We start from the raw sequence: 55372 nt of genomic DNA, 5'->3' as shown, positions 1-55372 counted from the left end.
CGCCTGCGGCAGGTCGTCCTGGAACTGGCGATCGATCTTGTGGCAGGTCGAGCAGGAGACCGTCCCGTCGCGGCTCATGCCCTGATCGAAGAACAGCGTCGAACCAAGTGCCGCGGCGGCAGGTACGTCGGCAAAACGGTTGGTAGTGTCGGGCTTCAACGCCGGCAACGTGTTCAACGCCAGCGAGGCGATGGTTTTCTTCTCGCCATCGGAAAACTGCGGCTTGCCGCGGCCGGCCAGCACGGCAAACGCGCCAAGAGCGAGAACGCATGAAAGACTGGCAAGGCGCCTCATCGGCTGCTCACAACACCACATTGAAGACGACCGTATCGGAGCCGGCCGCCGCGGAAATGGCAAAGCGCAGCTGCCACCAGCCGCTCATGGTGAACTTCAGCCCGTCGATGCGGTAGCGCCCCTTGCCCAGATAGTCGGTCGCCTGCGGACTGGTCGGCAGGCCGTGATTGTGCAGCGGCATGCCGCCGGAAACCGTGATCGCCGCCCCTTCCACAGGAGCCCCCTTGACTGTTTTCAGCGTCAGCAGCCAGGACTGCAATTCGCCTTGCCTGATGACGCCCCGTTCCGGCTGGAAACTGGCGACGAACAGCCCGTTCGCCGTCGTCTTCGAGCGCGACGTGTCGGCACCCGGCGCCGTCTGCGGAGCGGTCAGGTAGACGATCGCCAGGATGCCGACCAGCAAGGCGGCCAGACCGAGGCCCGCGAGAAGATAACGCCATAGGGATGCCAAACCGGTTCCTTTTCCAAGATAACGTTGCAGCGGGCGGATCGCGTCCCACGGGGGAAAACGCTTCTGGCGCAAAAAACGGCCTGCGCCAAGCATGGCGCTGCCGATCGCAAAAAGCTACAGCAGCAAAATTGCCTGGAGGGAGATACATGACGGGAATCGCCTCGATCGGTGAGTGCATGCTCGAACTGTCAGGCCAGGCCGGGCCGAACTGGCGCATGGGCTTTGCCGGCGACACGTTCAACACGCTGTGGGCGCTGCATGCGCTGAGCAACGACCGGCCGGCGACCTATGTCTCGGCCTTCGGCGACGACCCGTTCTCGCAGGCACAGATTGCTTTCTTCGCCGAAAACGGCATCGGCATCGGCCAGAGCCCGATCATCACGGGAGCCCGGCCCGGCCTCTATGCCATCACGCTGACCGGCGCCGAACGCGCCTTCACCTACTGGCGCGCCGACGCGGCCGCCAGGCAGCTCGCTTCGGACCCAGCCGCCCTGGCAAAAAGCCTGGAAAACCAAGCGCTTGTCTATTTTTCCGGAATCACCTTGGCAATTCTGGACGACGCCGCGCGCAAGACATTGCTGGCGGCGGTGGCCAAGGCCCGCGCGGCCGGCTCGCTTGTCGCCTTCGATCCCAACTACCGGCCACGCCTGTGGCGCAACCGCGAGGACGCGCAAGCCGCGATCCTCGAAGCGCTTGCCGGCACCGACATCGCCCTGCCGACCTTTCCCGACGAGCAGATGCTGTTCGGCGATACCACGTCGCAGGCGACCGCGGAGCGGCTCGGAAAGCTGGCCGGTGAAGTCGTCGTCAAGAACGGCGAGGAAGCGGCGCTTATCGCGACGAACGGAGCCTTTCACCCGGTTCCGGCGGTCCACGTCGCGACCCCTGTGGACACCACCGGCGCCGGCGATTCCTTCAATGGCGGCTACCTCGCCGCCCGACTCGCCGGCCATGCCCCGGTGGACGCCGCACTGCGCGCGCATCGCGTCGCCGCCGCCGTCGTGCAGGTGCGCGGCGCGCTCGCTCCGTTCGAAACCCTTCGAGTGGCATTTGACGGTTAAGGCAGGCGGAACCGATATTCCGTCACCTGATGGTAGATTTGCCCGGGCCACAGCGTCGCTTGTGGGAAATACGGCCGGTTCGGTGCATCCGGCCAGACCTGCGCCTCCAGGCAGAAGCCCGAGAACGCTTTGTACTGGCGACCCTCCAGTCCCGCTGAGGACGGCGTCAAATACTGGCCGGTATAGAGCTGCAGGCCGGGCTCGGTGGTCCACACCTCCATCTCGACGCCGGAAGTCGCGCCTTGCGCCCAGGAAGCCTGCTTCAGCGGCCCGCGTGTCGGGGCGAGGCAGAAATTCAGGTCGTAGGGAAGCTGCTCGCCCTCGCTCTCCATGCGCAGCGGTCGCGCCTGGCGGAAGTCGAAGGGCGTGCCGTCGACCGGCTTGACCGCGCCGGTCGGGATCATCTCGCCGTCGATTGGCGTGTAGGCGCCGGCATTGAGCATCAGCCGGTGGTCGAGGATATCGCCGGCGCCGCCGTCGTCGAGGTTGAAATAGGAATGCTGCGCGAGATTGCACAGTGTCGGCTCCTCTGAGGTCGCGGTCAACTCGACGCTGAGCGTACCCGGGATTTTTAGCCGGTAGGTGCAGGTCACGTCGAGCGCGCCGGGAAAGCCCATCGTGCCGTCGGGGTCATGCAGGGACAGCGTGACGAAGTCCCGGCCGTGCAGCGAGACGATCCACGGCCGGTGGAAGTAGCCTTCAGAGCCGCCATGCAATGTGTGCTTGTCGAGGAAGTTGCGTTCCGTCTGGTAGCGGTTGCCGGCGATGGTGAAGCGGCCGTCGCGGATGCGGTTGGCATAGCGCCCGACGACCGCGCCGAAGAACGCCTTGTCGGTCTCGTAGGGCTCGAAACGGTCGTAGCCCAGCACCAGCGGCGCATCATGTCCGGAGAGGCGCAAATCCTGGATGATCGCGCCCAGCCCGATGATGTTGGCGGTGAGGCCGCCGCCACGGATGGTGAAGCGGCGGACGGCATCGCCCGCCTGCGTCGTACCGAAGACCTCGCCGTCCTTCATCGTCATGCCCGAAAGTCAGTTCGTTGATCTATCGACTTCGGCCGGTTGCGTCTTTCGGCCGGGTTTGACGTATCGAAAGGGCAGGCTTGCGCCTGCCCCGCTCTTCCGATGGCTATCAGAAGCCGAGGCCGCCGATGCAGACATATTTGGTGTCGAGATAATCCTCGATGCCCTGATGTCCGCCTTCCTTGCCGAGGCCCGATTCCTTGACGCCGCCGAACGGCGCTTCCGGTGTGGTGATGAGGCCTTCATTGACGCCGACCATACCGTATTTCAGCCCTTCCATGACCCGGAAGGCGCGGCCGAGATCGCCGGTGTAGAAATAGCAGGCAAGGCCGAATTCGGTGTCGTTGGCCAGAGTGACTGCCTCTTCCTCGGTCTCGAATTTGAAGACTGGCGCGACCGGTCCAAATATCTCTTCCTTCATGAAGCGCATCTTCGGCGTCGCGTTCGCGATCACGGTCGGCTGGAAGAACGAGCCGCCGAGCGCATGGCGCTTGCCGCCGGCGACGACCTTGCCGCCCTTGGAGGTCGCGTCGGCGATCAGTTCCTCGACCTTCTCGACCGCCTTCTCGTCGATCAGCGGCCCCTGCTGCACGCCCTCTTCGAGGCCGGAACCGACCTTGAGATTGTCGCTGGCGGCGGCGAGCTTTTCGACGAACTTGTCATAGACGCCGGCCTGAACCAGGAAGCGGTTGGTGCAAACGCAAGTCTGGCCTGAGTTGCGGTACTTGGCGGTGATCGCGCCGGCGACGGCACGCTCGATATCGGCATCGTCGAAGACGATGAACGGCGCATTGCCGCCGAGTTCCATCGACACTTTCTTGACGGTCACCGACGCCTTCTGGATGAGCATCTTGCCGATTTCGGTCGAGCCGGTGAAGGTGATCTTCGACACCAGCGGATTGGCGCAGATCTCGTCGCCGATTTCGGCGGCGGCACCGGTCAGGATGTTGACGACACCCTTTGGGAAGCCGACTTCCTCGGCGAGCGCGCCCCAGGCCAGGCCGGAATAAGGCGTCTGCGTCGCCGGCTTGACCACGGCGGTGCAGCCGGCGGCCAGCGCCGGGCCGAGCTTGCGGGCGAGCATCGAGGACGGGAAATTCCACGGCGTGACGGCGGCGATGACGCCGACCGGCTCCTTGGTCACCAGGATGCGGCGGTCCGCCCACGGCGACGGCACGACGTCGCCATAGGTGCGGCGGCCTTCCTCGGCGAACCAGAGTATGTAGGACGCGGCCGAGCCGATCTCGCCCTTGGATTCGAACAGCGACTTACCCTGCTCGATGGTCAAGAGCTCGGCCAGCACGTCCTGATTATCCATCATCGCGTCATGCAGCTTGCGCAGCAGCTTCGAGCGCTCGAGCGCGGTGGTCTTGCGCCAGGTCTTGAAGGCTTCATGGGCAGCCTCGATGGCGCGGCGGGTCTCCGCCTTGCCCGACTTCGGCACGGTGCCGATCTTGAGGCCGGTGGCCGGATTGTTGACGTCGACCGTCTGGCCGCTGTCGGCCTGCACCCATTCGCCGTTGATGAGATTGGCCTGCCGCATGAAATGGCTGGTTTTCTGAAGCATGGTCTAACCTCCGTTCGGCGCGCGGGCCGGTCGCTGATTTCTTCGGTGGAGCGTGCGCAAAGGCCCTCGAAGCCGGCACGCTGGGGCATTGCTCTTTACCTAGGGCGAGCCCGGCAAGCAATCGCAATATGGCATATAGGGGTTGGGCCAGAGAAGGCGAGAGCACGCCCTCCCGGATTCCGGCCCGAGTGCCCCGGTTTTATCCAAAAATGTGGACCACCACCGTCAGCCAGAAAGCCGTGGTGACCACCGCGCTCGCCGTGGCGATGGTCATCTGGTTCGATGCCAGCGCCTGGCCGGTGTTGAACTGCACGGCGATGAGATAGGTATTGATGCCGGACGGCAGCGCTGCCACCAGGACCGCCACCTTCGCCGTCAAAGGCGGCAGGCCGAACAGCCAGACCAGGCTGAGCACCAGCCCCGGCATCAGGAACAGCTTCAACGCCGACAAAGCGAGCGCCGGCAGGACATTGCCGGAGATGCCGAAGCGGCGCAGGCTGAGCCCCATCGCGAACAGCGCGACCGGCCCTGCCGTGGCGGCCAGCGCATCGACCAGCCGCATGACCAGATCGGGCAGCGGCGCCCCGGTGATGCGCCAGGCAAGCCCCACCAGGATGCCGATGATCAGCGGATTGACGAACAGCCGCCGTAAGAAGCTCTGGATGACGCGCAGCGGATGCACAGGCTCGTTGCCGCCGCGGCCGAACATCTCGAACAGGATGATCGAGGCGGCCATCGTGACCGGCAGGTGAATGGAAACCAGCAGCGACAATACCTCGAACCCGTCCTGTCCAAAAATGCCGAGGATGAAGGGGGCTCCCAGCAGGACCACATTGGAATAGGCCGACGAAACGCCCCCGACCACGCCGGCGCGGGCGTCTCGCCCGAATATCCGCGTGGTGACCAGATGGCCGGCGGCCCAGGTGATGGCGAACGCCGTGAAATAGGCGCCCCACAACGACCATGGCGCGACGCCGTGGAAATCGGACTTCACCATCGTCTGAAGCAAGAGCAGCGGCATCGCCACGTTGATGGCGAATTCGGAAATGCCCTCGCCACTCGCCGGCTTGAGATAGCCGGTGAGCCCGGCCAGATAGCCGAGCGCGACAAGACTGAAGACGAAGAGGACGGTTTCGGTCAGCGGAGACATTTTTCCCGTGATAGGCGAGCCCTGAGTGCGGCGCAATCGCCCTGCCCCTTCCAAACCGCATGGCGCGAAAACGGGGCCCTTTGACCCTCACTTGTCTTTCAGCCGGCTTTGCCGTCCCTATATGCCGGTCACCGGACCACCTGCCGGCGACCGGGAGAAAGATAACTGATGGTTCGATTTCTGTTGGTGCTGCTCCTGCTCGTCGCTCCCGCCACAGCCCACGCGACGGATGCCGGCTGGGCGTTGCTGCGTGACGGCGGACATGTCGTGCTGCTTCGCCACGCCATGGTCACCGGCACCACCGATCCGGCCAATTTAGACATCGCCAAATGCCCGACCCAGCTCAACCTTTCGGCGCGCGGCCAGCAGCAGGCAAGCCGGATCGGTGCGCTGTTCGCCGCCCGCGCCGCCCCGATCGAGCGCGTTCTGTCCAGCCGCTATTGCCGTTGCCTCGACACTGCTCGGATCGCCTTCGAGGCCGATCCGGAGCCCTTCGCGCCGCTTGACCTGCTGAAGACCGATCCGGCGGAGAAGGCCGCGCAGCTCACAGCGGTGATGACCGAGATCCGCGGCTATTCCGGCTCGGACAATCTGGTCCTGGTCACCCATCTGGAGAACATCGTGGCGCTGACCGGCGTGTCGCCGCGCGAAGGCGAAGCGGTGGTGGTCGAGCCGCAGGGCGACGGCTTGCGCGTGCTCGGCCGCGTCACCTTCTGACGGCACCGAAGGCCCTGCCCGGGCGCCGAGCGAGTGTTGCCGAAATGCCACCATCGAGGGAAGCCGCAAATATGCCGCGACAATGCCGCTTGCGACAACCCGTCGCAGGGGCTATAGGCGCGCTCCCGGTCACGAAAACCGAAGCGAGCACAACGGTTGGAGCTTTCGCCTCCGCCCGCGCAGGTGGCTTTGCCGTCCTGTGTACGGCGCCGTTTCGGGGGTTGGGATCGCGGATGTAGCTCAGGGGGAGAGCGCCGGATTTGGGTCCGGAGGTCGCAGGTTCGAATCCTGCTGTCTGCACCACGGATAGCTCAGTTTGGGTAGAGCATCAGACTCATGATCTGACGGTCGAAGGTTCGAATCCTTCTCCAATGGCTGATAGGCCACCACCCTTTCACGGTGTTATCTGAAAAGCGGTCCGGGGACCGGAATGCTGAAGACCTGACGGACGGCCGAAGCCTTCGGGCCGAGACCGCACCGAAGGTCTGACGCCGTCGGCTCGCGGCCAGGCCCGCGGTGACGATCAAGGCGCAGCGCCGCCGGCAAGGGAAGCTTCGGCTTCCGGCGCCCGCTTCGCCGCCCCGCGATCCGCTCCCGAAGGCCCGCCGCGAATTGACGCCACCGGTCCCTGGATCATCGTGCCGGGACGTGAAGCAAGAGACGAAGCGAAACGAGAAACGAAAAGGAAGATCGACGCATGACGTGACGCCTCGCATGGGGCCATGCCCGACAGGAGTAAGACAATGACCATTCTCGATAAGGTTTTGGGACGCGAGCGCGTCCTTGTTAAGGAAAACGAGCGTGCCGTCACCCTCTACAAGGGTGAGATCAAGGCTGTCCTGATGCCGGGCGAGCACTGGCTCGCCAACCGGCGCCAGAGCCTTGAAGTCTCGCGGCACGATCTGAAGAACCCGGAATTCGTTTCGGCGTACGAGAAGGCGTTGTTCGACAAGCTCCCGGATGTGGCCGCGCGTCATTTCACCGTCATTCGCACCGGGCGCACGGATGTCGCCGTCATCGAGCGTGACGGCAACCTCCATGCCGTCCTGGCGCCAGACCGCAAGCTCGTGCTGTGGACGGATGCCGGACCGTGGAAGGTGACGCTGGTCGACACTGCCGCGGAACTGGCGATCGATCCTGCGGTCATGCGCCGGATCGGCCAGGCGCGGAAGACGGAACTGATGTCCGTCCATCCGGTCGTCGACGGCCAGGCCGGACTGCTGTTCGTCGATGGTGTCCTTGTGCGGACGCTCACGGCGGGCGTGCATGCGTTCTGGAACGTCGGACGCATGGTGCAGGTGAAGGTCGTCGACCTCAAGCGCCAGTCGCTCGATGTCGCCGGGCAGGAAGTGCTGACCAAGGATCGCGTCACGATCCGCGTCAACATCGCCGCCGAATACCGGGTCGTCGATCCGGTCAAGGCGGTGAGCGCTGTGAAGGACTTCGCGGAAGCCCTCTACCGCGCCCTGCAGTACGCCTTCCGCAAGACGCTTGGCGCTCTGACGCTCGACCAGATCCTCGAGAAGAAGGTGACGGTCGACGAGGAGGCCGCCGGCAAGGTCCGCGCCGACATGGCCGAGGTCGGGGTCGAGGTCAGCGATATCGCGCTCAAGGATGTCATCCTGCCGGGCGAGATGCGCGAAATCCTCAACCAGGTGGTTTCGGCCGAAAAGCAGGCCGAGGCCAACGTCATCCGCCGTCGCGAGGAGACGAACGCGACGCGTTCGCTGCTCAACACGGCCCGGGTGATGGCCGAGAACCCGGTGATGCTGCGTCTGAAGGAGCTCGAGGCTCTGGAGACCATCGCCGGAAAGGTCGAGCGGCTGACCGTCCACAACGGAACGGGCGGGCTGCTGAACGACCTGGTCAAGCTCCGCGATTGAGCTGACCTTGCGTCAAATGGGAAGGGCCGCCGGACAAACCGGCGGCCCTTCTTGTCTTTGCAAGGGAGGCATCCCATCTGCGCCCGGCGTATCAGGCCTTTTCCTGCCCGGAAAAACCGATTAGACAGCGCCCAAACAAGATGCGGACAGATTCCGCCCGCAACCGAAGGAAGAGCCCTTGTCCACCACGTTCGACAAAGTCGCCAAGATCATTGCCGACACCAGCGAGATCGATATCGAGACGATCACGCCCGAAAGCCACACCATCGACGATCTCGGCATCGACAGCCTCGATTTCCTCGACATCGTCTTTGCCATCGATAAGGAATTCGGCATCAAGGTGCCGCTGGAGAAGTGGACGCAGGAGGTCAATGACGGCAAGGCCTCGACCGACGATTACTTCGTCATGAAGAACCTGTGCGCCAAGATCGACGCGCTGGTCGCCGCCAAGACCGCCTGACGTCAGTTGAGCGCGTGACCTTGACGCGCTCTGCCGCCTAACCCACAAACAAAGCCGCCCATGAGCAGCCCCCGCGACGTCGTCATCACCGGCATCGGCCTTGTCTCTTCGCTGGGAGAAGGTCCGGATGCGCACTGGCAGAAGCTCGCCCAGCCGGGCCTGCAGCCGGTGCTGGAGGCCGCGCGCTTTGCGCCCTACACCATCCACCCGCTGCCCGACATCGACTGGAACCTGCAGATCGCCAAGCGCGGCGACCAGCGGCAGATGGAGACCTGGCAGCGGCTCGGCACCTATTCCGCCGGCCTGGCGCTGGACGATGCCGGCATCAAGGGCAATGACGAGCTCTGCGCGACCATGGACATGGTGGTGGCCGCCGGCGGCGGCGAGCGCGACGAGGCGGTCGATGCCGCGATCCTCGCCGCTTCGGAAAGCCGCAACGACCGCGACGTGCTGCTCAACGAGAAACTGACCACCGAATTGCGCCCGACCTTGTTCCTGGCGCAATTGTCCAACCTGCTCGCCGGAAACATCTCCATCGTCCACAAGGTTACCGGTTCGTCGCGCACTTTCATGGGCGAGGAAGGTGCCGGCGTCGCCGCGGTCGAGACGGCCGCAGCGCGCATCCGCTCGGGACAGTCGACGCATGTGCTGGTTGGCGGCGCCTTCCAGACCGAACATTCCGACATGCTGCTCGGCTACGAGCTGGCCGGCTATTTGCATCGCGGCGCCTGGAAACCAGTCTGGCAAAGACAGGGCGGCGAAGGCGGTGGCGTGGTTACCGGCTCCGGCGGCGCCTTCCTGGTGCTGGAGCAGCGCGAGCACGCTGAAAGCCGTGGGCGCAAGATCTACGCCGAACTCGGCCACATCGTCTCCGGACGCGCCAGGCGGCGGCTGGGCGAACTCGACGCCGAGATCGCCACACTGCTCAACCAGACTGCATTGCCTGACGGTGAATTGCTGGTGATGTCAGGTGCTTCCGGCGCTCATGCCGCCACCGCCGCCGAGAAAGCAACTTTCGACGCCCATCCGGCGATTGCAGCGCGCGCGTTCTCAACGCTGACCGGCCACATGAAGGAAGCGCAGTTCCCCTTCGCGGTGGCGCTGGCAGCGCTGGCCGTCGACCGCAAGGCCGCCTATCCCGCCTTCGATGCCACGGTCGAAAAGCCGTTCGGTGGCGTTCCCAGATCCGTGCTTGCAACGGCGATCGGCTATCACCAATTCGAGGGCATGGGGCTGGTAAAAGCCGCCTGAGCTACGACCTAGGACAAAACATGGCCAATCTAAACGATCACATGGGCAGGCCAATCGTCGCCGTCACCGGTATCGGCGTGGTGACGTCGCTCGGCGTCGGCAAGGCCGACAACTGGGCGGCACTCACATCGGGCAAATCCGGCATCCATCCGATCACCCGCTTTCCGGTCGATCACCTGAACACCCGCATCTCCGGCATGGTCGACTTCCTGCCGTCGAGCTCGCAGGGCTCCAGCCCCCTCACCTACGAGCTGGCCGAAACCGCCGCGCGTGAAGCAGTCGCGGAAGCAGGCCTCGATTCCGCCGATTTCGGCGGACCGCTTTTCCTCGCCTCGCCGCCGGTCGAGCTCGACTGGGCTGATCGCTTTTCGCTCTACAATTCCGACAAGCAGGACGCCGGCGCCGAAAGACTGCTGCGCGTGGCGCGCGCGCTGAAGGAACTCGACATCTTCGAGACAACGCAGTTCGGCTCGATCGCCGACCGGCTGGCGGACAGGTTCGGCACCCGCGGCCTGCCGATCACGCTGTCGACCGCTTGCGCCTCGGGCGCCACCGCCATCCAGCTCGGCGTCGAGGCGATCCGCCGCGGCGAATGCGACAAGGCGCTGTCGATCGGCGCCGACGGCTCGGCGACTGCCGAGGCGCTGATCCGTTTCTCGCTGCTGTCGGCGCTGTCCACCCACAACGACATCCCGGAAAAGGCCTCAAAACCCTTCTCCAAGGATCGCGACGGTTTTGTGCTCGCCGAAGGCTCCGGCGCGCTGGTGCTGGAATCGCTGGAGGCCGCACTTGCCCGAGGCGCCACCATTCTCGGCATCATGCGCGGCTGCGGCGAGAAGGCCGACGATTTCCACCGCACTCGCTCGAAGCCCGACGGTTCGCCGGCGATCGCGGCGGTGCGCGCCGCGCTCGCCGATGCCGGCCTTGGCGAGGACGAGATCGACTACGTCAACGCGCACGGCACTTCGACGCCGGAAAACGACAAGATGGAGCATTTGTCGCTGTCGACCGTCTTCGGCGAACGGATCGGCTCGATGCCGATCTCGTCGAACAAGTCGATGATCGGCCACACGCTGTCGGCCGCCGGCGCCGTCGAGGCGGCATTTTCGCTGATGACGATGCGCGAAAGCGTCATTCCGCCGACCATCAACTACGACAATCCCGATCCGGCGATCGTGCTCGACGTTGTACCGAACAAGAAGCGCAATGCCGAGGTTGGCACCGTCCTGTCGAATTCCTTCGGCTTCGGCGGCCAGAACACTTGCCTTGTCATGGCGCGGGAACCGGTCTAAGCGAGCGCTTTCCGCTCAACAGAACCGACAGACTCCATGCGCGCACTGCAACTTATCGAGGACCGCCGCCTTGAAACGGTGGACCTGCCGCCTCCCCCGCCGCCCTCGCTCGGCGAGGTAACGCTGCGCATCAAGGCCGTGGCGCTGAACCACATCGACGTCTGGGGCTGGCGCGGCATGGCCTTCGCCAAGCGCAAGCTGCCGCTGGTCGTCGGCGCCGAGGCCTCCGGCGAGGTCGAGGCCGTCGGCCCCGGCGTATCCAGCCTCCTGCCCGGACAATTGGTGTCGATCTATGGCGCGCGCACTTGCGGCCTTTGCCGCGCCTGCCGCGAAGGCCGCGACAATCTCTGCGAGCATGTCTCCGGTGTGCACGGCTTCCACCTGGATGGCTTCGCGCAGGAGAAGATCAACCTGCCGGCACGGCTTCTGGTCCCTGCTCCGCCCGGGGTGAGCGAGATCGGCGCCGCTGTCGCGCCTGTCACCTTCGGCACGGTCGAGCACATGCTGTTCGACAATGCCAGGCTGCAGCCGGGCGAAACGATCCTCGTCCATGCCGGAGGCTCGGGCATCGGTTCCGCCGCCATCCAGCTGGCGAAGAAGATGGGCTGCACCGTGATCACCACGGTCGGCTCGAACGACAAGATCGACAAGGCGAAGGCGCTCGGCGCCGACCATGTCATCAACTACCGCGACGACCGTTTCGAGGGTGTCGTGCGCAAGCTGACCAAGAAGAAGGGCGTCGACGTCGTGTTCGAGCATGTCGGCGCCGACACCTTTGCCGCCTCGATGCTGTGCCTGAAGCGCGGCGGGCGCCTGGTCACTTGCGGCTCTACGTCGGGCGTGTCGACGCAAATCAATTTGATGCAGCTTTTCCAGCAGCAGCTGAAGCTGCTCGGCTCGTTCGGCTGCCGCATGGAGAATATGGCCGACGCCATGCAGAAGATGGCGGCGGGCCTCGTCGCGCCGGTGATCGACACCGAAGTCGGCTTCGACGACATCGATGACGCGCTGAAGCGCATGGAAGGCCGCGACGTGTTCGGCAAGATCATCCTGCGCGTCGACTAGGAATGGTCGGCAGAGCCTTCAAGAAAGTCCGCAGGGACCTGGCGTTTCGCTACGGCCGGCGGCTTCGCCAGATGGAGCACTGGCTGGTCGCGCGCGTCGCGATGACGATCATTTCGCTGCTGCGCTTGCTGCCGCCCGACAGTGCGCTCAACTTCGCCGACCGCGTCGCTCGCCGCATCGGTCCATTGGTCGGGCGCCACCGCGTCGCGACCAGTAATCTGCGCCTCGCCTATCCCGAGAAGAGCGATGCCGAGATCGAGGCCATCGCCTTGGACATGTGGGGCAACATGGCCCGCCTTGCGGCCGAGTACATCTTCCTCGACGCGCTTTTCGACTACGACCCGAAAGCGACGACGCCCGGTCGGGTCGAGGTCCGCGGCGTCGAGCATTTCCTTGAGATCGCCGGCGAAGACAAGCCGCACATCTTGTTCACCGGCCATCTCGGCAATTTCGAACTTTTGCCGGTGGCTGCCGCCACCTTCGGCATGAAGATCACGGCGCTGTTTCGTCCGCCCAACAATCCCTATCTGGCCGACTACATCCATTCGACCCGCCGTTCGACGATGGGGGCCTTGCTGCCGTCTTCCACCGGCGCTTCATTCGCACTCGCCGCGATCCTGGAAAACGGCGGCAATATCGGCGTGCTGGTCGACCAGAAATTCTCGAGCGGGCTGGAAACGACCTTCTTCGGCCGCCCGTGCCAGAGCAATCCGGTGCTGGGCATGCTGGCCCGCCACTATGACTGCGACGTCTATCCGGCGCGCTGCGTGCGGCTACCGGGCAACCGGTTCCGCCTCGATATCGAGGACAAGCTGACCTTGCCGCGCACCGCGGGTGGCAGCGTCGACGTGCCGGCCACCACCCAGCTACTCGCCGATGTGGTCGAGCGCTGGGTGCGCGAGGATCCGGGACAGTGGATGTGGTTCCACAAGAGGTGGGAGATCAGCGGCCGGCGTCGCCGCCAGCGCGGGCGGGCAATGGACGCTGCCCGCCAGTAACCACAAGCGTCTGCCCGGACTAGTCGGTGACGACGATCCGTGTGTTGCCGTAACCGGCTTCCCGCACCATCGAGTAGAAGGTCGCGGCATTGGCCGTGTGCAGGCGCACGCAGCCATGCGAGGCCGGGCGCCCAAGATACTTCACAGCACCCGTGCCGTGGATGGCGTAGCCACCGCGGAAGAACACCGAATAGGGCATCGGCGACATGTCATATTTGCGCGAATACCACATCCGCGCCGTCCATTGCGGGCGGTACTTGCCGCGCGGCGTGATGTAACCCTTGCGGGCGGTGGACACGCTCCACCGGTAAACCACCTGACCATAACGGCTGACGGTCATCGTCTGCGAAGATATGTCGATGTTGGCTACGAGAGCGGCTGCCTTGCTTTCGATTGAAGTGCCGAACAGCGCCGTTGCCAGTATCGCCGCCATGAGAACGGTCTTTTTCATGCGATCAAACCCCTTTGATTGCCCTTGCCCGCTGCCATCACGCTGTTTTTCATGCTTTTAATAGCAGGTGAATGAAGTAACACACACTCATTGATAAATTCGCCAATCTAAAGCAGCGAATTTGAACGATTTTCCCGTCATAGTTGCCGCTGTGACACGCAGTTTCAGCGGCTTCAGCATCATGCTTGCAAAATGACCCGGTTCGCTGCTCAACTCCGGAAATGAACGAACGACTCCTGAAGGCCGTCGACGCTCGGGTCGACGACCTGATTGCACTGACCGCCGAGCTGATCCGCTTTCCGACCATTAATCCGCCCGGCGAGGCCTACAGGCCGTGCGCGGAATACATTGGTGCGCGGCTGAAGAAGCACGGCTTCGAAACCGAGTTCATCCGCGCCGAAGGCACACCCGGCGACACCGACCGCTATCCGCGTGTCAATGTCGTCGCCCGTTTCGACGGCCGCTCGCCCGGCGCCTGTGTGCATTTCAACTCGCATATCGATGTCGTCGAGGCCGGCGACGGCTGGAGCGTCGATCCCTTCGCCGGCCTGGTGAAGGACGGCAAGGTCTATGGCCGCGGCGCCTGCGACATGAAGGGGGGCCTGGCTTCCTCGATTATCGCCGCCGAAGCCTTCATGGAGGTCTTCCCGGACTTTCCCGGCGCCATCGATATCTCGGGCACCGTCGACGAAGAATCCGGCGGCTTCGGCGGCGTCGCCCACCTGGCCAAGCTCGGCTATTTCTCGAAGCCCAGGGTCGACCACGTCATCATTCCGGAGCCGCTGAACAAGGACCGCATCTGTCTCGGCCATCGCGGCGTCTGGTGGGCGGAGATCGAGACCAAGGGCGAGATCGCGCATGGCTCGATGCCGTTCCTCGGCGACAATGCGGTGCGCCACATGGGCGCCGTGCTGCAGGCCTTCGAGGATGAATTGTTTCCCGCACTTGACCGCAAGATGACGCGCATGCCGGTGGTGCCCGAGGGCGCCAGGCGCTCGACCATGAACATCAATTCGATCCATGGCGGCCAGACCGAGGATTTCCGGCCTGGGCTGCCCTCACCCAACGTGCCCGATTCCTGCCGGCTGACCATCGACCGCCGCTTCCTGCTCGAAGAGGATCTTGCCACGGTCAAGAGCGAAGTGACCGATATCCTCGAGCGGCTGAAGCGGGAGCGCAAGAAATTCGACTACGAGATCCGCGACCTGATGGAGGTGCTGCCGCTGATGACCGAGCGCGACGCACCGGTGGTCAAGGCGGTGGCGCAGGGGATCATGGCGATCTTCGACCGCGAGCCAGACTATGTGATCTCGCCCGGCACCTACGACCAGAAGCACGTTGCCCGCATCGGCCACATCTATGACTGCATCGCGTACGGTCCGGGCATTCTCGATCTCGCGCACCGGCCCGACGAATGGGTCGGCATTGCCGATATGGTGGAGTCGGCCAAGGTGATGGCGATCGGGCTCAACGTGCTGCTGCGCGGCACGGCAACGGGATGATCCGGCGACAAAGAGGTCAGCGCCGATCGACGACGCGATCCGAGGAAAAACATTCCCCCTGGCGCTGCCCGGCAGCACGAAACGCAATTTACTCCACCTCGAAATCACGCTTCTATCCACCCGGTTTGAGCATATGGGAGTTGCACGATGAAATTGTGGAAAACCATTCTTGCCGCTGCGGCCCTGGCGCTTGCCGCCAGCACCTCGTCATTTGCCGCGCGCACCGACCTGGTCATCGGCATTCCGCTCGAACCCCCGCATCTCGACCCGACCGCGGGCGCCGCGGCGGCGATCGACGAAGTGCTCTACGCCAACGTGTTCGAGGGCCTGACCCGCATCGGCCCAAGCGGCGAGGTGCTGCCTGATCTCGCAGAGAGCTGGGCCATTTCCGATGACGGCACGGTCTACACCTTCAAGCTGCACACTGGCGTGAAATTCCACGACGGCACCGACTTCAATGCGGACGACGTAAAATTCTCGCTCGACCGCGCCAGAGCCGACAATTCTGTCAATGCGCAGAAGGGCCTGTTCGCGGCCATAGACAAGGTCGACGTGGTCGACCCGGCGACCGTGAAGGTGACGCTAAAGAACCCTCAAGGCTCCTTCCTCTACAATATGGGCTGGGGCGACGCGGTGATGGTGGCGCCGGAGTCCGCCGACACCAACAAGGAAAAGCCCATCGGCACCGGTCCGTTCAAGTTCCAGAGCTGGGCCAAGGGGTCGTCGATCACGCTGGTCAAATCGGACAATTACTGGGGCGCGCCTGTAGCCCTCGACAAGGCCGAGTTCCGCATCGTTCCGGACGCCGCGGCCGCCGTGCCGGCACTGCTTTCCGGCGACATCCAGGCCTTCCCGTTCTTCGATCCCGACAGCGTCGCCCAGGTCAAGGACGATCCGCGCTTCAAGGTGGTGATCGGCTCGACCGAGGGCGAGACCATCCTGTCGATCAACAACAAGAAACCGCCTTTCGACAAGCTGCAGGTCAGGCAAGCGATTTCCTACGCGCTCGACCGCAAGGCGATCATCGACGGCGCCTCGGCCGGCCTCGGCGTGCCGATCGGCTCGCATATGTCGCCAGCCAACAAGGACTATGTCGACCTCACCGGCCGCTATCCGCATGATGTCGCCAAGGCCAAGGAACTCTTGAAGGAGGCCGGCCTCGAGAACGGCTTCAAGGCAACACTGAAATTGCCGCCGCCCTCCTATGCGCGGCTCGGCGGCGAGATCATCGCCTCGGAGCTTCGCGATGTCGGCATCGATCTGGAGATCATTCCGGTCGAATGGGCGCAGTGGCTGGATCAGGTGTTCACCAAGAAGGACTACGACCTGACCATCGTTTCGCACACCGAGCCCAACGACATCGATATCTATTCGCGCAAGGACTACTACTTCAACTACGACAATCCGGCCTTCGACAAGATCATCGCCGATCTCAACCTCACCTCCGACGAGGCCAAGCGCAAGGAGCTTCTGGGACAGGCCCAGAAGATCCTCGCCGATGATGCCGTGGTCGGTTTCCTCTATGAATTGCCGAAGGTTGGTGTCTGGGACGCCAAGCTGCAGGGGCTGTGGGAAAACGCACCGATCCAGGCGAATGATCTCACCAAGGTGAAGTGGAGCGAGTGAGGCTCTCTGGATTTCGTCATCCTCGGGCGAAGCAGCGAGCGAAGCGAACTGCGTAGACCTAGGATCCATTCCGTGACCTGAGAGCGTCGCCGCGATGCAGAATCTGGGAGACTTTGAGGTGGAGATAGGGAGAGGCAACGCCCGTTCCGGACCGTCGCGCTCTTCGGCTGCTGTCACGGCATGGATCCTGGGGTCTTCGCGACGTCGCTTCGCTCCTGCTCCGCCCCAGGATGACGAAGCTACGCTCGCCCGCGTTCCATGACCGCCTACCTCCTAAAACGCCTCATCATCGCTCTCGCCACGCTGGTGCTGGCCTCCATGGTGGTGTTCGCCGTGCTTGAGATCATCCCCGGCGATCCGGCGCGGCTGATGCTGGGCCTGAACGCCAGCGCCGACCAGGTCGAGGTGCTGCGCAACCAGATGGGCCTCAACGCGCCGCTGGCCTTGCGCTATCTGCACTGGGCCGGCGGCTTGCTTAGCCTCGATTTCGGCCGCTCTTACACCTATTCGGTGCCTGTCATCGATCTCGTGCGCGAGCGCATCGTCGTCTCGCTGCCGCTGGCGCTGATCGCGCTCGCGCTCTCCACAATCATCGCCATTCCGGTTGGGCTCTATTCCGCCAGCCGGCGCGGGCGGGCCGGCGATGCGATTGCCATGGGCGCCACGCAGTTCGGCGTTGCCGTACCGAACTTCTGGTTCGCGCTGATGCTGATCTACCTCTTTGCCGTCTGGCTGCGACTGGTGCCGGCCGGAGGCTTTCCGGGCTGGAGTGCCGGTGTCTGGCCGGCATTGAAATCGCTGCTGTTACCGGCCGTAGCACTAGCGCTGCCGCAGGCGGCGATCCTCGCCCGTGTCGCCCGCTCGGCACTGATCGAGGTGCTCAACGAGGACTACATCCGAACCGCCCGCGCCAAGGGCCTGCCCTACCGTGCCGTGCTCTGGCGGCATGCGCTGCGCAATGCCATGATCCCAGTGCTGACCATTCTCGGCTTGCAGTTCGCGTTTTTGCTCGCCGGCACCATCATCATCGAGAATGTCTTCTACCTGCCCGGTCTCGGACGGCTGGTGTTCCAGGCGATCACCCAGCGCGACCTGATCGTCGTCGAAAGCGTCGTCATGCTGCTGGTCGCCGCCGTCATTGCCGTCAACCTCCTTGTCGACCTCTCCTACGCGGTGGTCGATCCGCGCCTGAGAAGCCGGCAATGACGCTGCACGTCGACATCCCCGAAGAGACGCTTGCCAGAATTCTGGCCAAGGCGTTCTGCAATCGATCGTTTCTCATCGGCCTCATCATCACTGCCCTGGTGGCGGCGGTGGCGATCCTCTCCTATGTCTGGACGCCCTACGACGTCACCAGACTGGTGATATCAGACAAGACGCAAGGCCCGTCGCCGACGCACTGGTTCGGCACCGATCATTTCGGCCGCGACATCCTGTCGATGATCATGGTCGGCGCCCGCAACTCGATCGCCGTGGCGCTTGTCGCTGTCGGCATCGGCATGGGTGTCGGCGTGCCGCTCGGCGCCTTCGCCGCCGCGCGCGGCGGCCTTGTCGACGAAGTGCTGATGCGCATGAACGATCTCGTCTTCGCCTTCCCGGCCCTGCTGTCGGCGATCATGATCACCGCCATCTTCGGGCCGGGCGCCATCAACGCCATCATCGCCATCGGCATCTTCAACATCCCGGTGTTTGCGCGCGTGGCGCGGGCTGGCGCGCTGGCGATCTGGCCGCGCGAATTCATCCTCGCCGCGCGCGCCGCCGGCAAAGGCAGCACGCTGATCACCATCGAACATATCCTGCCCAACATCGCCACGCTGCTCCTGGTGCAAGGCACCATACAGTTCGCGCTCGGCATCCTCGCCGAAGCCGGGCTTTCCTATGTCGGCCTCGGCGCCCAGCCGCCGATGCCGAGCTGGGGCCGCATGCTGTTCGACGCCCAGACCCGCATGGTGGTGGCGCCGTGGATGGCGATCTTCCCTGGCATGGCGATCGTCGTCACCGTGCTTGGCCTCAATCTGCTCGGCGACGGTATCGCCGACATCCTCGACCCGAAATCGCGGCGGCAGCGATGAGCCTGCTCGAGATCGAGAACCTCTCGCTGGCGATCGGCGACACGCCGATCCTGAAGGGTGTCGAGCTTTCCGTCCCGCCCGGCGAGGTGATAGGCCTGGTCGGCGAATCTGGCTCAGGCAAGTCGATGACGGCGCTAACAGTGATGCAGCTCCTGCCTTTCGCGGCGCGCGCCACTGGACGAGTCACCTTCGATGGCATCGACATTCTCGCCGCCAGCGAAGACCAGATGTGCGCGCTGCGCGGCGACGACATCGGCATGGTGTTCCAGGAGCCGATGACCGCGCTCAACCCGGTCAAGACCATCGGCGAACAGGTGGCCGAAGGCATCCGCTGGCACACAAGGTCAAGCCGCGCCGAGGCCGAGGACCGGGCGCGAAAAATGCTCGACCGGGTCGGCCTGCCGGCAGCACTTTTCCCGCTGTCGCGCTATCCGCACGAACTCTCCGGCGGCCAGCGTCAGCGTGTCGTCATCGCCATCGCCTGTGCGCTGAAGCCGAAGCTTTTGATCGCCGACGAGCCGACGACGGCCCTCGACGTGGTGCTGCAAGCGCAGATCCTCGATCTCTTGCGCGACCTTGTCGCAGAAAACCGCATGGGCCTGCTGCTGATCTCGCACGATCTCGCGGTGGTGACGGAGATGGCAGATCGCATCACCATCCTGCGCCATGGCGAGGTGATGGAGGCAGGCGATACCGCGCGCACGCTTTCCGAGCAGCTCCACCCCTACACACGCCAATTGGCGCAGGCCTCCATGCATGTGCCCGCGCGCCCCAGAGTGCATGAGGCCGGTCAGGGCAAGCCGCTGCTTCAGGTCGAAGGCGTGACGCGCGATTACCCGGGACGGCGCATGTCCCTGTTCAAACGCGCCACACCGGTCCGAGCCGTCGACGACGTGTCCTTGTCGATGGCGCCGGGCCAGTCGGTGGCACTGGTCGGGCGCTCCGGCTGCGGCAAGTCCACGCTCGCCCGCATGATACTGGCGCTGGACAAATCGACTTCGGGAACGATCCGCTTTCGCGGCGAGACCATCACCGGCAAGAGCGAGGTGGAACTTAAGCCGTCGCGGCGCGACATGCAGGTGGTGTTCCAGGATCCTTACGGCTCCTTCGACCCGCGCCAGAAGGTCGAGAAACTCGTGGCCGAACCGCTGCATGTGCTGGACAAGAAGCCAGCGCCCGCGGAGCGCCGCGAGATGGTGGCGCATGCGCTGCACGAGGTCGGGCTCGGCCCGCGAGACATGGACAAATACCCGCATGAATTTTCCGGCGGCCAGCGCCAGCGCCTGTCGATCGCCCGCGCCATCATCACCCGTCCGAAACTGGTGGTTGCCGACGAGCCGGTCTCGGCGCTCGACGTCTCGATCCGCGCCCAGATACTCGACCTGTTCGCCGAGCTCAATCAGAAGCTCGGCATCGCCTATCTGTTCATCACCCACGACCTGACTGTCGCCCGCGCCATCACCGACGAGGTGCTGGTAATGCATGACGGCAGGATCGTCGAGCGCGGCAAGACGAGCGAGGTGCTGGACCATCCGCAATCGGAGGCGGCCAAGGCCCTGATCGCCGCAGCGCCCGATCTGCATCGGGCGATCGCGCGGCGGTTGCAGGAACAGGGGTGAGCGACCGGTTCGCGAAGCGAATTCATCGTGCCGGTGGCACGATGAAAGGTCAGCGAACGCCGGGACGCTGCGAAGCAGCGGGGACCCGGCCGGGCGACCGTCAAGACAAAGCCTATTCTTCCGGCTTCACCACATCGACAGGGCTGATGTCGAGCAGGTCGAGCGTGCGGCGCAACAGCCGCACCTCACTCTCGGCCAGTTGCGAGTCGGCCTTCGCGATCTCGGCCATATGGCGGGCGAGCAGCTTGCGCCGCTCGACGTCGAGGTCGCGGAATTGCGCAACGGCCTGCGAGCCGTTGGTCTCGTAGCCGAACTCGTTGAGATACTCGATGACGTTGTCGATGCTGGCCTCGGGAATGCCAAAGGCCTCCTTGCAGATGCGGCGGAAGGCGACCATTTCGCTCTCTGAGACCGACCCATCGGCCAGGATCATGCGAAACAGCATCAAGAGTTCCGCTGACAGCACCGGGTCGTCGGCGACCTTGCGCACACCGGGATCGCCTTCGAAGATCGAGCGTATCTGGTCAAGCAATGCGAACGCCATCAGAGCCCCTTTTCCGATTCTTGTAGAATAGGTAGCGCGGAATCGGCCTTGCGCAAACGGGGTAGCAGTGGTCGAACGCGCACAATTCTTTCGCCGGGCGAAATCCTCCTCGCCCCGCATGGCGTTCGCGATAAAGCGCCCAGCCGACGCGGCGAACCCGCTGCGCACCTTGATTGGTGTATGACCCCGCGCCTGTTAGAATGCCGGCGTACGAATCATGTTGGAGGAGCCACACATGAATCTTAGTGCACCTACTCAGCTTATTTTCATTATAGCCCTTGTTATCGCCATCATCGGCGTTCTCGCCGCTCTTGGCGTTCTTGCGTTCATTCCCCTCGCATCAGTTTGGATCGTGCTCATCGCCTACATCGTGCTTGCCGGCGGCTGCATGATGCGCGGCGCCTAGGCACTTCAAGATCTCAGGTAACCGCGAAGCGCCCGGTCCCAAACCGGGCGCTTTTGATTTTGACGCATGGTCTGCTAGTTTCCTTTGCCGGAGGAGACGCCGTGGCCACCGATAGTGAAGAGCCTGATCCGAGCCGATTCGAGATGGTGCGTCGCCTGCCCGGCCCGCAGCTTCAGGGCGCGGTCACCGACATGTGCGGCTACCGCGAGACGATTTCAAGCCATTTCCGCAGCGTCGAATATGCCTCGCTGACCGTGCCGCTGGTCATCAGCTTCGCCGAGCCTTTCGCCATCGGTCTGGGCAAGAACCCCGGCGACAACGACCGCTTCGCCAGCTTTGCCGCCGGCCTTTTTGCCGGGCCGGTGGTGATCGAATCCTTCGGCGGCGCCTGCTGCGTGCAGATCAATTTCACGCCGCTCGGCGCCCGCCGTTTCTTTGGCCAGCCGATGAGCGAATTGACTGACCGCATGGTTGGCCTCGACGATGTGCTTGGCCTCGAGGGCATCACGCTGCGCGAAAGGCTCGGCGATGCGCGGGATTGGAACGCTCGCTTTGCCATAGCCGAGAGCTTCGTCGCTGCCCGGTTGGCTTCGACGGATCCCATGCAGGCCGAAATCGGCTGGGCCTATGACAGCATCATCGCCTCCGGCGGGCGCACCCGCGTCGCCACGCTGGCCGGAAGACTGGGCTGGAGCCGCAAGCACCTTGCGGGAAAGTTTTCCGACGCGGTCGGCGTCGGCCCGAAGACACTGTCGCGCATCGTCCGCTTCAACCGCGCGCTTGGCCTGTCGAGACAGGACAAAAGCGATTGGGCCGACATCGCCGCCGATTGCGGCTATGCCGACCAGGCGCATCTGGTGCGCGAGTTCCGCGACCTCGCCGGCGAGACGCCGACCGCAATCGCCGCCGGGTAACATTTCTTCAAGACGCCGCAGCGACCTTTGCCCAGACTGGGTTATCGACCAACCCTAGTTGAAGGAGGTTCCCCAATGCCCACGACCAGCGAAGCGTCCCGGCTCTACCCTGCCCTGCGTTACAAGAACGCAGCAAAAATGATCGACTGGCTCGGCGATGCGTTCGGCTTCACCGTTCGCGCCCGCTATGGCGAGGGTGACGTCGTGCACCACGCCGAACTCGTCTTCGGCTCCTCGATGATCATGCTGGGCACCGCGCGCGACGACGATTACGGCAAGATGGTTGGCGAGCCGGGCTCAGGCGGTGGCAAATCGATCTACGTCGCCGTCGACGATGCCGACGTCGCCTATGCCAAGGCCAAAAAGGCTGGCGCCACGATCATACAGGAACTTGTTGACCGCGATTACGGCAGCCGCGAATTCATCTGCCGCGATCCCGAAGGCAATGTCTGGTCCTTCGGCACCTACTGGCCGAAGGCCGGCGAAAAGGCGTAGGCAGCTCTAACGAGCCAGCGCAAAAATCGCGTCGCAGTCGAGATGGCTTTCCAGTTCGGCGGCGACCTCGTCCAGCGCCCGTTCGACCTCGGCGCGATAGTCTATGCCGCCGCCCCTGACGCCGAGGCTTTCCAGGAATCTTGCCCGGAAGGCGTCGGCGGAAAACAGCCCGTGCAGATAGGTGCCCATCACCTTGCCGTCGGCGGAAACCGCTCCGTCCTCGACACCATTGATGATTGCCGAAGGTCGCGCCATGTCCGGACCGGTGGTGCGGCCGAGATGGATCTCGTAACCTTCCAGCGGCAGGTCGAACTGTACCGACCGGGCGCTGGAATTGCGCACGATCTTTTCCGGCTCCATCACCGTTTCGAAGTCGAGCAAGCCAAGGCCCTCTGTTTCGGTGACGCTGCCTTCAATTCCGTCGGGATCGCGCACCATGCGGCCCAACATCTGAAAGCCACCGCAGATGCCGACGACATGGCCACCGCGTTTGCGGTGGGCGAGAAGATCGAGGTTCCAACCATTCTCGCGGAATTTGATGAGGTCGGCGATCGTCGACTTGGAGCCGGGAATGACCACCAGCCCGGCGTCCTCCGGGAGCCGCTGTCCGGGCGGCACGAACACGACCTCGACCTGCGGTTCGGCCTTAAGCGGATCGAGGTCGTCGAAGTTGGCGATGCGGCCAAGCATCGGCACGGCGACCTTCAGCGCCCGCTTCTCGCCCGATGCCAGCCGTTCGAGCACAACTGAATCCTCCGAAGGCAACCGCGTTGCCGCCTTCAGCCACGGCACGACGCCGAAGCATGGCCAGCCGGTGAATTTTTCGATCGCCTTGATGCCATCATCGAACAGCGAGACATCGCCGCGGAACTTGTTGATGAGGTAGCCGACGATCATGCGCCGGTCCTCTTCCGGCAGGATCAGATGCGTGCCGGCGACCGAGGCGATGACGCCGCCGCGGTCGATGTCGCCGACCAGGATCACCGGCACGTTGGCGCGCGTCGCAAAGCCCATATTGGCGATGTCGCGGCTGCGAAGATTGATTTCGGCCGGCGACCCCGCGCCCTCGACGATGACGAGGTCGGCGCCCTCGCCGACCTTGGCCCAGGACTCCAGCACAGCCTCCATTAGCCGGCCCTTCATGGCCTGGTAGTCGCGCGCCCTGGCCTCGCCGAACACTTTGCCCTGCACCACCACCTGCGAGCCGATATCGGTCTGCGGCTTGAGCAGCACCGGGTTCATGTGGACAGACGGCGCAACACCGCAGGCGATCGCCTGCAGCCACTGCGCGCGGCCGATCTCGCCGCCACCGGCATTGTTGTCGCCGGGAATGTCGGCGACGGCGGCGTTGTTGGACATGTTCTGCGGCTTGAACGGCCGCACCTTCAGCCCGCGTTTCTTCGCCGCGCGGCACAGGCCCGCCACCAGCACGGTCTTGCCGACATTAGAGCCGGTGCCTTGCAGCATGATTGCCCTGGCCATCACGCCCTGCCCTGCGCAACGGTGCCGGGAATGGTCGACTTCTGCGCCAGCGGCCCGCCGCGCCAGATATAGAGCGCCAGCAGCGGCTCCTCGGCCGTGCGCATGGCGTGGCTGACATTCGAGGCATGGTGGATCACCTCGCCGGCCTCGCGAACCTCAAAGCCGCCCTCACCCATGCGCCATTCCGTGCCGCCGGTCAGCGGAACGTAGATCTCCTCGGCAATGTGATGGTGGTCGGGATAGACGATGCCAGGCCCAAGGATCAGCAGACCGGCCGCGACCTCGTCATTGATGAAATGGCCGCGCGTGCCGAACACCTCCAGCCAGCCATATTTTTCCAGGAATGTCGCGCCGAAATCGGTCACGCTGTAGGTCTGCCCCCAGCGGAATTCGTTCCGGCGCCGGGCCAGCAGCCGCGTCAACGGCCTGGCGTCGGCCGGAGCAAGCTCGACAATACGGTCGAGGTAGCGAAGGCAAGGCAGCGCATGCGGCGCCAGTGCACGGGCCGGCATGTTCCACTCGATCCGCGCCACCGCTTCCCGCACCAGCGGGCTGTCCACCGTGTCCAGATAGCCACGGAAGCTATCGAGGAGGTCATCGAAATTTGTCGGCACGCTATGCTCCGCTGATCCATTCGCGCACAGCCGCTGCGCAGCAGGCTGGGTTGCGCGGCGGCATCATTGGTCTAGATTGAGCGGCGCGCAAAGCCAAAAACGACAGGCCAGCAGACTACTGGCCAAGGACACAGGGAGCACGCCATGGACGCCGCGGTCGATGCGAGCACCAGCCAGTTCGAACTCAACGAGGAGCAGCGCGCCATCCAGGAGATGGCGCAAGCCTTCGCCACCGACCGCGTCGCGCCGAACGCGCTTGACTGGGACCGGGCGAAACATTTCCCCGCCGATGTGATCCGCGAGACAGGCCCACTCGGCCTTGGCGGTATCTATGTTCGCGACGATGTCGGTGGCTCGGCTTTGGGGCGGCTCGATGCAGTGCTGATCTTCGAGGCGCTGTCGCGTGCCGACCCGGCCTTTTCCTCCTTCATCTCGATCCACAACATGGTTGCGTCGATGATCGACCGCTTCGGCAGCGAGGAGCAGCGCCAGCGCTACCTGCTGAAACTGACCTCAATGGAGTGGCTGGCCAGCTACTGCCTGACCGAACCAGGTTCAGGCTCGGACGCAGCAGCGCTTAAGACGCGCGCGGCGAAGCGCGGCGACGGCTATGTGCTCAACGGCGCCAAACAGTTCATCTCCGGCGCCGGCGACAGCGACCTCTATGTCGTCATGGCGCGCACCGGCGCCGATGGACCAAAGGGCATCTCTAGCTTCGTCGTGCCCAAGGATGCGCCGGGCCTTTCCTTCGGCGCCAATGAGCACAAGATGGGTTGGCACATGCAGTCGACCCGCCAGGTCATCTTCGAGGACTGCAAGGTGCCGGCGGAAAACCTGCTGTCGACTGAGGGCGCCGGTTTCGGCATCGCCATGGCCGGCCTCGATGGCGGCCGGTTGAACATCGCCGCCTGTTCGCTCGGCGGCGCGCAATCGGCGCTCGACAAGGCGCTCGCCTACACCGCGGAACGCAAGGCCTTCGGCTCGAAGATCAACCAGTTCCAGGCGCTGCAGTTCAAGCTCGCCGACATGGAGACCGAGCTGCAGGCGGCCAGGATGTTCCTCTACACCGCCGCCTCGAAGCTCGACCGCAAGGCACCCGACGCCGGAAAATGGTCGGCCATGGCCAAGCGCTTCGTCACCGACACCGGCTTCAATGTCGCCAACGACGCCCTACAACTGCATGGCGGCTACGGCTATTTGCACGACTACGGCATCGAGAAGCTGGTGCGAGACCTGCGCGTCCACCAGATCCTCGAAGGCACCAACGAGATCATGCGGGTCATCATCGCCCGCGCGCTGATCGGCCGCTGACGCCAATGCATGTCGCCCAAAAGTGCGCAGCGGTTTTGGGATAACGACATGCATCAAAACAAAAGACCGGGAGACATTTCGATGACCACCATCGCCTTCATCGGCCTCGGCAACATGGGCAATCCGATGGCCGCCAATTTGGTCAAGGCTGGGCATGCGGTGCACGGCTTCGACCTGCTGCCGGAGAACCTCACCGTCGCCAGGGAGCATGGCGTCGTCATCATGGCCAACGCGATTGCCGCGGTGAAGGACGCCGATGCGGTCATCACCATGCTGCCGGCCGGCAAACATGTGCTGTCGGTCTATGAGGACATCGCACCCAAGGCGAAGAAAGGCGCGCTGTTCATCGATTCCTCGACCATCGACGTCGAGTCGGCGCGCAAGGCGCATGCCATCGCAAGCAAGCATGGGCTGGCGTCGATCGACGCACCGGTCTCCGGCGGCACCGGCGGCGCCGCTGCCGGCACACTGACCTTCATGGCCGGCGGCTCGCACGACGCATTCGCGGCAGCCGAGCCGATCCTCAAGCCGATGGCCGGCCGCGTCGTCCATTGCGGCGGCGACGGCGCCGGACAGGCGGCAAAGATCTGCAACAACATGATCCTCGGCATCTCTATGATCGGCGTTGCGGAAGCCTTCGTGCTGGCGGAAAAACTCGGGCTCTCGCATCAGGCGCTGTTCGATGTCGCGTCGACCTCGTCGGGCCAGTGCTGGTCGCTGACCAGCTACTGCCCGGTGCCCGGCCCGGTTCCGGCGTCACCTGCCAACCGCGACTACAAGCCCGGCTTTGCCGCCGCACTCATGCTGAAGGATCTGAAGCTGTCGCAGGAGGCCGCCCAAGGCGCCGGCGCAGTGACGCCGCTCGGTGCCGAGGCGACGCAGCTCTACGCGCTGTTCAATGCGCAGGGGCATGCTGGCGCCGATTTTTCCGGCATCATAAATTTCCTGCGCGGCAATTCTAATTAAGTTTCGAATTTCACAGGACTTTTCTCGCCTTTTCCGGTGGAACGACCGCAAATTTAGATTTGCTTAAGTTCTCGATAACCGGCCGGTAACGATGTGCCTATAAAACGGACAGCGAGGCGGACATATCGCATCCGCCCGGCGCTCCGGATCAGGTCTCGCGTACCGGAGCCCGTAAGTTTCGCATGTGTTCTTGTAGCGAAACGCCATGCGTATCTGGCAAAGCCGCGTTCCCGGTGGGGCGCGGTTTTTGCGTTTGGGTACCACTCATCCGCTTTGTACAGGTCAAGTCTTTGCCGACAGCCGGTGAAAATTCGCCTTTACGGCACGGCTGGCCGGCTTCAGCGCAGCGCTAAACGATCGCTCAGCGGCGATAGCGTTGAACAGCGATGGCATGCGGTCAGAAAAAACTTCCGGCCAGAAGTGCGCCGTGGATTGCAACAGCGCCATTTGCGCGGCAAACGCGCCTTTGGCAATCGCGGCCGCTTTTTCATGAATGGCGCGAGCGGTCTCGGTCCCCCAGGCTTGGCCATTTCGCACATCTGCCGCCATCAGTGGCAGCCGCATCGCCGCCACCAGCGGCGCCAGCATCAGATCCTGGCCTATCGCGGCCGCTTCCAACGCCCGTCGGCTCTTGCCGGTTTTTGTCATGAAAATCGTTGCCCCAACTGCAGCCGGTGTGGCCGGTCCCGGACACTAAGCGCGATGTGGGCTATTCGTTCCCTGATATCATCAGGAAAGTTGGTTTGAGGCCGGGCGCCCGAAACAAAAGGCGCCCAGCCGTCATTCGTCTTAGCGCTTGCGCAGATCCGCTTCCGCCAGGTCGAGCGCCTTGGCGATGCGTTCGCAGGCCATGTCGATGGTCTCGCGTGTCCAGATCAGCGGCGGCGACAGGATCATCGTGTCGCCGGTGGCGCGCAGCATCATGCCTTGCGCGATGGCGTGGTCGCGCACGGTCACTGCCGCACTTCCCGCCGGCAGGAAGCGTTCCTTAGTCGCCTTGTCCTTGACGATCTCGATCGCGCCCATCAGCCCGATGGAACGCACCTCGCCGACGAGATTGTGCCCGGCGATGCGATCCTGCAACGCTTGGGCGAAGTAAGGCCCGGTGTCGTTCTTGACCCGTTCCACCAGACCCTCGCGCTCCATGATCTCGATGTTCTTCAGCGCCACGGCGCAGGCTACCGGGTGACCGGAATAGGTATAGCCGTGATAGAACTCGCCGCCCTTCTCGACCAGGGTTGCGGCGATACGCTCGCCAACCAGCAGCGCCGACAGCGGCTGGTAGCCGGAGGTCAGCGCCTTGGCCGTGGTGATGGTGTCGGGCTCGATGCCGAAGGTTTGCGCGGCAAACCACTCGCCGGTGCGGCCATAGCCGGTGATGACCTCGTCCAGCATCAGGAGAACATCGTATTTGCGGCAGATGCGCTGCACTTCCGGCCAGTAGCTCATCGGCGGGATCTTGACCCCGCCCGCGCCCATCACCGGCTCGCCGATGAAGGCGGCGACCTTGTCGGCGCCAGCTTCGAGGATGGCGTCCTCGACCGCCTTGGCCGCGCGCAGGCCGAAATCATGGTCGCTTTCGCCGGGCAGCGCCAGCTCATAGGCATAGGGCATCATCACATGCACGATGTTGGGCACCGCGCCGCCGAGCTGCTTGTGCATCGGCTCCATGCCGCCGAGCGAGGTGCCGGCGATGGTCGAGCCGTGATAGCCCATCTTGCGCGAGATGATGCGGTTCTTCTCCGGCTTGCCTTCCAGCGCCCAGTAGTGGCGCACAAGCCGCAGCGCCGTGTCGTTGGCCTCTGAGCCCGAGGAGCCGTAGAACACCTGGCTGACACCCCTGGGCGCCAGTTCCGCCAGCTTCTTGGACAGAAGCACCGGCGTCGGCGTCGAGCATTTGAAAAAGGAGTTGTAGTAAGGCAGCTCCTTCATCTGGGTGTAGGCCGCTTCGGCCAGTTCGTCGCGGCCGTAGCCGACATTGACGCACCACAGCCCGGCCATGCCGTCGAGGATTTCCGTGCCATCGGCATCGTAGATGAATGGGCCGTTGGCATGGGTGATGATGCGCGAGCCGGCCTCGCGCAGTTCCTTGTGGTCGGTGAACGGATGCAGGTGATGCGCGGCGTCGATCTGCTGAAGCTGCTTCAGCGAATAATTCTGATAGGTCATGAGCTTGTCTTTCCTCTTGAATCAATCCGGCAGGAGCCGGGGCGGATTCGTCAGAGGACAGCCGGAGGCGAATAGCCGATGCGGGCGCACAGGCGCAGAAGCTCGGCACGCAGCGTGCGCGGTGACGGCGTCACCGCCACCCCGAATGCGCTGGATGTCTTCATCAGAGCCATGGCGGCACCTTAAGCCGCCTGAGGCCTTGTGTTCAAGCCGTGCCGGCCAGAGCCCGCTGGAGGAAGACATAACGCATCGCCGCCTGCGCCGCTTGCGGCCGGCGGTCGCCGCGCCCGCCATGCCCACCCTCGGTCTCCTCGAAGAACAGCGCTTTCGCATGGCCGCCCGCCTGCAGCCGCGCCGCCATCTTGCGCGCGTGGCCAGGATGGACACGGTCATCGGCGGTCGATGTGGTGAGCAGCACCGGCGGATAGGCGGCGTCGGCCTCGACATGCTGATAGGGCGAATAGGCACCAAGCCACGCCGCCTCTTCCGGCTTCGACGGATCGCCATATTCGGCCATCCAGGAAGCGCCGGGCGGCAATTCCGTGTAGCGCAGCATGTCGAGCAGCGGCACGTCGATGATGACAGCGCCAAATAGCTCAGGGCGCTGGGTCAGCGAGACGCCGGTGAGCAGGCCGCCATTCGAGCCGCCCTGGATACCGAGCGAAGCCGCGGTGGCGATGCCGCGCCCAACGACATCCTGTGCAACCGCGGCGAAGTCGTCGAAGGCGTTCTGGCGGTTCCCCTTCAGCGCCGCCTGGTGCCAGGCCGGGCCGAACTCGCCACCGCCGCGGATGTTGGCCTGCACATAGGCATTGCCCTTCTCCAGCCAGAGCCTGCCGCGCACGCCGGCATAGCCGGGCAGCAGCGGCACTTCGAAACCGCCATAGCCGTAGAGCAGCGTCGGCACCGGCCCTTTCTGGTCGCGCCGCCGGACGACGAAATACGGGATCATGGTGCCGTCCTTCGAGCGCGCCTCGAACTGCTCGGAGACATAGGGCGAAGCGTCGAAACGCGCCGGCTGCGACTTCACCGTCGCCAGCGTCTCGCCATCATTGTCCGACCAGATGATCGAACTCGGCGTCAGGAAATCGGTGAAGGAGAAGGACACGCTGGCGCCGAAATGCTCGGCATGGCTGATGCCGACATTGCCGTTTTCCGGCAGCGCGACGGGCTTCAGCGACCAGCCGCTGCCGACGCGGTCGCAGGCGATGACCTTGCCGCGCACATTGTCCATCAGATTGATGAACAGTCGCTCCTCTGTGCGCGCGAGCCCGGCGATCGAGACCCGGTGCGCCGGTTCGAGCACGGTTTCGACAGGCCCCAGCACCCCGGTTTCGATCCAGCGCTCGAAATCCACCGAATACAGAGCGTCAGGAAGGCAGCGCGTGCCGTCCGGCGCGGTCCAAGGGCTACGCACGCCGAAGATGAGCTGCCCCTTGAAGATCGCTGTGTCTGTGACGTCGTCCGGCAGCGGGATGCGCCTGTTCTCGCCGGAAGCCAACCGCAGGAAGCTGTGGGAGGAGAAGAAGTCGATGGTGCGGGCAAGGAACAAATGCCGCCTGTCGCCGTCGATCTCGACCCCGCCGCCGGCCGCGAGATCCTGTTTTTCGGCCTCGAAGATCGGCGTCGCGTCCTCCAGTTTCGTGCCGCGCCGCCAGAGCTTGACCACGCGCGGATAGCCGGACTGGGTCTTGTCCTCCTCCTCGAAGGCGGCCGAGACAATCACCGTGTCCCTGTCCAACCAGGAGAAACCCGACTTCGAGGCTGGCGCGCGAAAGCCGTCCTCGACGAAGGATTTCGCCGCGATGTCGAACTCGCGCATCTCGCTGGCATCGCCGCCATCCGGCGACATCGAGACCAGGCAGAGGGTGAAGTCGGGATAGAGGCGGCTCGCCCCGCTGAACACCCATTTGACGCCCTCTTTGGCCGAGAGCACGTCGAAGTCGATGATCGTCTCCCATTCAGGCTTGTTGGTCTTGTAGGAGGCGACCGTTGTGCGGCGCCAGAGGCCCAGCACATTGCTCTTGTCCTGCCAGAAATTGTAGACATGGCCATTGAGCGCGGCGCCAACGGCGATGTTGTCCTCGGCCGTCATCAGGTCGAGCGCGGTTTCGAACGCCGCCTGGTAGGACGGGTCACCCTGCAATTCGCCGACCGTCACTTCATTCTGGCGATGCACCCAGTCGAGCGCCTCTTTGCCGGTCCTGTCTTCCAGCCAGAGATGCGGATCCTCGGCGGCGGATTCATTCAGGCGTTTTGTCGTCGATTGGGTCACGCGCGGTCTCCAAGGCGTTATCAGGCAGCCCTGCCTACATCGCGTCGCAGGCGCCCACATTCAAGATGGTGGCGTAAGGTCATCGCGACCGAACGCGGCTTGCGTTCACACCATCCGCCGACGCAAGACGGTCGCCGCCGCCAGCGCCAGGCAGATAGCGCCGAGCGTGAACGGCAGGCCGGGCGCGCCGATCACATCCATGACGCCGCCGGTGAGCGGCGGCACGAGAATGCCGCCGACGCCCCACATCAGCGAAAAGGCAGCATTGCCGGCGACCAGGGCCGAGCCTGTAAAACGCTCGCCGAGTTCGATGATCGACATCGTGTAGATGCCGTAGGAAACCGCGCCCCAGACGAACACGCACGGCCAGATCAACGGCGTCTCGATCAGCAGCGGCAACAGCGCGCAGCCGAGTACGGTCAGCGACACGCAGATGAACCGCACCAGCCGCGCCGTCAGCCGTTCCGCCAGCAGGCCGAGCGGCACCTGCATGGCGATGTTGCCGGCAATCATCACGGACAGCAGCGCCGACATACGGGCTTCGGCAATGCCGTAATGGGTGCCATAGACCGGAAGCAGCGCCAGCACCGCTTGCTCGAAGCCGGCGGCCACGACGACCGTCGACAGCAGCAGCCAGGCCATCGGCATGAACCCCATCACCGAAACCCCGTGCCCGGCCTCGTCGACTTTAGGCAACCGAGGCAGCACCAGCGCCAGGCAGCCACCGCAAAAAACGAAGGCGGCAATCCCTACCAGAAACGGCGGCCAGCCTTCGGTGCCGACGGCAAGCAGGCAGAGCGGACCGGCGGCGAAACCGGCCGAAATGATCGTCGAATAGACGCCCATGACGCGACCGCGCCGCGACGGTGGGGCAAGTGCGATCACCCAGATCTCACTAAGAACATAGAGCGGGTTGGTGACTACGCCGATCAGGAAGCGCAGCGGAAACCACAGATAGACGTTCTGCGTCCAGCCGATCAACGCCAGCACGAGTGCGGAAAGTGCTGCGCAGGTCAGCGCCGTGCGCCCTGCCCCGAACCGCCGTGCCAGGCCAGGTATCAGTGGCGACGACAGGATGAAGCCTACCGGCGTCATCGCCGCCGAAAGCCCGATCATGGCCGGCGAGATGCCCTGGCGCTGCAGGATGAAGCTCAGCAGCGGATAGGAAAGCCCTTGCGCGATGGCGAAGACGGAAACGGTCGCGATCACGCCCGTGATCGCCGCCCATTGCATCGGTTCGTCTCGGCTTGCTTCCGCCATATCCATGGCGGAAGCCTTAGCGGGTTGCCTCGACGGCCGTAAGCCCCGCCGGCGAAAACCGCTTGCTCCAAGCCTGTCAGGAGCTTCTGCGCCTGGCCGATCTGTAGAGCGCGAAGGCAATCAACACCGCATCGAGCCCGGCGATCACTGCCGGCAGGCCGAGCGGGCCGATCGCCTGCATCAGCGCGCCCGCGCCGGGCGGGCCGACAATGCCGCCGGCGCCCCACATCAGCGCGAAGGCGGCATTGCCGGCGACAAGTGCCGTTCCCTTGAAGCGGCTGCCAAGCTCGACCAGCGCCATCGTGTGGACGCCGTAGCCGACCGCGCCCATCACCACCAGCACCGGCCAGACCAGCGGCGTCGTGATCAGCACCGGCAGCGAGAGCGCGCAAGCCGCCGTCGCCAGGGCGCAAAAGACAATCATCGCCCGGCCACCGAAGCGCTCGGCCATCAGCCCAAGCGGGATCTGCAGCAGGATGTTGCCGGCGGACAGCGCCGTCACCAGCGCCGCCAGTTTCGCCTCTGGAAGTTCATAGCCGGCGCCAAAGACCGGAATCAGCGCATAAGTGCTTTGCTGCACCGCCGCCGAAACCAGCACCGCCAGCAGCAGCGCCGGCGCCAGCCTGGCGAAGCCGACAAGGCCGCCGGAGGCCTGGCCGTCCTCCTCGAAACCGGTCAGCCTCGACGACACGGCGCGCAGGATCAGCGCGCAGAGCGCAAAGCCTGCAATCGCGGCGATGAACGGAGGCCATCCCGACGCGCCGACGGTGATCAGTATCAATGGCCCAGCAGCGTAGCCGGCGCCCATCAGCGCATTGAACACGCCCATCACCCGGCCGCGGCGCGATGGCGGCGCCAGCGACAGCGCCCACACCTCGCCGAGCACATAGAGCGGGTTGATGACCACGCCTACGAGGAAGCGGAGGATGAACCAAGCGACCCAATCCTGCAGATAGCCGATGGCCAGGAAGCACACCGCGCCGGCCAGCGAACAGCCGACGGCGAGATTGCGCGCCCCGAAGCGCCGCACGGCAGCCGGCACGAACGACGCCGAGAGAATCAGGCCAACCGGCATCATCGCCGCGGAAAGCCCGATCAGCGCTGGCGACATGCCTTGCCGCTGCATCAAGAGCGTGAACAGCGGATAGCTCAGCCCTTGCGCGGCGCCGAACATGGCGAGCGCCGCAGTGACGCCGGCAAGCGCTGCCCATTGCGTTGCCGCCTCGCCATCGCGCGAATCGGTCGCGACCATGCTGCCATCCCTGTGAAAACGCCTACCTGCGGCCGGCAAGCTATCCGGCTAGCGGTTCGATCCGGGAAAAGGAAGGGCCGCCCCGGCAAATCCGCTGCGCCAAGTCACCTGGGCGACGCAGGCACCAGCAATCCTGCTGCCCTTCCGGCATGTCGCTTCCCTCGCCCTAGTGGTCGCCGCCTCCGTACCGGCAGCATTGCCGCCGGTCCATTATGCCGCCCACTTTCGCATTCCATGAGGCCTGTCATGACCGCCGCCCTTCATCCCGCCGAACCGGCATTGGCAACCGACCGCGCCCGTCGCGGCGGCCGCGCGGGGAAGCGCGCCGGCGGCTCGGCCGCGTTCGAGCAGCCGCCCTTTCGTCAGCTCAGAAACCCTCTGACGCCGACCAAGCTGGTGTCCGATGACGAGCTGGAATCGATCCACCTCGCCTCCTTGCGGGTGCTCAGGGAAATCGGCGTCGACGTGCTGCACGACGAAGCCCGGCGCATCATGAAGGCACATGGCGCCGATGTGCGCGAAGGCAGCGAGCGGGTGCGCTTCGACAGCGACATGATCCTCGATCTGGCTTCGAACTGCCCGCCGGAATTCACCATCCATGCCCGCAATCCGGCGCATAATGTGCGCTTCGGCGGCAACAATCTGATCATCTCGATGATGGCGTCGGCGCCTAACTGCTCCGACATCGATCGCGGCCGCCGGCCGGGCAACCAGCACGACTACCGCAACTTTCTGCGGCTGACGCAGATGCACAACATCCTGAACTGTACCGGCGGCTATCCGGTCGAGCCGATCGACATCCACCCGTCGGTCCGCCACCTCGAATGCATTCGCGACCTCAGCCTGCTCACCGACAAGGTGTTCCACATCTATTCGCTCGGCAAGGAGCGCAATGTCGACGGCATCGAGATCGCCAGGATCGCGCGCGGCATCAGCCACGAGCAGTTGCTGGAACAGCCGTCGGTCTTCACCATCATCAACACCAATTCGCCGCTCAAGCTCGACGTGCCGATGATGGAAGGCATCATCCAGATGTCGAGCAAGGGTCAGGTCGTCATCGTCACCCCGTTCACGCTCTCCGGCGCCATGGCACCGGTCACCATTGCCGGCGCGCTGGTGCAGCAGAACGCCGAGGCGCTGTCGGGCATCGCCTTCGCGCAGATGGTGAAGAAGGGCGCGCCTGTCGGCTATGGCGGCTTCACCTCCAATGTCGACATGAAGTCCGGCGCGCCGGCCTTCGGCACGCCCGAATACATGAAGGCGCAGCTGGTCGGCGGCCAGCTCGCCCGCCGCTACAACATCCCCTACCGCACCTCCAACACCTGCGCCGCCAACACGGTCGACGCGCAGGCCGCCTATGAGAGCGTGTTCTCGCTGTGGGGCGCCATCCAGGGCGGCGGCAATCTGATGATGCATGCGGCCGGCTGGCTCGAAGGCGGCCTGCGCTGTTCTTACGAAAAGACCATCCTCGACATCGACCTGCTGCAGATGGTGGCCGAATTCCTGACCCCGCTCGACCTGTCCGAGGAGGCGCTGGGCTTCGACGCCATCCAGTCGGTCGGCCCGGGCGGCCATTTCTTCGGCACCCAGCACACACAGGACCGCTACAAGACCGCGTTCTATTCGCCGATCCTTTCCGACTGGCGCAATTTCGAGACCTGGGCGGAAGCCGGATCGCCGACGGCGATCGAGAAGGCAAACAAGGTCTGGAAGGAGCGGCTGGCTTCCTATGAGGAACCCTACATCGACCCGGCGATCCGCGAGGAACTCAACGACTTCGTCGACAAGCGCCGCGCCGAAGGCGGCGCACCGACCGATTTCTGATTACCGGTGCTGATGAACTGATCATTCGTATGGATTTGATGAACGGTCGACCCCCACTCCGTCGAGCTGCGCTCGACACCTCTCCCCCGATCGACGGGGGAGAGGAAGGGTGCGAAGCGATTCCAGCTGGCGCCTTTCCTCTCCCTCCGGAGGGGGGAGAGGTGGCGCCGCGAAGCGGCGACGGAGTGGGGGAAGGCGCTCATGAAACGCGCAGTCGCCGCAAAGCAGGGACAACACAGCGAGCGCGTAGTCTCCGGCAAGGAGGCAATCAGGCGGAAGCATCACTTTGGCTTGAACTAAAGGCGCGAAAGCTTGGCGGTTATCGCTTTACACGTCAGTTCTCCATCGGCCCCTTTTTTGCAGACTTCGTCTGCCGCGAAAAATGGCTTGTTGTTGAAGTCGACGGACACCAACACGCCGATAGTTCATATGACCACCGCGACGATTTCATGCGCGCCCAAGGCTATTCGATCCTGCGTCTTTGGAGCCATGACGTTCTGAAACATCGTACTTCCGTCTGTGAAACCATTCTTGCCGCGCTTGATGGTGGGCTGGCCGAAAACATCGCTGTATCCGACCTGCGCTTGGTTTTCACTCCGCGCTCACTCGATTCAATCCCTTCAAAAACGGACCTATCTTCATGAAATCTCACGTTAAAGCGGTTGTCATCGGTGGCGGTGTCGTCGGCTGCTCGGTGCTCTACCACCTGGCCAAGGCTGGCTGGACCGACATCATGCTGATCGAGCGCTCCGAGCTCACCTCCGGCTCGTCCTGGCACGCGGCAGGCGGCTTCCATACGCTGAACGGCGATCCCAACGTCGCCAAGCTGCAGGCCTATACGGTGCAGCTCTACAAGGAGATCGAGGAGATTTCCGGCCAGTCCTGCTCGCTGCACCTGACCGGCGGCGTGATGATGGCCGATACGCCCGAGCGCATGGACTTCCTGCGGCTGGCCCACGCCAAGGGCCGCTATCTCGGCATGGACACCGAACTGATCACGCCGTCCGAGGCCAAGGCGATGTTCCCGCTGATGGACGAGAGCAATTTCGTCGGCGCCATGTGGGACCCGGTCGAAGGCCATCTCGACCCGTCCGGCACCACCATCGCCTACTCCAAGGCGGCGAAAAAGCTCGGCGCCGAGATCGTGCTGCGCAACCGCGTTGTCGAACTGACGCAGGAGGTCGACGGCACCTGGAACGTCGTTACCGAGCAGGGCACGGTCAAGGCCGAGCATGTCGTCAATTGCGGCGGCCTGTGGGCGCGCGAGATCGGCCGCATGGTCGGCGTCGAACTGCCGGTCCTGGCCATGGAGCACATGTATCTGCTCACCGAACCGATGCCGGAGGTCGAGGAATTCAACAAGTCGACCGGCCGCGAGATGATCGGCGTGCTCGACTTCAAGGGCGAGATCTACACCCGCCAGGAGCGCAACGGCATCCTGCTCGGCACCTACGAAAAAGCCTGCAAGCCGTGGTCGCCGGTCAACACGCCCTGGGATTTCGGCCACGAGCTGCTGCAGCCCGACATCGACCGTATCGCGCCGTCGCTGGAGATCGGCTTCAAGCATTTCCCCGGCATCGAGAAGGCCGGCATCAAGCAGATCATCAACGGCCCCTTCACCTTCGCACTCGACGGCAACCCGCTGGTCGGCCCGGTGCAGGGCCTGACCAATTTCTGGTGCGCCTGCGCCGTCATGGCCGGCTTCAGCCAGGGCGGCGGCGTCGGTCTGGCGCTGTCGAACTGGATGGTGCATGGCGATCCCGGCTTCGACGTCTGGGGCATGGATGTCGCGCGCTTCGGCGAATGGGCGAGCCTGCGCTACACCAATGCCAAGGTGCGCGAGAACTATTCGCGCCGCTTCTCGATCCGCTTCCCCAACGAGGAACTGCCGGCCGCTCGGCCCGCCCAGACGACACCGCTCTACGACACCATGCTCGCCAACAACGCGGTGATGGGCGACAGCTGGGGCCTGGAGACACCGCTCTGGTTCGCACCGAAGGGCAAGGAGCCGAAGGACATCGTTTCCTTCCACCGCTCGAACGATTTCGGGCCGATCGGCGACGAAGTGCGCGCCACCCGCGAGCGCGTTGGCGTCACCGAGATCGCCAACTTCGCCAAATACGAAGTCTCCGGACCGGCGGCCGAGGATTTCCTCAATCGGCTGATGACCAACCGCATGCCGAAGACCGGCCGCATCGTGCTGACGCCGATGGTCAACGAGTTCGGCAAGCTGATCGGCGACTTCACCATCGCCAAGGCCGGTGAAGAGCGTTTCATGATCTGGGGCTCGTCCGCTGCGCAGAAATACCACATGCGCTGGTTCGAGAAGCACCTGCCGAAGGATGGAACGGTGCGCATCCACCGCTTCGACCAGACGCTGGTCGGCCTTTCGATCGCCGGGCCGAAATCCCGCGACCTTTTGCAGAAGCTGGTCGATGTCGACATCTCGACAAAAGCCTTCCGCTTCATGGATTTCCGCGAAATGGCGGTTGGCGGCGCGCCGTGCATGGTGAACCGCATCACCTATACCGGCGATCTCGGCTACGAAATCTGGATGGCGCCGGCCTATCAGCGCCTGGTCTACAAGGCGATCAAGGACGCCGGCGAGGAATTCGGCCTGGTCGATTTCGGCATGCGCGCGCTTTTGTCGATGCGCCTTGAGAAGAACTTCCCGACCTGGTTCCGCGAGTTGCGCCCGATCTACGGCCCGTTCGAGGGCTCGATGGACCGCTTCATCAAGCTGGAGAAGAACGACTTCATCGGCCGCGAGGCATCGGCGAAGGAGCACGCCGAAGGACCAAAACTGCGCCGCGTTTCCTTCATCGTCGACGCGGCCGACGCCGATGTGATGGGCGACGAGCCGATCTGGGCCAAGGTCAGCAAGGACTACGGCACAGTGGAAAAGCCGCACGGCTACGGCGCGCCGCGTTTCGACACGTCAGGCAAGGAAGTGCGCGGCTCCAGGGCGGCTGAAGGCGCCTCCGCGGTGCGCGGCATCGTCGATGGCGACTGGCGCGTCGTCGGCTGGGTCACGTCGGGCGGCTATGCGCACTATGTCCAGAAGTCGATGGCACAAGGCTATGTGCCGGCGGCGCTCTCCGAGGATGAAAGCGCCGGCCTGTTCGAGATCGAGATCCTAGGCCATCGCCGCCCGGCCCGCATCAATGTCGAAGCGCCTTTCGATCCGAGCGGCGAGAAGATGCGGACCTGAGGTTCGACCATGGACAGCGCGGCGCCAAAGGGAAGCTTCGGCCAGCACCGCAAGATCATGCCGTTCGAGCCCGGCTCGATCGACGCGCTGCGCGAGGATTCTCGCCAGAAGGCGGCTTCGCTCAACCAGCATGTTCTTGGCTACGGCGCGATTGCCGAAGGCGAGTGGGCAGCGTCAGGCATTGCCGCGCCCGATCTGCCGGCGATGCGCAAATACCGGCTCGAGCGCATTCGCGCCGAACTGAAGCGCCGCGGCTATGCCGGCGCCCTGCTCTATGACCCCGTCAACATCCGCTACGCCACCGACTCGACCAACATGCAGCTCTGGGTCGCGCACAACCCGACGCGGCACTGCTTCGTCGCCACCGAAGGCCCGGTGGTGCTGTTCGACTATTTCTCCTGCGAGCACCTGTCCGACCATTCCGGCGTCGTCGACGAAGTACGGCCGGCCGTGTCGTGGATGTATCTCTACAGCGGTGAACTGACGGAACTGAAAGTGCGCCGCTGGGCCGCCGGCATCGCCGATCTGGTCAGGGAGCATGGCGGCGGCAACAGCCGTATCGCCGTCGACCACATCAATCCGGAAGGCGTCGAGGAACTCGCCCGCCTCGGAGTGACGATCGGCAATGGCGAAGCGGTGATGGAGAATGCGCGGCTGATCAAGTCGTCCGACGAGATCCTCGCCATGCGCCGCGCCATCGTCGCTTGCGAAGCGGCGATGGGCGAGATGGAACAGGCGCTGAAGCTGGGCATTTCCGAAAACGAACTGTGGGCCGAACTGCACCGCGGCAACATCGCGCGCGGCGGCGAATGGATCGAGACCCGGCTGCTGTCGTCAGGCCCCCGCACCAATCCCTGGTTCCAGGAATGCTCGTCGCGTGTCATCGAAGCGGGAGACCTGGTCGCCTTCGACACCGACCTGATCGGCCCTTACGGCTTCTGCGCCGACCTGTCGCGCACCTGGCTCTGCGGCGACGGGAGGCCGACGAACGAGCAGCGTGATCTCTACCGCATCGCCGCAGACCAGATCGCTCACAACACCGCGCTGATGCGGCCCGGCACGTCGTTCCGCGACCTCGTCGAACGCTCGGCGGTGCCGCCGGGCGATTGCTTCCCAACCCGTTATGGTGTGCTCTATCATGGCGTAGGCCTGGCCGATGAATATCCGACGCTTCCGCATGCGAGCGACTGGACCGACGACACTCCGGACGGCGTGATCGAACCCGGCATGGTGCTCTGCGTCGAAAGCTATATCGGCCGGCTGGGCGGGCACGAGGGCGTCAAGATCGAGGAGCAGATCCTGATCACCGAGACCGGCAACGAGCAGTTGTCGACCTACCCGCTCGACGAGCGGCTGCTGGGCTGAGACTATCCGAGACCCGCGACAGCTTCCCGCAAGGCGGCCACCGTCTTCTCCGGTGTCGTCCTGGCGGTGATGAACGGCAGGCCCTTGCGCCGGCCCGTCCAGCCGACGACCTTCACCTGCCGCGCCGCCGGCTCGAAGCGCTGCGCCAGCGCCCAGCTCTCACAGTCGATGGCCGCAACATCCGCCTTGCCCTCGGCGATGGCGACGATCGAGGACCGATGGCCGCCGCTCGGGCTGCGCGAAGCGAAGAGGTCGAGGCTCTCGCCCATCGCCTCCAGATCGCGCTTCAGTCCAAGGAAGCCTGACATCGAACCGGTGTCATTGAAGGTGAAGCGCTTGCCGCGCAAGAGACCCAGCGGGATCAGCGGAGCGCCGTCATCCGGTGACGCAGCCGATGGCCTGCCATCCGCCGGCATCACCAGCGCGCTGGAATAGAGCTCGCCCTGCCCGCCTTCATAGGCATCGTAGCTCGGCTGGGCGACAACCTGGACATGCGTTGACAGGCCGAGATCCATCGGCCCCCAGCAGGTCTGCCCGAAGAGCAGCGCCGGGTGCAGCCAGAGCTTGTGAAAGTCCAGTTCGTCCGGCGGCAGCGTCGCCGGATCGGGCGCGATGACCTTGCCGTCGCCATCGCGAATGCCACCCGGCACCGGCGGCAGGTCGCCATTGACGCGGGCAAGCGCTTCGGGCGCGTCGATGCCCTTTTTACGAAAGGCGTCGCGCAGCAAAGCCCATTGCGCGTCGACCTCGCCGCGCATTTCGGGCCAGTCATACATCGGCAACGCCGCAATTGATTCCATTGGATTTTCTTTCTAAATCAACTCGTTAGCATGTCAGTCTGTGTCAGCGAAATTCCAGCTATTGCACGGTTTTGACGCTGATCGTGGATCGCAGCCGCAAGCCGGTCGGCCAGTCGCAATCGCCGCTCGGCGGCCGCGAGAAGCATGATGCCGCCATCCGAGGTAATGCGTCCGCCGTCAAGCGCAGTTGTCATCTTCTTGCGTCCGACGGCTGGAAAAGACAGCGGCAGCAACATATTCTCGATCATGGCGGGTGTGGCTCGCGAGCTGCGGTGGAAGGGTTGGCCTAAGCAACCGAATCCTACGCCAAATCAATCGCTTAAGCTACATCCGCCAGCCTCAAAGGCCCATCGTCGTGCATAAGACGGGTTAGCCGGTCAAAGCTACGCGCGGTTCGCGGCCGCTGATGCCGAGGCTGAAACCCTATCGAACTCCGACCTGGCCGCCCCGGCGTTCCATCAAAACTGGTAACCGAACATGTCTATGTCGCGGCGGTATCGTCGCGCTACCAGATCGCACAATGCGTCGCTATAGCATTCCCTATAAATTTTATGATCGCTCCTGAGAAGATGTGGGAGAACGCAATCGGTTCCGATCCTTTGGCAGACGAGCTGGAAGTCGCGTTCGATTGATTCAAATCTACCTACAAAATCGACCCAAAGCCTACTCCCCTGGCACGCGAACGTGTTCTGAGATCGCCAATGAGGGTCGGCTATATCGTCCGCGATAGCCACAGCGGTTCTAGCAAACTCTTCAAACGACATGGTCGATCTGAACACTCCAAACGGCAAAAGAATATTACTTACTCCGGCCGTGAAATTCTCCTTATCCCCATCTTCTCTGATTTTCTCCGAATAGCACGACAACAGACGGTCCCATGGATTTCTGACAAACGCGAACTTCCAGTAGTCAGCATAGGCCGAAGCGCGACTCTTTGGCATTATGACAGATTGCCTATCAAATAGGTGATCCCATTTGTTAGTTTGAAATAACTCTGGCTTCCACTCCGATTCAGGAAACTTAACCGCAAGTATGTCCGCGCATGCAGACATGATACTCGAACAAGCAACTTTTGGAATCGGAACGTAGATACACTTATGCTTATGAAGCACTATAACATCATTGTCGAACTCGACAGGTCTGGCCTGAATCCTTCTGACAAGCAGTCTTAGGCGGTTAAGAATCTTTCTTTCGACCATGAATCTTCCCAATCCGGGAGAATGCCAGCGCACAAAAGGGCATCGACGGCTTCTTGTTCTACGCAGGAAGCAGGACGCTGGCTAGCAACGCCTGACTGAACTGGATTCGTCCGCCGGCCGGGATCATCGCCTGCAGGATCTCTCGGCGGTCCTCCAGCGGCATGTCGCGCAGATCGTGGCCGTTCAGGTGCAGCAGATCGAAGGCGACGAAATAGAGGTCGTGCTGCCGACTGGTGATGGCTTTGCGCAGCTCGCCGAAGTCAGACAGGCCGGCAGCGTTGAGCACGATGATCTCGCCGTCGATGATGGCGCTTTCCGCCTCGAGTTCGCCGGCGCGTTGGCCAGATCGCGGTATTTCGACGTCCCAGTCGAGACCCCTTCGCGTGAACAGCCGCACGCCAGCGTCATCGATGATGATCTGGGTGCGGTAGCCGTCGAATTTGACTTCGTAATCCATCCATCGCCCTCAGGAGGCTTCTCGACCAACGTCGGTATCAACGGCCGCTCAGCGGCAAACAAACCCAGATGCGTCATGAATAAGACGGGCTAAAAACTACCACAGCAACGCCATTCCACAATTGCACACGGGACTCGCTGGTTTATACGAAGGTATGGCGGCGACCCGCTTCGGCGGGCTTTCTGTGTGTGGCCGGTACGACAAAAGTACAACTAGCCCGCAGGAATCGCAGAATTCCGGGCTTAACGTCCCAGCATACATCGGCAAGGCCGCAACGAATTCGCTCATGCCGGGATTGGACCGCTATGTTGGAAACTGACAAGATCATGATGCGAGCCGCCTGGCATCGCCACCGGCAATACCGCAGAAATCATTCCTTCGGCGGCTCGGCGGGCACTGGCGCGCTGCCAAGCCCAGAGACGCTGCGCGCCCTGACGCGCGGCTTGAACGCCCGGCCCGGCTCCGGCGCGCGCCGCAGCACCGGGTGGACGATCGGCTCCTTGGCCTTGAAAGCGTAGGCCTTGAGCAGCGCGAAATAGTTCGGGTAGGCGTAACCATTGTTCATCCGTAGCCACTCGTCGCGACGGTCGCGGAACAGTTTTGGCAGCCGGTACCAGGCCACCGTCGGGCTCTTGTGGTGAACGAAATGCAGATTGTTGTTGAGGAACAGGAAGGACAGCGGCGAGCGCTCGACGATCACCGTGCGTCCCTCGGGATGTTCCGACCACTGGTGTTCGGCATATGTGCGGATCGAGATCAGCGACTGGCCGAGCCACACCGGCACCAGAATGTAGAGCCACAGCGGAATGCCGAAGCCGAACTGAACGACCGGCAACACGACGGCAAGGCCGATGGCATGCAGCAGCCAGGCTTTGCGGATCGTCTTGTCGCCGGCCAGCATCTGCTTGGCGTCGTCGATGAAGAAGCCGACGCAGGACAGCCAGGGACCGAGGAAGAAGCGGCCAACCATGGTGTTGTTGATCTTCAGCAGGAATTTCATCGCCGGCGGCAAATCGTCGTGGTGCCAGAGCGCCTTATAATAGCTTTCGGGATCGTCGAGCGGATCGGTCAGCCGCTCGTCCGCGTGATGCCGCAGATGAATGGTCTTGAACCGACGAAATGGCCAGACAAGGCCGATCGGCAGGAAGACGAAGGCCTCGTTGACGCGTGCGTTGCGGGTCGGATGACCGTGCAACACTTCGTGCATGATCGATGATTGCAGCGCGGCGGTGAAAGCCAGGATGGCGAGGGCCAGGATCGGATAGGAGGGCCAGACAAGGAAGCCGGCGACGAGCCAGACACTGTAACAGAAGAAGGTGAGAAACACGGTCGGCCATTCGATGGCCGGTGTACTGCTGCGTCTCTTGCCTATGCTCGTCATGCTATCGACCACTGCCTTTCAGTCGCCGGAACCCCCTCTGATTCCTGACAGCATTGTGTCAGGAGTGTTGGGTTGCAGCAACGAGACAATGCGCACAAACTGTTGCGACTGCGCATTTTCAGCCGCACATGTTATACATTGTAAACAGCGACAAGGATTCATTTACGCCTGAGCCGCGATCCTGGCGGCCTCAGAGCAAATTTTTCCTCCCTCGTACTGGAGCGAAACTATGGACAAACGTGACCTGTCGACGATCTTCCGCGAGCGCCTGAAAATGCTCTTGACACGGTCGGATCTGAACCAGTCGGCCTTCGCGACCGCGGTGGGCATCGACCGTTCGGCGCTGTCGCAGCTGCTGTCGGGCGCCTCGACCCGCTTGCCCCGTGCCGAAACGCTGCTCAACATCGCCGCCGAGTTCAAAGTGTCGCTGGACTGGCTGCTCGGGCTCAGCCAGGACGAGGGCGTCACCGGCGAAATCCGCGAGAGCCTGGAGATCGAGGAAGCCCCCGATGGCTTCGACCGCACGCTGCTCGCCAAATGGCATGCCGAGGCCGCGGGCACCAAGATACGCTACGTGCCGGCCGGCATTCCCGACCTGCTGCGCACCGAAGCGCTGGTCGACTACGAGGCCGGCATCACCAACAAGAGCCGCGAGGCGCAGGCCGGCGAGACGCAGTACCGCATCGACTACAACCGGCGGCCGGAGACCGACATGGAAGTCTGCATGCCTCGCCACACGCTGGAGATCTTTGCGCGCGGCCTTGGTGTGTGGGATCGTTTCCCCGAGACCGACCGCCGCCAGCAGCTCCTGCACATGGCGACGCTGCTCGACGACCTCTACCCGACATTCCGCCTGTTCCTCTATGACGGGCGCATGCGCTATTCGATCCCCTACACCATTTTTGGACCCTATCGCGCCGCCATCTATGTCGGCGACATGTATCTGGTGCTGAACGCGACGCAGCCGATCCGTACCTTGACCAGCCATTTCGACAATCTGATCCGCGCCGCCGACATCAATGCCCATGAATCGGCTGCCTTCGCGCAAAGGCTGGCCGACATGCGATTTTGATAGCAAGCGGCCCGCTTCGAGATTGACGACATATAAAGAGTTCTTTATATCGTTATCTCATAGATATCCTGGAAGGCGTATGCCATCATGACCAATCCGATCGAAGCGCTGCTTGCCGAAAAAGGCGTTCTGCTCGCCGATGGCGCCACCGGCACCAATTTGTTCGCCATGGGGCTCGAGGCCGGCGAGGCACCGGAACTGCTGAACGAAACCGCGCCGGCCACCATCACCAGCCTGCACCAGAACTTCGTCGATGCCGGCGCTGACATCATCCTGACCAATTCCTTCGGCGGCACCCGCCACCGGCTGAAGCTGCATCAAGCGCAGGACCGCGTGCATGCGCTGAACAAGCGCGCCGCCGAGATCGCCCGCAATGTTGCCGACAAGGCTGGCCGCAAGGTGATCGTCGCCGGCTCGGTCGGCCCGACTGGCGAATTGCTGGTGCCGCTCGGCGCCATGACCTATGACGAGGCGGTCGACGCCTTTGCCGAACAGATCGAAGGCCTCAAGGAGGGTGGCGCCGAAGTCGCCTGGATCGAGACCATGTCGGCGCCGGACGAGATCCGCGCCGCCGCCGAGGCGGCGATCCGCGTCGGCCTGCCCTACACCTATACCGGCTCCTTCGACACCGCCGGCCGCACCATGATGGGCCTGCTGCCGAAAGACATCCACGGCGTCGTCGACGGCTTGTCCGAAGCGCCGCTCGGCGTCGGCGCCAATTGCGGTGTCGGCGCGTCCGACATCCTCGCTTCGCTGCTCGACATGACCGAGGCGAAGCCGGAAGCGACGGTGATCGTCAAGGGCAATTGCGGCATTCCGGAATTCCGCGGCACCGAGATCCACTATTCCGGCACGCCGGAGCTGATGGCCGACTATGTCCGGCTCGCCGTCGATGCCGGCGCAAGGATCGTCGGCGGCTGCTGCGGCACCTCGTTCCAGCATCTTGCCGCCATGCGCAAGGCGCTCGACGCACACACCAAAGCAGGCCGGCCGACCGTCGAAACGATCGTCGAGCGCATTGGCCCGATGCGCAACAAGGTGGCGACGGCAAACACCGCCGAGACCAGCGAAGCCCGCCGCGAACGGCGTCGCGGCCGGGCCTGATCCGATCGGCCTGACTGTTCGCTGTTTCGGCTATTCGCTGTTTTCGGCGTAGCTCGACTGAGCCGACTTGAAATCCGTACCGGCCGCATCGCTGCGCATCGTCATCAGGGCTCCCGACGACTGCGGGTCGCTGATCTGCTCCAGCATGACCCGGAAGCGGTCATTGTTCAGTGCCGACATCGCGGTGTTCCTGGCGGCGGCGACGTCATCGCTGATGCGTCTGACTTCCGGCGAAGGCGCCTGCGAAGCGGTCGACTGAACGTCCCGTGCAGCCGGCATTGAAGTCGCAATATCTCGGATCAGCAATTCGGCCCCCACAAGCCCGTACATTAGCCCTGCATAACAAGAGGGAATTGCGATCCTGTTCCGGAAATGCCGCGCAATTTAACGATTGCCGGCAGCGCCAGTCGAAAAAAAGGCCGGCAAGGGAAGACCCCTCGCCGGCCTGCCTCACCCGCCCGTAGGCCGGCTCCCCTAACAGAACGATCTCGTCTGAATGGAACCGGCCCTCATTGCCACTACCGGTTACCGCCCAGCGCCGAGGCAAGGCGCACAAGCGACAGGAATTCCGACCTGTACCCAAACGGGTCGGCTCCTCGGGCGGCGGTGGCAATCTCCATGATCTTGTCGTAACCGAACTTCGCGGTCGCATCCTCGTCGCGCAGCTTCTGGCCGAAGGCTGCGACAGCGACGGAGAAGCGCTGGTCGGTGCCGGCCTGGTCGAAGGACGCGACCTCATTGGCCGAGGTGACCGGCGTCGTGATCAGCTTCGAAACGTCCTCATTGGGCAGCTTGTAGCGGATCTTGACGAAGGCATATTCGTCCGCATTGGCGACGCCGCCATTGTTCACCGTTGCCTCGCCATAGCGCAGCGGGTCGATCTGCTCACCGCCGCTGCCCTTCGGTATGATCTCATAGATCGCCGTCACCGAATGGCCGGAACCGATGTCGCCCGCATCGACGCGATCGTTGTTGAAGTCCTCGCGATTGAGCGCGCGGGTTTCATAGCCGATCAGTCGATATTCCGAGACCCTGTTCGGATTGAACTCGACCTGGATCTTCACATCCTTGGCGATGGTGAACAGCGTCGAGGACGCATCCTCGACCAGGACCTTCTCGGCCTCGGCGAGCGTGTCGATATAGGCGGCGGTGCCGTTACCGTTCTGGGCGATGGTCTGCATCATCTGGTCGTTCAAATTGCCGCGCCCGAAGCCGAACACCGACAGGAAGACGCCGGTCTTGCGCTCCTGCTCGATCAACCGCTTCAGGTCGTCGTCATCTGTCTGCCCGACATTGAAGTCGCCGTCTGTGGCGAGCATCACACGGTTGACGCCGTCCTTGACGAAGGATTTCTGCGCCAGCCTGTAGGCTTCCTTGATACCCGCCTCGCCCGCTGTGCTGCCGCCAGGCGTCAAGGTGTCGATGGCATGGAGGATCTTGTCCTTCTCGGTAACCTTGGTCGGCTCCAGGACGGTGCCGGCGTCGCCTGTATAGGTGACGATCGAGACCGTGTCGTCGGGCTTCAACTTGCTGACCAGCAGGCGGAAGGCCGACTGCAAGAGTGGCAGCTTGTCCTGTTCGTTCATCGAGCCCGACACGTCGATCAGGAACACCAGATTGGCCTTGGGCTGCTCGAGCGACTTGACGTCAAAGCCCTTGATGGCGACGTGCATCAGCTTGGTGTGCTCGTTCCAAGGCGTCGGCATGACGCTGACGGTCGAGTTGAACGGCGTCGACGCGGAGTCCGGCCCCTTCCAGTCATAGGGGAAGTAGTTGACCATCTCCTCGACCCGGACCGTATCGGCTTGCGGCAGGTAACCTTCCTTCAGCGAGCGCCGCACGAAAGAATAGGAGGCGGTGTCGACGTCGATCGAGAAGGTCGAAACCGGATCCTCGAGTGCGGCATGCACCGGATTGGTCTTAAAGTCCTCGACACGATCGTTGTTTTCCTGTTGCGGCAGCAACTGATCTACGGGCGCGGTCGACGGCTGCACCATCAACTTGGACTCGGCCGCCGTGCCAGGCATGCGGCCCCGCGCGGAATCCGCGGGGGCTGCAGCGCCACCATCGAGGGCAACCACGCCGTTGGCCGTCGGTGCAGGCGCCGGCTCGGTGCGCTGAAGCGAATGCTGCCGCGTCAGGCCGCCGACCTCGTTCGCTTCGGATTTCGGCGGCGAGGCCGGCGCGACCAGCGCTTCCGCAGCATCGCGGCTTTCGCTGTCGGTGTCTTTCTTCAGCTTGTCGGCCTCGGCAGGCACCGGCTTCACCGACGCCGGCCCGTTGGTCGCCGGCTTGTCGGCCAGCGTCTCCGTGATCTTCTCGTCGCCGGCGAATGTCGACGGCTGTTCCCTCAGCATGTGGAAGGTGGCGTATCCGGCGATCGGCAGGGCGACGAGCCCGGCAATGGCCGGCGTGGCGATGAGTTTCTTTTGCATGATCTCTCTCCAGAGCTTTTGTGCTCGCTCTGTGAGACGAAGCCCGCCAACCGATCCTTGGGCGGCGGCAAAAGTTTTTTCTTCCAGGTCATAGGCGCGCATGGCGGCCGCGAAGGCACGCGCCTTGGCGTCCTCACCGGGTGCCGGTGCTGCGATGTCGCCCAGCCTCTCGAGTTCGTTGTCGTCGACCATGGTCACACTTCCCCGGCTGAACGCATCAAGATCTTCAGCCGTTTCTTCGCTTCATGGATGTGCCAGGAAACCGTCGTCTCCGAGATCGCCATCGCCTCGGCGGCGGCCGCGTGGCTCAAGCCTTCGCCATAGACCAGAAGCACCGCGTCGCGCTGCTTGTCCGGCAGCTTGCGCACCGCTACCCACAGCGCCTCGGCCGGATCCTCCGGATCGTCTTCGGCCTCGCCCGAGATCAGCGCGTGCACGCCATAGGCTTCAGTCTTTGCGGTGTCGCGGGCGGTCTTGCGCATCATGTCACGCGCCGCGTTCAGCGTCATGGTGTAGAGCCATGTCGTGAAGGCGCCGCGGCCATGATAGTCGCGGATCGCGCGGCCGAGCCTGACACAGACTTCCTGGGCGATATCCTCGGCGTCGGCCTTCCTGCCGCACCAGCGATAGGCGGCGCGATAGACGAAGCCATAGTGCCTTTCGAGCAATTTGCCGAAAGCACCCCTGTCTCCGCCCTTCGCCCGCCCGATCAATTCGGCGTCGGAGGCTTCGCTTTCGTCGAGCATCATCGCCATCATTTGCCTGTTGGACGCAGGCTAATGGCGATTCCTTGGGGTGATGGAAAGATTTTTTTTCGGAAACGGTCGGGTCGTGTCCAAGACCAGCCCAGAACCCGTTCCCGCTTGACTCATCCATATCCCGACGGTTATACGTCAATCAATAGCCAGCAGGTTATCGATCACAAATGCCGAACGCTCATGATGTCCTCTTCAGAACCCTGGCCGATCCGACCCGGCGCGCTATCTTCGAGCGCCTGTGCCGGGAAGGAGAGCAGACGGTCGGCGCACTGACGTCTCAATCCGGAGTCTCGCAACCAGCCGTCTCAAAGCATCTCGGCCTTCTGAGGCAGGCCGGGCTGGTGCGCGACCGCCATGAAGGACGACAGACCCATTATAGCGCCCAGCTCGGCGCGCTTTCGCCGCTGATCGACTGGACAAGCCAGATGGCCGGGTTCTGGGAAACCCGGTTCGACGACCTCGAAGACCTGCTTAAAAGAATGGACCAATGACCAATACTGCGAACGAAACCCTCGCCGTCATTGTCGAACGTGAAATCCCTTTTCCGCCGGAAAAAATCTGGCGCGCGCTCACCCAACCGCACCTGATCGAGGAGTGGCTCATGAAGAACAGCTTCAAGCCGGTCGTGGACCATCGTTTCAGTCTCAGCGCGGACTGGGGCGCCGTCGATTGCCAGGTCCAGACAGTCGAGCCCAACAAGACGCTGTCCTACACGTGGGACACCAAGGATCTCGAGAGCGTGGTCACCTGGACGCTCACGCCGACGAGTACGGGGACCCATTTGCGCATGGAGCAGACCGGCTTCCGGCCGGATCAGCAGCCATACTACCGGGGCGCCACGGTCGGGTGGCAGAGGTTTTTTGCGGCCCTGGAGCAGGTCCTGGTGCGGATAGACTGAAGTCTGCCGGCACAATTCATGGCCACGCCCGTTTGCACGGAGCGGTACACCGCGCGCCTGAGACCAATGGAGGAAATGTGATCAATGGAGGAGAGACGATGAAGATCAAGCTGGCCAGCGTCTACGTGGACGACCAGGAAAAAGCTCTGGGCTTCTACACCGACGTGCTGGGCTTCATCAAGAAGGCCGATTTCAGCAACGGGCCGTATCGCTGGCTGACCGTGGCTTCACCTGACGAGCCTGAAGGAACCGAGCTGCAGCTGGCGCTCAACGACAATCCGGCGGCCAAGGCCTACCAGCAGGCCATATTCAAGCAGGGCCAGCCCGCGGTGATGTTCTTCACCGACGACGTCAAGGGCGACTACGAGCGCATCAAGGGGCGCGGCGCCGGTTTCGCCATGCCGCCTACCGAAGTGACCGGCTCGACCATCGCCCAGTTGAACGACACCTGCGGCAACCTCGTCCAGATCACTCAGCTGGCGCGCTGGTAGGGCGGCCCGACGTTCGTTTTTAGAGGAGGTCGCATTGAACTTTAGCAAGTGGATTCGCCAGATTCACCGCTGGCTGTCGATCATCTTTACGCTGACCGTCATAGCCAACTTCGTCGCCATGGGATTGGGGGAGCCTCCCGCTTGGGTGGTCTACTCGCCGCTCCTGCCGCTCTTCCTGCTGCTGTTTTCCGGCCTGTACATGTTCGTGTTGCCATATGTCGCCAGGTCGCGTGACGAGCAACGTGGCGACGCCCCCGTGCAGGCCTACATCGCGGCCATGCCGGGCTGGAAAAGCGACCTCGGGCGCCGTCTCAATGCGCTCATCGAGCGCACCGTCCCTGGCGTGCACAAGGCGGTCAAATGGAACTCGCCGTTCTACGGGATACAGGGCCAGGGCTGGTTCCTCAGTCTCCATTGCTTCACGAAATACGTCAAAGTGGCTTTCTTCCGTGGCGCGTTGTTGCATCCCGTCCCTCCCGGCGCCTCCAAGACCAAGGACACGCGCTACCTCGACATCCACGAGGATGACGAGCTCGACGAAGCCCAGTTCGCCGCCTGGGTGAAGCAAGCCAGCCAATTGCCCGGCGAACGAATGTGAGCGGCGCGACAACAAAGGAGGAAACGACAACACCATGAAGAAGAGCGGCTCGACGGAAGGAACCGGAGGGAAATCTCCCTCCCAGCTCATCGATGCGAGAATCAGCGAGCTGGGCGACTGGCGCGGCGAGACGCTCAGCAGGCTCCGTGCCTTGATCAAGGAAGCCGACCCCGAAGTGGTGGAGGAATGGAAGTGGCGCGGCGTTCCGGTGTGGGAGCACGCCGGAATGATCTGCACCGGCGAGACCTACAAGGCTGTCGTCAAGATGACCTTCGCCAAGGGCGCCTCGTTGGAGGACCCCTCAGGCCTCTTCAACTCCAGCCTCGAAGGCAACACCAGGCGCGCCATCGACTTCCACGAGGGCGAGACGATCAACGAGGAGGCCCTGAAGGCGCTCATCCGCGCCGCCGTGGCCTTGAACACGTCGGTGCGAGCTCGGTGAAACGGGCAACGTGGCGATAGCGCGCCTATCCCAACGTTTCTGCAAACAGCGTGATCAACCGCTTCCAATGGCGCTCGGCGCCAACAGCGTCATGGACGCTGTGGTCCGGCACGCACCAGCCATGCGCCATGCCGACATAGTTCTCGATGACATGGTCGACTTCCGCCACCCGCAATGCCTGGGCCAGTCGCGCCGACTGTTCCGGCGGGAAGCTGCGGTCGATACCCGATGTGCCGACATAGACACGCGCCTTGATCGACGCCGCCTTGCGATGCGGGCTATCGGGAGCGTCGCTGGCCAGATTGCCACCATGGAAACTGGCCGCGGCAACGATGCGATCGGGATAGGTCGCCGCAGCATTCAGCGCCCGCGCGCCGCCCATGCAATAGCCGACGACACCAACCGGCCCGGTGACACCTTCCGCAACCAGCGCATCGAGGAATGCCCTGCCGTCGCGAATGGTCATGTCCTGCGTCGTGCCGCCGCTCAAGGCCGACAGCGCAGCCTTACTCTTTTCCTCGGCAAAAGCCGTCTTGGGATCGAACGGGCCATAGGGCACGTTGCGATAGAAGAGATCGGGCACCAGCACGGCATAGCCATTCCCGGCGAGGCGCTCGGCCATCTGGTCGAGCGCCGGACGCGGGCCGAAAATATCCATGTAGAGGATGACGCCGGCCTTGGCTGGAGCCGCCGGACGAAACAGCCCCGCTCTGGCCGTGCCGTCCTGCGTCTTGATCTCAATATCCTGCTTCGCCATCACGCGCTCCGTTGCCTTTGTTGCGCGATAGATATCCGCGCAGGCTTGCACGGCAAGTCATAAGCTGGCCGTGCCATTCAAGATTTCGTGCAGCATTGGGGAACTGAACTAGAGGCCAGCGAAACTTGCCATGTGAAAGGCCTGAACCTCCGGAGGGTAACGATAGGCCATGCCGTAGGGACAGGCATTGCGGTCGAGGCAACCACCCGTACGACACGGCGCGCCATTCGCTCCCCGCACATGTTCGAGACAAGCGTGATAGGCAAAGCCATCCAGGGAATAGGCGTCGACCGGACAGGATTTCAGGCAAGGCTTTTCGACACATGCATCGCAAAGGTGAACCGCTTCGCGACCTTCCGGAAGCGCGATCTCATCCTCGAACAACAACGCGCCGCGATAGGCATGCCATAGCCCGTACTGCGGATGCATGAGGATGCCGAGCGGCGACGGCTTTAGCTTCTCCGCCCGCATCGCCCATTGCTGGAACGGCAGATAGGGCCGGTCGGAAGGCGAGACGGCACGCGCGCCAAAATCTTTCGCGACCGCGCCAATCACCTCGCGCGACCAGGTGTCGAGCGGGTTGGTCATGGTCTGCGGTTGCCTCTCGCGCCAGCGCAGGAAATGCGGCCACGGCGCAGCACCCGCCTGCCCCACCAGGAGGGCAGATTTGGCCGACAGGCCCGTCGGACCGGAAGGGGCCTCCTCGTCATCGGCGAAAATGAAGCCGCCGCGCAAGGTCAGGCCGTTATGCGCCAGCGACGATACGATGCTTTCGATGGCGTCCCGCAAACATCATCCCTTCTTGTCCGGATCGGAGAAGGCGCTCCGCCATACTTCCTTGTGGATGATGTTGGCGACTTTAGCCCCGCCTGACTCGGGCTCCTTTCAGGTGAAGGCGTCGGGCATCGACCCCTTCTTCCTGGCAATGAAGTCTTTCAGGCCATCGTCGATGCCCTGATCGAGATGCGGCGCCTCATAGGTCTCCAGCCAGCGCCGGGCGAGTTCGTTGGCGCGCTGCGGCGCCGTCTTCTGGCCCTCGGCCAGCCACTGCTCGTAGGAATTGTTGTCGGCAATGCTGGAGCGGTAGAAAGCGGTCTGGAAATTGGCCTGCGTATGGTCGCAGCCGAGATAGTGGCTGCCCGGACCGACCTGGCGGATGGCGTCCATCGCCTGGCCGTTCTCGGACAGGTCGACGCCCTCGGAAAACTTCTGCGTCATGCCGAGCTGGTCGATATCCATCATGAACTTTTCGTAGCAGGAGGCGAGCCCGCCTTCGAGCCAGCCGGCCGAATGCAGCACGAAATTGGTGCCGGCAAGGATGGTCGAATTCAGCGTGTTGGCGCTTTCATAGGCGGCCTGCGCATCCGGGATTTTCGAGGCGCAGAGCGAGCCACCGGTGCGGAACGGCAGGCCGAGCCGGCGCGCCAACTGTGCGGCGCCATAGGACACCAGCGACGGTTCCGGCGTGCCGAAGGTCGGCGCGCCCGACTGCATCGAGATCGACGAGGCGAAGGTGCCGAACAGCACCGGCGCGCCGGGACGGATCAACTGCGTGAACGAGGCGCCGGCCAGCACCTCGGCCAGCACCTGCGTCAGCGTGCCGGCGACCGTAACCGGGCTCATCGCGCCGGCCAGGATGAAGGGCGTGACGATGCAGGCCTGGTTGTGGCGCGAATAGACTTTCAGCGCACCGAGCATCGTCTCGTCGAACACCATCGGCGAATTGGCGTTGATCAGGCTGGTCAGCACCGTGTTGTTCTCGACGAAATCGTCGCCGAACACGATCTTGGCCATGGCGACCGTATCTTCGGCCCGCTCCGGCGCCGTCACCGAGCCCATGAACGGTTTGTCCGAGTAGCGGATATGGCTGTAGACCATGTCGAGATGGCGCTTGTTGACCGGCACGTCGACCGGCTCGCACACCGTGCCGCCCGAATGGTGGATCGAGGGCGCCATATAGGCGAGCTTCACGAAATTCTGGAAATCCTCGATCGTCGCGTAGCGGCGGTTGCCGTCGAGGTCGCGCACGAAGGGCGGCCCGTAGACCGGTGCGAAGACGGTGGCGTTGCCGCCGATCTGCACCGAGCGCTCGGGGTTGCGGGCATGCTGGGTGTAGATCGACGGCGCGGTCTTGAGCAGCGAGCGGCAGAGCCCCTTGGGGAAATGCACGCGCTCGCCCTTGACGTCGGCGCCGGCCTCCTTCCAGAGCTGCAGCGCTTCGGCGTCATCGCGAAAAATGATGCCGATCTCTTCCAGCACCGTGTCGGTGTTCTTCTCGATCAGCGCCAGGCCTTCTTCGTCCAGCACCTCATAGACGTTGATCTTGCGCTTGATGTAGGTGAGCTGGGTGCCCGGGCCGCCGCCCGAGCGCGCCGCCCGCCGGGCAGCCGCTCCGCCGCTGGCGCCACGCC

54 protein-coding genes, 2 tRNA genes and 1 pseudogene (1 of these 57 cut by a window edge) are annotated in these 55372 nt (G+C 63.6%); 31 read left to right on the top strand and 26 right to left on the bottom strand.

Annotated elements, in window-relative coordinates; all coding sequences use genetic code 11:
• Together ACFX5Q_RS19375 and ACFX5Q_RS19370 are read right to left on the bottom strand one after the other, a co-directional pair.
• Positions 1-294, bottom strand: the 5' end (the start) of a protein-coding gene (locus ACFX5Q_RS19375) for a cytochrome-c peroxidase (protein WP_404280582.1). 915 nt of this gene lie to the left of the window's left edge; 294 of the gene's 1209 nt are visible here — the first part of the coding sequence; it begins with the start codon at positions 292-294; the stop codon falls past the left edge of the window.
• Positions 295-301: 7 nt separating this feature from the next.
• Complete coding sequence (locus tag ACFX5Q_RS19370) at positions 302-838, bottom strand: FixH family protein (RefSeq protein ID WP_404280581.1); 537 nt, start codon at positions 836-838, stop codon at positions 302-304.
• A 53-nt stretch (positions 839-891) separates the two neighbouring features.
• Between ACFX5Q_RS19370 and ACFX5Q_RS19365 the strand changes: the two genes are divergently transcribed.
• Entirely contained in the window at positions 892-1806 is a 915-nt protein-coding gene (locus ACFX5Q_RS19365; protein WP_404280580.1) for a sugar kinase, read from the top strand.
• Here the strand turns inward: ACFX5Q_RS19365 and ACFX5Q_RS19360 are convergent.
• The 3 genes from ACFX5Q_RS19360 to ACFX5Q_RS19350 form a co-directional block, all read right to left on the bottom strand.
• The gene (locus tag ACFX5Q_RS19360; RefSeq protein WP_404280579.1) at positions 1803-2828 is read right to left on the bottom strand and encodes an aldose epimerase family protein; all 1026 of its coding nucleotides are present in this window, start codon (positions 2826-2828) and stop codon (positions 1803-1805) included. The two genes, ACFX5Q_RS19365 and ACFX5Q_RS19360, sit on opposite strands and share 4 nt — an antisense overlap.
• 109 nt (positions 2829-2937) lie before the next feature.
• Entirely contained in the window at positions 2938-4395 is a 1458-nt protein-coding gene (locus ACFX5Q_RS19355) for an NAD-dependent succinate-semialdehyde dehydrogenase (RefSeq protein ID WP_404280578.1), read from the bottom strand.
• A 199-nt stretch (positions 4396-4594) separates the two neighbouring features.
• A complete protein-coding gene (locus tag ACFX5Q_RS19350; protein ID WP_404280577.1) occupies positions 4595-5545 on the bottom strand; it encodes an AEC family transporter in 951 nt (316 codons plus the stop codon).
• Positions 5546-5713: 168 nt separating this feature from the next.
• Between ACFX5Q_RS19350 and ACFX5Q_RS19345 the strand changes: the two genes are divergently transcribed.
• The 9 genes from ACFX5Q_RS19345 to ACFX5Q_RS19305 all read left to right on the top strand — a co-directional run bounded on the left by ACFX5Q_RS19345 (position 5714) and on the right by ACFX5Q_RS19305 (position 13211).
• A complete protein-coding gene (locus tag ACFX5Q_RS19345) occupies positions 5714-6262 on the top strand; it encodes a histidine phosphatase family protein (protein ID WP_404280576.1) in 549 nt (182 codons plus the stop codon).
• A 229-nt stretch (positions 6263-6491) separates the two neighbouring features.
• Positions 6492-6565, top strand: a tRNA-OTHER gene (locus ACFX5Q_RS19340).
• Position 6566: 1 nt separating this feature from the next.
• A tRNA-Met gene (locus tag ACFX5Q_RS19335) sits at positions 6567-6633 on the top strand.
• 372 nt (positions 6634-7005) lie between these two features.
• On the top strand, positions 7006-8145 hold the full coding sequence (locus ACFX5Q_RS19330) for a slipin family protein (RefSeq protein ID WP_404280575.1): 1140 nt from the start codon (positions 7006-7008) through the stop codon (positions 8143-8145).
• Between the two features lie 178 nt (positions 8146-8323).
• Entirely contained in the window at positions 8324-8605 is a 282-nt protein-coding gene (locus tag ACFX5Q_RS19325) for an acyl carrier protein (protein ID WP_006203389.1), read from the top strand.
• 60 nt (positions 8606-8665) lie between these two features.
• Positions 8666-9856 (top strand): beta-ketoacyl-ACP synthase, encoded by a 1191-nt coding sequence (locus ACFX5Q_RS19320; protein WP_404280573.1) that lies wholly within the window; start codon positions 8666-8668, stop codon positions 9854-9856.
• Between the two features lie 20 nt (positions 9857-9876).
• The gene (locus ACFX5Q_RS19315; RefSeq protein WP_404280572.1) at positions 9877-11148 is read left to right on the top strand and encodes a beta-ketoacyl-ACP synthase; all 1272 of its coding nucleotides are present in this window, start codon (positions 9877-9879) and stop codon (positions 11146-11148) included.
• A 36-nt stretch (positions 11149-11184) separates the two neighbouring features.
• Positions 11185-12213 (top strand): zinc-binding dehydrogenase, encoded by a 1029-nt coding sequence (locus ACFX5Q_RS19310; RefSeq protein WP_404280571.1) that lies wholly within the window; start codon positions 11185-11187, stop codon positions 12211-12213.
• Between the two features lie 2 nt (positions 12214-12215).
• On the top strand, positions 12216-13211 hold the full coding sequence (locus ACFX5Q_RS19305; RefSeq protein ID WP_404280570.1) for a lipid A biosynthesis lauroyl acyltransferase: 996 nt from the start codon (positions 12216-12218) through the stop codon (positions 13209-13211).
• 19 nt (positions 13212-13230) lie between these two features.
• On the opposite strand, the gene ACFX5Q_RS19300 is transcribed toward ACFX5Q_RS19305, so the two are convergent.
• Complete coding sequence (locus ACFX5Q_RS19300) at positions 13231-13662, bottom strand: L,D-transpeptidase (protein WP_006203384.1); 432 nt, start codon at positions 13660-13662, stop codon at positions 13231-13233.
• Positions 13663-13883: 221 nt separating this feature from the next.
• Here ACFX5Q_RS19300 and ACFX5Q_RS19295 point away from each other — a divergent pair, with 221 nt between their 5' ends.
• The 5 genes from ACFX5Q_RS19295 to ACFX5Q_RS19275 all read left to right on the top strand — a co-directional run bounded on the left by ACFX5Q_RS19295 (position 13884) and on the right by ACFX5Q_RS19275 (position 20481).
• Positions 13884-15164, top strand: a complete 1281-nt coding sequence (locus ACFX5Q_RS19295) for an acetylornithine deacetylase/succinyl-diaminopimelate desuccinylase family protein (RefSeq protein WP_404280569.1) — start codon at positions 13884-13886, stop codon at positions 15162-15164.
• A 147-nt stretch (positions 15165-15311) separates the two neighbouring features.
• Positions 15312-16790 (top strand): ABC transporter substrate-binding protein, encoded by a 1479-nt coding sequence (locus ACFX5Q_RS19290; protein ID WP_404280568.1) that lies wholly within the window; start codon positions 15312-15314, stop codon positions 16788-16790.
• Between the two features lie 258 nt (positions 16791-17048).
• Positions 17049-17996: an ABC transporter permease gene (locus tag ACFX5Q_RS19285; RefSeq protein ID WP_404280566.1), complete on the top strand. Its 948-nt coding sequence runs from the start codon at positions 17049-17051 to the stop codon at positions 17994-17996.
• The gene (locus ACFX5Q_RS19280; RefSeq protein ID WP_404280564.1) at positions 17993-18862 is read left to right on the top strand and encodes an ABC transporter permease; all 870 of its coding nucleotides are present in this window, start codon (positions 17993-17995) and stop codon (positions 18860-18862) included. The genes ACFX5Q_RS19285 and ACFX5Q_RS19280 overlap by 4 nt, the downstream gene beginning before the upstream one ends.
• Positions 18859-20481 carry an ABC transporter ATP-binding protein gene (locus ACFX5Q_RS19275; RefSeq protein ID WP_404280563.1) on the top strand — a complete coding sequence of 541 codons (1623 nt, stop codon included), beginning with the start codon at positions 18859-18861 and terminating at the stop codon, positions 20479-20481. Before ACFX5Q_RS19280 ends, ACFX5Q_RS19275 begins: the two co-directional genes overlap by 4 nt.
• A 112-nt stretch (positions 20482-20593) precedes the next feature.
• Here the strand turns inward: ACFX5Q_RS19275 and ACFX5Q_RS19270 are convergent, their stop codons facing one another.
• On the bottom strand, positions 20594-21025 hold the full coding sequence (locus ACFX5Q_RS19270) for a TerB family tellurite resistance protein (protein WP_006203377.1): 432 nt from the start codon (positions 21023-21025) through the stop codon (positions 20594-20596).
• 235 nt (positions 21026-21260) lie between these two features.
• On the opposite strand from ACFX5Q_RS19270, the gene ACFX5Q_RS19265 reads away from it, so the two are divergent.
• The 3 genes from ACFX5Q_RS19265 (at position 21261) to ACFX5Q_RS19255 (ending at position 22840) form a co-directional block, all read left to right on the top strand.
• The gene (locus tag ACFX5Q_RS19265; RefSeq protein ID WP_006203375.1) at positions 21261-21431 is read left to right on the top strand and encodes a hypothetical protein; all 171 of its coding nucleotides are present in this window, start codon (positions 21261-21263) and stop codon (positions 21429-21431) included.
• Positions 21432-21574: 143 nt separating this feature from the next.
• Positions 21575-22345 carry a helix-turn-helix domain-containing protein gene (locus ACFX5Q_RS19260; RefSeq protein WP_404280702.1) on the top strand — a complete coding sequence of 257 codons (771 nt, stop codon included), beginning with the start codon at positions 21575-21577 and terminating at the stop codon, positions 22343-22345.
• A 75-nt stretch (positions 22346-22420) separates the two neighbouring features.
• Entirely contained in the window at positions 22421-22840 is a 420-nt protein-coding gene (locus ACFX5Q_RS19255; RefSeq protein WP_404280562.1) for a VOC family protein, read from the top strand.
• A 6-nt stretch (positions 22841-22846) separates the two neighbouring features.
• Here the strand turns inward: ACFX5Q_RS19255 and ACFX5Q_RS19250 are convergent, their stop codons facing one another.
• Both ACFX5Q_RS19250 and ACFX5Q_RS19245 read right to left on the bottom strand, forming a co-directional pair.
• Positions 22847-24322, bottom strand: coding sequence for a cobyric acid synthase (locus ACFX5Q_RS19250; RefSeq protein ID WP_404280560.1), 1476 nt, complete (start codon positions 24320-24322; stop codon positions 22847-22849).
• Positions 24322-24936, bottom strand: coding sequence for a dimethylsulfonioproprionate lyase family protein (locus tag ACFX5Q_RS19245; protein ID WP_404280559.1), 615 nt, complete (start codon positions 24934-24936; stop codon positions 24322-24324). The genes ACFX5Q_RS19250 and ACFX5Q_RS19245 overlap by 1 nt, the downstream gene beginning before the upstream one ends.
• A gap of 144 nt (positions 24937-25080) precedes the next feature.
• Between ACFX5Q_RS19245 and ACFX5Q_RS19240 the strand changes: the two genes are divergently transcribed.
• Positions 25081-26247 carry an isobutyryl-CoA dehydrogenase gene (locus ACFX5Q_RS19240; RefSeq protein WP_404280558.1) on the top strand — a complete coding sequence of 389 codons (1167 nt, stop codon included), beginning with the start codon at positions 25081-25083 and terminating at the stop codon, positions 26245-26247.
• 81 nt (positions 26248-26328) lie between these two features.
• Positions 26329-27213 (top strand): 3-hydroxyisobutyrate dehydrogenase, encoded by an 885-nt coding sequence (gene mmsB, locus ACFX5Q_RS19235; protein ID WP_404280557.1) that lies wholly within the window; start codon positions 26329-26331, stop codon positions 27211-27213.
• Positions 27214-27495: 282 nt separating this feature from the next.
• Here mmsB and ACFX5Q_RS19230 read toward each other — a convergent pair whose 3' ends face one another.
• From ACFX5Q_RS19230 to ACFX5Q_RS19205, 6 genes are all read right to left on the bottom strand, one after another.
• The gene (locus ACFX5Q_RS19230) at positions 27496-27861 is read right to left on the bottom strand and encodes a hypothetical protein (protein WP_404280556.1); all 366 of its coding nucleotides are present in this window, start codon (positions 27859-27861) and stop codon (positions 27496-27498) included.
• A gap of 141 nt (positions 27862-28002) precedes the next feature.
• Positions 28003-29382, bottom strand: coding sequence for an aspartate aminotransferase family protein (locus ACFX5Q_RS19225; protein ID WP_404280554.1), 1380 nt, complete (start codon positions 29380-29382; stop codon positions 28003-28005).
• Between the two features lie 50 nt (positions 29383-29432).
• Positions 29433-29555 (bottom strand): capsid protein, encoded by a 123-nt coding sequence (locus ACFX5Q_RS19220; protein ID WP_404280553.1) that lies wholly within the window; start codon positions 29553-29555, stop codon positions 29433-29435.
• Positions 29556-29587: 32 nt separating this feature from the next.
• Positions 29588-31657, bottom strand: a complete 2070-nt coding sequence (locus ACFX5Q_RS19215) for a prolyl oligopeptidase family protein (protein ID WP_404280552.1) — start codon at positions 31655-31657, stop codon at positions 29588-29590.
• 105 nt (positions 31658-31762) lie between these two features.
• Positions 31763-32923 carry an MFS transporter gene (locus ACFX5Q_RS19210; RefSeq protein ID WP_404280551.1) on the bottom strand — a complete coding sequence of 387 codons (1161 nt, stop codon included), beginning with the start codon at positions 32921-32923 and terminating at the stop codon, positions 31763-31765.
• 70 nt (positions 32924-32993) lie between these two features.
• Positions 32994-34169, bottom strand: coding sequence for an MFS transporter (locus tag ACFX5Q_RS19205; RefSeq protein WP_404280550.1), 1176 nt, complete (start codon positions 34167-34169; stop codon positions 32994-32996).
• A gap of 246 nt (positions 34170-34415) precedes the next feature.
• On the opposite strand from ACFX5Q_RS19205, the gene ACFX5Q_RS19200 reads away from it, so the two are divergent.
• The 4 genes from ACFX5Q_RS19200 to ACFX5Q_RS19185 all read left to right on the top strand — a co-directional run bounded on the left by ACFX5Q_RS19200 (position 34416) and on the right by ACFX5Q_RS19185 (position 40569).
• Positions 34416-35993 (top strand): trimethylamine methyltransferase family protein, encoded by a 1578-nt coding sequence (locus tag ACFX5Q_RS19200; RefSeq protein ID WP_404280549.1) that lies wholly within the window; start codon positions 34416-34418, stop codon positions 35991-35993.
• 161 nt (positions 35994-36154) lie between these two features.
• Positions 36155-36637 carry an endonuclease domain-containing protein gene (locus tag ACFX5Q_RS19195; RefSeq protein ID WP_404280548.1) on the top strand — a complete coding sequence of 161 codons (483 nt, stop codon included), beginning with the start codon at positions 36155-36157 and terminating at the stop codon, positions 36635-36637.
• The gene (locus ACFX5Q_RS19190) at positions 36634-39204 is read left to right on the top strand and encodes an FAD-dependent oxidoreductase (RefSeq protein WP_404280547.1); all 2571 of its coding nucleotides are present in this window, start codon (positions 36634-36636) and stop codon (positions 39202-39204) included. The genes ACFX5Q_RS19195 and ACFX5Q_RS19190 overlap by 4 nt, the downstream gene beginning before the upstream one ends.
• Before the next feature lie 9 nt (positions 39205-39213).
• The gene (locus ACFX5Q_RS19185; protein WP_404280546.1) at positions 39214-40569 is read left to right on the top strand and encodes a M24 family metallopeptidase; all 1356 of its coding nucleotides are present in this window, start codon (positions 39214-39216) and stop codon (positions 40567-40569) included.
• A 2-nt stretch (positions 40570-40571) separates the two neighbouring features.
• Here the strand turns inward: ACFX5Q_RS19185 and ACFX5Q_RS19180 are convergent, their stop codons facing one another.
• The 5 genes and pseudogenes from ACFX5Q_RS19180 to ACFX5Q_RS19160 all read right to left on the bottom strand — a co-directional run bounded on the left by ACFX5Q_RS19180 (position 40572) and on the right by ACFX5Q_RS19160 (position 44406).
• Positions 40572-41369: a phosphate/phosphite/phosphonate ABC transporter substrate-binding protein gene (locus ACFX5Q_RS19180; protein WP_404280545.1), complete on the bottom strand. Its 798-nt coding sequence runs from the start codon at positions 41367-41369 to the stop codon at positions 40572-40574.
• Positions 41370-41443: 74 nt separating this feature from the next.
• Positions 41444-41617 (bottom strand): annotated as a pseudogene (locus ACFX5Q_RS19175) (transposase); the annotation flags it as partial.
• Between the two features lie 210 nt (positions 41618-41827).
• Positions 41828-42568 (bottom strand): sulfotransferase family protein, encoded by a 741-nt coding sequence (locus tag ACFX5Q_RS19170; protein WP_404280544.1) that lies wholly within the window; start codon positions 42566-42568, stop codon positions 41828-41830.
• 58 nt (positions 42569-42626) lie between these two features.
• Positions 42627-43025 (bottom strand): hypothetical protein, encoded by a 399-nt coding sequence (locus ACFX5Q_RS19165; protein ID WP_404280543.1) that lies wholly within the window; start codon positions 43023-43025, stop codon positions 42627-42629.
• Between the two features lie 370 nt (positions 43026-43395).
• Positions 43396-44406: a fatty acid desaturase gene (locus ACFX5Q_RS19160; protein WP_404280541.1), complete on the bottom strand. Its 1011-nt coding sequence runs from the start codon at positions 44404-44406 to the stop codon at positions 43396-43398.
• A 229-nt stretch (positions 44407-44635) separates the two neighbouring features.
• On the opposite strand from ACFX5Q_RS19160, the gene ACFX5Q_RS19155 reads away from it, so the two are divergent.
• Positions 44636-45478 (top strand): helix-turn-helix domain-containing protein, encoded by an 843-nt coding sequence (locus tag ACFX5Q_RS19155; RefSeq protein ID WP_006203356.1) that lies wholly within the window; start codon positions 44636-44638, stop codon positions 45476-45478.
• Positions 45479-45565: 87 nt separating this feature from the next.
• Entirely contained in the window at positions 45566-46582 is a 1017-nt protein-coding gene (gene bmt, locus ACFX5Q_RS19150) for a betaine--homocysteine S-methyltransferase (RefSeq protein ID WP_404280539.1), read from the top strand.
• Positions 46583-46612: 30 nt separating this feature from the next.
• Here the strand turns inward: bmt and ACFX5Q_RS19145 are convergent, their stop codons facing one another.
• From ACFX5Q_RS19145 to ACFX5Q_RS19135, 3 genes are all read right to left on the bottom strand, one after another.
• Positions 46613-46861, bottom strand: coding sequence for a hypothetical protein (locus ACFX5Q_RS19145; RefSeq protein ID WP_404280538.1), 249 nt, complete (start codon positions 46859-46861; stop codon positions 46613-46615).
• Positions 46862-47100: 239 nt separating this feature from the next.
• Entirely contained in the window at positions 47101-49209 is a 2109-nt protein-coding gene (locus ACFX5Q_RS19140) for a von Willebrand factor type A domain-containing protein (RefSeq protein WP_404280537.1), read from the bottom strand.
• Between the two features lie 2 nt (positions 49210-49211).
• Positions 49212-49772 carry an RNA polymerase sigma factor gene (locus ACFX5Q_RS19135; protein WP_006203352.1) on the bottom strand — a complete coding sequence of 187 codons (561 nt, stop codon included), beginning with the start codon at positions 49770-49772 and terminating at the stop codon, positions 49212-49214.
• Positions 49773-49942: 170 nt separating this feature from the next.
• On the opposite strand from ACFX5Q_RS19135, the gene ACFX5Q_RS19130 reads away from it, so the two are divergent.
• From ACFX5Q_RS19130 to ACFX5Q_RS19110, 5 genes are all read left to right on the top strand, one after another.
• On the top strand, positions 49943-50266 hold the full coding sequence (locus ACFX5Q_RS19130; RefSeq protein ID WP_404280536.1) for an ArsR/SmtB family transcription factor: 324 nt from the start codon (positions 49943-49945) through the stop codon (positions 50264-50266).
• A complete protein-coding gene (locus tag ACFX5Q_RS19125) occupies positions 50263-50673 on the top strand; it encodes an SRPBCC domain-containing protein (protein WP_192183585.1) in 411 nt (136 codons plus the stop codon). The genes ACFX5Q_RS19130 and ACFX5Q_RS19125 overlap by 4 nt, the downstream gene beginning before the upstream one ends.
• 98 nt (positions 50674-50771) lie before the next feature.
• Positions 50772-51164 carry a VOC family protein gene (locus ACFX5Q_RS19120; RefSeq protein ID WP_404280535.1) on the top strand — a complete coding sequence of 131 codons (393 nt, stop codon included), beginning with the start codon at positions 50772-50774 and terminating at the stop codon, positions 51162-51164.
• 199 nt (positions 51165-51363) lie between these two features.
• Positions 51364-51762 carry a DUF1801 domain-containing protein gene (locus ACFX5Q_RS19115; protein ID WP_404280701.1) on the top strand — a complete coding sequence of 133 codons (399 nt, stop codon included), beginning with the start codon at positions 51364-51366 and terminating at the stop codon, positions 51760-51762.
• A 34-nt stretch (positions 51763-51796) separates the two neighbouring features.
• Complete coding sequence (locus ACFX5Q_RS19110) at positions 51797-52204, top strand: DUF1801 domain-containing protein (RefSeq protein WP_404280534.1); 408 nt, start codon at positions 51797-51799, stop codon at positions 52202-52204.
• 25 nt (positions 52205-52229) lie between these two features.
• Here the strand turns inward: ACFX5Q_RS19110 and ACFX5Q_RS19105 are convergent, their stop codons facing one another.
• The 3 genes from ACFX5Q_RS19105 to ACFX5Q_RS19095 form a co-directional block, all read right to left on the bottom strand.
• Entirely contained in the window at positions 52230-52961 is a 732-nt protein-coding gene (locus ACFX5Q_RS19105) for a dienelactone hydrolase family protein (RefSeq protein WP_404280533.1), read from the bottom strand.
• 108 nt (positions 52962-53069) lie between these two features.
• A complete protein-coding gene (locus tag ACFX5Q_RS19100) occupies positions 53070-53750 on the bottom strand; it encodes a hypothetical protein (protein ID WP_404280532.1) in 681 nt (226 codons plus the stop codon).
• A gap of 96 nt (positions 53751-53846) precedes the next feature.
• Positions 53847-55372, bottom strand: a 1526-nt coding sequence (locus ACFX5Q_RS19095) for a trimethylamine methyltransferase family protein (protein WP_404280531.1), incomplete at its 5' end; no start/stop codon positions are given.

It is taken from the genome of Mesorhizobium sp. IMUNJ 23033 (genome assembly GCF_044778005.1).
GTDB lineage: Bacteria > Pseudomonadota > Alphaproteobacteria > Rhizobiales > Rhizobiaceae > Mesorhizobium > Mesorhizobium amorphae_A.
This window is presented reverse-complemented; position numbering and strand designations above follow the sequence as displayed.

Excerpts from the sequence above, each read along its gene's own strand:
- ACFX5Q_RS19370 (WP_404280581.1), bottom strand. The coding sequence starts at position 838 with ATGCTTGGCGCAGGCCGTTTTTTGCGCCAGAAGCGTTTTCCCCCGTGG.
- ACFX5Q_RS19365 (WP_404280580.1), top strand. The coding sequence starts at position 892 with ATGACGGGAATCGCCTCGATCGGTGAGTGCATGCTCGAACTGTCAGGC.
- ACFX5Q_RS19360 (WP_404280579.1), bottom strand. The coding sequence starts at position 2,828 with ATGACGATGAAGGACGGCGAGGTCTTCGGTACGACGCAGGCGGGCGAT.
- ACFX5Q_RS19355 (WP_404280578.1), bottom strand. The coding sequence starts at position 4,395 with ATGCTTCAGAAAACCAGCCATTTCATGCGGCAGGCCAATCTCATCAAC.
- ACFX5Q_RS19350 (WP_404280577.1), bottom strand. The coding sequence starts at position 5,545 with ATGTCTCCGCTGACCGAAACCGTCCTCTTCGTCTTCAGTCTTGTCGCG.
- ACFX5Q_RS19345 (WP_404280576.1), top strand. The coding sequence starts at position 5,714 with ATGGTTCGATTTCTGTTGGTGCTGCTCCTGCTCGTCGCTCCCGCCACA.
- ACFX5Q_RS19330 (WP_404280575.1), top strand. The coding sequence starts at position 7,006 with ATGACCATTCTCGATAAGGTTTTGGGACGCGAGCGCGTCCTTGTTAAG.
- ACFX5Q_RS19320 (WP_404280573.1), top strand. The coding sequence starts at position 8,666 with ATGAGCAGCCCCCGCGACGTCGTCATCACCGGCATCGGCCTTGTCTCT.
- ACFX5Q_RS19315 (WP_404280572.1), top strand. The coding sequence starts at position 9,877 with ATGGCCAATCTAAACGATCACATGGGCAGGCCAATCGTCGCCGTCACC.
- ACFX5Q_RS19310 (WP_404280571.1), top strand. The coding sequence starts at position 11,185 with ATGCGCGCACTGCAACTTATCGAGGACCGCCGCCTTGAAACGGTGGAC.
- ACFX5Q_RS19305 (WP_404280570.1), top strand. The coding sequence starts at position 12,216 with ATGGTCGGCAGAGCCTTCAAGAAAGTCCGCAGGGACCTGGCGTTTCGC.
- ACFX5Q_RS19300 (WP_006203384.1), bottom strand. The coding sequence starts at position 13,662 with ATGAAAAAGACCGTTCTCATGGCGGCGATACTGGCAACGGCGCTGTTC.
- ACFX5Q_RS19295 (WP_404280569.1), top strand. The coding sequence starts at position 13,884 with ATGAACGAACGACTCCTGAAGGCCGTCGACGCTCGGGTCGACGACCTG.
- ACFX5Q_RS19290 (WP_404280568.1), top strand. The coding sequence starts at position 15,312 with ATGAAATTGTGGAAAACCATTCTTGCCGCTGCGGCCCTGGCGCTTGCC.
- ACFX5Q_RS19285 (WP_404280566.1), top strand. The coding sequence starts at position 17,049 with ATGACCGCCTACCTCCTAAAACGCCTCATCATCGCTCTCGCCACGCTG.
- ACFX5Q_RS19280 (WP_404280564.1), top strand. The coding sequence starts at position 17,993 with ATGACGCTGCACGTCGACATCCCCGAAGAGACGCTTGCCAGAATTCTG.
- ACFX5Q_RS19275 (WP_404280563.1), top strand. The coding sequence starts at position 18,859 with ATGAGCCTGCTCGAGATCGAGAACCTCTCGCTGGCGATCGGCGACACG.
- ACFX5Q_RS19270 (WP_006203377.1), bottom strand. The coding sequence starts at position 21,025 with ATGGCGTTCGCATTGCTTGACCAGATACGCTCGATCTTCGAAGGCGAT.
- ACFX5Q_RS19265 (WP_006203375.1), top strand. The coding sequence starts at position 21,261 with ATGAATCTTAGTGCACCTACTCAGCTTATTTTCATTATAGCCCTTGTT.
- ACFX5Q_RS19260 (WP_404280702.1), top strand. The coding sequence starts at position 21,575 with ATGGTGCGTCGCCTGCCCGGCCCGCAGCTTCAGGGCGCGGTCACCGAC.
- ACFX5Q_RS19255 (WP_404280562.1), top strand. The coding sequence starts at position 22,421 with ATGCCCACGACCAGCGAAGCGTCCCGGCTCTACCCTGCCCTGCGTTAC.
- ACFX5Q_RS19250 (WP_404280560.1), bottom strand. The coding sequence starts at position 24,322 with ATGGCCAGGGCAATCATGCTGCAAGGCACCGGCTCTAATGTCGGCAAG.
- ACFX5Q_RS19240 (WP_404280558.1), top strand. The coding sequence starts at position 25,081 with ATGGACGCCGCGGTCGATGCGAGCACCAGCCAGTTCGAACTCAACGAG.
- mmsB (WP_404280557.1), top strand. The coding sequence starts at position 26,329 with ATGACCACCATCGCCTTCATCGGCCTCGGCAACATGGGCAATCCGATG.
- ACFX5Q_RS19230 (WP_404280556.1), bottom strand. The coding sequence starts at position 27,861 with ATGACAAAAACCGGCAAGAGCCGACGGGCGTTGGAAGCGGCCGCGATA.
- ACFX5Q_RS19225 (WP_404280554.1), bottom strand. The coding sequence starts at position 29,382 with ATGACCTATCAGAATTATTCGCTGAAGCAGCTTCAGCAGATCGACGCC.
- ACFX5Q_RS19220 (WP_404280553.1), bottom strand. The coding sequence starts at position 29,555 with ATGGCTCTGATGAAGACATCCAGCGCATTCGGGGTGGCGGTGACGCCG.
- ACFX5Q_RS19210 (WP_404280551.1), bottom strand. The coding sequence starts at position 32,923 with ATGGATATGGCGGAAGCAAGCCGAGACGAACCGATGCAATGGGCGGCG.
- ACFX5Q_RS19205 (WP_404280550.1), bottom strand. The coding sequence starts at position 34,169 with ATGGTCGCGACCGATTCGCGCGATGGCGAGGCGGCAACGCAATGGGCA.
- ACFX5Q_RS19200 (WP_404280549.1), top strand. The coding sequence starts at position 34,416 with ATGACCGCCGCCCTTCATCCCGCCGAACCGGCATTGGCAACCGACCGC.
- ACFX5Q_RS19190 (WP_404280547.1), top strand. The coding sequence starts at position 36,634 with ATGAAATCTCACGTTAAAGCGGTTGTCATCGGTGGCGGTGTCGTCGGC.
- ACFX5Q_RS19185 (WP_404280546.1), top strand. The coding sequence starts at position 39,214 with ATGGACAGCGCGGCGCCAAAGGGAAGCTTCGGCCAGCACCGCAAGATC.
- ACFX5Q_RS19180 (WP_404280545.1), bottom strand. The coding sequence starts at position 41,369 with ATGGAATCAATTGCGGCGTTGCCGATGTATGACTGGCCCGAAATGCGC.
- ACFX5Q_RS19170 (WP_404280544.1), bottom strand. The coding sequence starts at position 42,568 with ATGGTCGAAAGAAAGATTCTTAACCGCCTAAGACTGCTTGTCAGAAGG.
- ACFX5Q_RS19165 (WP_404280543.1), bottom strand. The coding sequence starts at position 43,025 with ATGGATTACGAAGTCAAATTCGACGGCTACCGCACCCAGATCATCATC.
- ACFX5Q_RS19160 (WP_404280541.1), bottom strand. The coding sequence starts at position 44,406 with ATGACGAGCATAGGCAAGAGACGCAGCAGTACACCGGCCATCGAATGG.
- ACFX5Q_RS19155 (WP_006203356.1), top strand. The coding sequence starts at position 44,636 with ATGGACAAACGTGACCTGTCGACGATCTTCCGCGAGCGCCTGAAAATG.
- bmt (WP_404280539.1), top strand. The coding sequence starts at position 45,566 with ATGACCAATCCGATCGAAGCGCTGCTTGCCGAAAAAGGCGTTCTGCTC.
- ACFX5Q_RS19145 (WP_404280538.1), bottom strand. The coding sequence starts at position 46,861 with ATGCCGGCTGCACGGGACGTTCAGTCGACCGCTTCGCAGGCGCCTTCG.
- ACFX5Q_RS19140 (WP_404280537.1), bottom strand. The coding sequence starts at position 49,209 with ATGGTCGACGACAACGAACTCGAGAGGCTGGGCGACATCGCAGCACCG.
- ACFX5Q_RS19135 (WP_006203352.1), bottom strand. The coding sequence starts at position 49,772 with ATGGCGATGATGCTCGACGAAAGCGAAGCCTCCGACGCCGAATTGATC.
- ACFX5Q_RS19130 (WP_404280536.1), top strand. The coding sequence starts at position 49,943 with ATGCCGAACGCTCATGATGTCCTCTTCAGAACCCTGGCCGATCCGACC.
- ACFX5Q_RS19125 (WP_192183585.1), top strand. The coding sequence starts at position 50,263 with ATGACCAATACTGCGAACGAAACCCTCGCCGTCATTGTCGAACGTGAA.
- ACFX5Q_RS19120 (WP_404280535.1), top strand. The coding sequence starts at position 50,772 with ATGAAGATCAAGCTGGCCAGCGTCTACGTGGACGACCAGGAAAAAGCT.
- ACFX5Q_RS19115 (WP_404280701.1), top strand. The coding sequence starts at position 51,364 with ATGTTCGTGTTGCCATATGTCGCCAGGTCGCGTGACGAGCAACGTGGC.
- ACFX5Q_RS19110 (WP_404280534.1), top strand. The coding sequence starts at position 51,797 with ATGAAGAAGAGCGGCTCGACGGAAGGAACCGGAGGGAAATCTCCCTCC.
- ACFX5Q_RS19105 (WP_404280533.1), bottom strand. The coding sequence starts at position 52,961 with ATGGCGAAGCAGGATATTGAGATCAAGACGCAGGACGGCACGGCCAGA.